Origin of the sequence: Lacihabitans lacunae, assembly GCF_042649125.1 — a bacterium.
In the GTDB taxonomy this organism is placed as follows: domain Bacteria; phylum Bacteroidota; class Bacteroidia; order Cytophagales; family Spirosomataceae; genus Leadbetterella; species Leadbetterella lacunae.
The window spans coordinates 230,685-288,355 of the sequence record NZ_JBHRYQ010000001.1; the positions used below are offsets into that span (position 1 = coordinate 230,685).

At 36.2% G+C, this 57,671-nt stretch carries 58 protein-coding genes (1 of these 58 only partly in view); 36 read left to right on the forward strand and 22 right to left on the reverse strand.

The annotated features are described in order from the left end of the window. Window positions 1-176: 176 nt before the first annotated feature. Entirely contained in the window at window positions 177-647 is a 471-nt protein-coding gene (locus tag ACFOOI_RS00780) for a hypothetical protein (protein WP_379833866.1), read from the forward strand. 545 nt (window positions 648-1,192) lie between these two features. Here the strand turns inward: ACFOOI_RS00780 and ACFOOI_RS00785 are convergent. The 7 genes from ACFOOI_RS00785 to ACFOOI_RS00815 form a co-directional block, all read right to left on the reverse strand. Continuing rightward, window positions 1,193-1,606: a putative toxin-antitoxin system toxin component, PIN family gene (locus tag ACFOOI_RS00785; RefSeq protein WP_379833868.1), complete on the reverse strand. Its 414-nt coding sequence runs from the start codon at window positions 1,604-1,606 to the stop codon at window positions 1,193-1,195. Next, window positions 1,603-1,821, reverse strand: a complete 219-nt coding sequence (locus tag ACFOOI_RS00790; protein WP_379833871.1) for a hypothetical protein — start codon at window positions 1,819-1,821, stop codon at window positions 1,603-1,605. Before ACFOOI_RS00790 ends, ACFOOI_RS00785 begins: the two co-directional genes overlap by 4 nt. A gap of 96 nt (window positions 1,822-1,917) precedes the next feature. After that, complete coding sequence (locus tag ACFOOI_RS00795; protein WP_379833874.1) at window positions 1,918-2,958, reverse strand: hypothetical protein; 1,041 nt, start codon at window positions 2,956-2,958, stop codon at window positions 1,918-1,920. 6 nt (window positions 2,959-2,964) lie between these two features. Then, entirely contained in the window at window positions 2,965-3,261 is a 297-nt protein-coding gene (locus tag ACFOOI_RS00800) for a hypothetical protein (RefSeq protein ID WP_379833876.1), read from the reverse strand. A gap of 214 nt (window positions 3,262-3,475) precedes the next feature. Next, complete coding sequence (locus ACFOOI_RS00805) at window positions 3,476-4,687, reverse strand: saccharopine dehydrogenase family protein (protein WP_379833879.1); 1,212 nt, start codon at window positions 4,685-4,687, stop codon at window positions 3,476-3,478. 768 nt (window positions 4,688-5,455) lie between these two features. Next, a complete protein-coding gene (locus ACFOOI_RS00810; RefSeq protein WP_379833882.1) occupies window positions 5,456-7,603 on the reverse strand; it encodes a xanthine dehydrogenase family protein molybdopterin-binding subunit in 2,148 nt (715 codons plus the stop codon). A 2-nt stretch (window positions 7,604-7,605) separates the two neighbouring features. Further along, window positions 7,606-8,067 carry a (2Fe-2S)-binding protein gene (locus ACFOOI_RS00815; RefSeq protein WP_379840163.1) on the reverse strand — a complete coding sequence of 154 codons (462 nt, stop codon included), beginning with the start codon at window positions 8,065-8,067 and terminating at the stop codon, window positions 7,606-7,608. Between the two features lie 71 nt (window positions 8,068-8,138). Between ACFOOI_RS00815 and ACFOOI_RS00820 the strand changes: the two genes are divergently transcribed. Genes ACFOOI_RS00820 through ACFOOI_RS00830 form a run of 3 tightly spaced genes read left to right on the forward strand, consistent with a single transcriptional unit; the run spans window position 8,139 to window position 10,312 of the window. After that, window positions 8,139-9,164, forward strand: coding sequence for a threonine aldolase family protein (locus ACFOOI_RS00820; protein WP_379840164.1), 1,026 nt, complete (start codon window positions 8,139-8,141; stop codon window positions 9,162-9,164). Continuing rightward, entirely contained in the window at window positions 9,164-9,940 is a 777-nt protein-coding gene (locus ACFOOI_RS00825; protein WP_379833885.1) for a hypothetical protein, read from the forward strand. The genes ACFOOI_RS00820 and ACFOOI_RS00825 overlap by 1 nt, the downstream gene beginning before the upstream one ends. A 6-nt stretch (window positions 9,941-9,946) precedes the next feature. Beyond that, the gene (locus ACFOOI_RS00830) at window positions 9,947-10,312 is read left to right on the forward strand and encodes a cupin domain-containing protein (RefSeq protein WP_379833888.1); all 366 of its coding nucleotides are present in this window, start codon (window positions 9,947-9,949) and stop codon (window positions 10,310-10,312) included. Window positions 10,313-10,320: 8 nt separating this feature from the next. On the opposite strand, the gene ACFOOI_RS00835 is transcribed toward ACFOOI_RS00830, so the two are convergent. Next, the gene (locus ACFOOI_RS00835; protein WP_379833891.1) at window positions 10,321-11,592 is read right to left on the reverse strand and encodes an aspartyl protease family protein; all 1,272 of its coding nucleotides are present in this window, start codon (window positions 11,590-11,592) and stop codon (window positions 10,321-10,323) included. A gap of 191 nt (window positions 11,593-11,783) precedes the next feature. On the opposite strand from ACFOOI_RS00835, the gene rlmN reads away from it, so the two are divergent. The 5 genes from rlmN (at window position 11,784) to ACFOOI_RS00860 (ending at window position 16,505) form a co-directional block, all read left to right on the forward strand. After that, a complete protein-coding gene (gene rlmN / locus ACFOOI_RS00840) occupies window positions 11,784-12,821 on the forward strand; it encodes a 23S rRNA (adenine(2503)-C(2))-methyltransferase RlmN (protein ID WP_379833894.1) in 1,038 nt (345 codons plus the stop codon). A gap of 104 nt (window positions 12,822-12,925) precedes the next feature. Further along, window positions 12,926-14,344 carry an inorganic phosphate transporter gene (locus ACFOOI_RS00845; RefSeq protein WP_379833897.1) on the forward strand — a complete coding sequence of 473 codons (1,419 nt, stop codon included), beginning with the start codon at window positions 12,926-12,928 and terminating at the stop codon, window positions 14,342-14,344. A 176-nt stretch (window positions 14,345-14,520) separates the two neighbouring features. Beyond that, complete coding sequence (locus ACFOOI_RS00850; protein ID WP_379833900.1) at window positions 14,521-15,582, forward strand: hypothetical protein; 1,062 nt, start codon at window positions 14,521-14,523, stop codon at window positions 15,580-15,582. 2 nt (window positions 15,583-15,584) lie between these two features. Then, window positions 15,585-15,866, forward strand: coding sequence for a pyrimidine/purine nucleoside phosphorylase (gene ppnP / locus ACFOOI_RS00855; protein WP_379833903.1), 282 nt, complete (start codon window positions 15,585-15,587; stop codon window positions 15,864-15,866). Between the two features lie 96 nt (window positions 15,867-15,962). Next, window positions 15,963-16,505 (forward strand): DUF1003 domain-containing protein, encoded by a 543-nt coding sequence (locus ACFOOI_RS00860; RefSeq protein ID WP_379833906.1) that lies wholly within the window; start codon window positions 15,963-15,965, stop codon window positions 16,503-16,505. Window positions 16,506-16,596: 91 nt separating this feature from the next. On the opposite strand, the gene ACFOOI_RS00865 is transcribed toward ACFOOI_RS00860, so the two are convergent. From ACFOOI_RS00865 to ACFOOI_RS00890, 6 genes are all read right to left on the reverse strand, one after another. Beyond that, window positions 16,597-17,343 (reverse strand): COG4705 family protein, encoded by a 747-nt coding sequence (locus ACFOOI_RS00865; protein WP_379833909.1) that lies wholly within the window; start codon window positions 17,341-17,343, stop codon window positions 16,597-16,599. Between the two features lie 8 nt (window positions 17,344-17,351). Beyond that, complete coding sequence (locus tag ACFOOI_RS00870) at window positions 17,352-18,665, reverse strand: hypothetical protein (RefSeq protein ID WP_379833911.1); 1,314 nt, start codon at window positions 18,663-18,665, stop codon at window positions 17,352-17,354. 1 nt (window position 18,666) lies between these two features. Then, window positions 18,667-19,275, reverse strand: coding sequence for an RNA polymerase sigma factor (locus ACFOOI_RS00875; RefSeq protein WP_379833914.1), 609 nt, complete (start codon window positions 19,273-19,275; stop codon window positions 18,667-18,669). 102 nt (window positions 19,276-19,377) lie between these two features. Continuing rightward, window positions 19,378-19,782 (reverse strand): PepSY-like domain-containing protein, encoded by a 405-nt coding sequence (locus ACFOOI_RS00880; RefSeq protein ID WP_379833917.1) that lies wholly within the window; start codon window positions 19,780-19,782, stop codon window positions 19,378-19,380. Between the two features lie 184 nt (window positions 19,783-19,966). Beyond that, on the reverse strand, window positions 19,967-21,223 hold the full coding sequence (locus tag ACFOOI_RS00885; protein ID WP_379833920.1) for a sensor histidine kinase: 1,257 nt from the start codon (window positions 21,221-21,223) through the stop codon (window positions 19,967-19,969). Next, entirely contained in the window at window positions 21,220-21,897 is a 678-nt protein-coding gene (locus tag ACFOOI_RS00890) for a response regulator transcription factor (RefSeq protein WP_379833922.1), read from the reverse strand. Before ACFOOI_RS00890 ends, ACFOOI_RS00885 begins: the two co-directional genes overlap by 4 nt. Window positions 21,898-22,010: 113 nt before the next feature. Here ACFOOI_RS00890 and ACFOOI_RS00895 point away from each other — a divergent pair, with 113 nt between their 5' ends. The 6 genes from ACFOOI_RS00895 to ACFOOI_RS00920 all read left to right on the forward strand — a co-directional run bounded on the left by ACFOOI_RS00895 (window position 22,011) and on the right by ACFOOI_RS00920 (window position 27,086). Continuing rightward, window positions 22,011-23,198, forward strand: coding sequence for a hypothetical protein (locus tag ACFOOI_RS00895; RefSeq protein WP_379833925.1), 1,188 nt, complete (start codon window positions 22,011-22,013; stop codon window positions 23,196-23,198). 125 nt (window positions 23,199-23,323) lie between these two features. Beyond that, window positions 23,324-23,596 carry a hypothetical protein gene (locus ACFOOI_RS00900; RefSeq protein ID WP_379833927.1) on the forward strand — a complete coding sequence of 91 codons (273 nt, stop codon included), beginning with the start codon at window positions 23,324-23,326 and terminating at the stop codon, window positions 23,594-23,596. A 7-nt stretch (window positions 23,597-23,603) separates the two neighbouring features. Beyond that, a complete protein-coding gene (locus tag ACFOOI_RS00905) occupies window positions 23,604-24,257 on the forward strand; it encodes an START domain-containing protein (protein WP_379833930.1) in 654 nt (217 codons plus the stop codon). A 50-nt stretch (window positions 24,258-24,307) separates the two neighbouring features. Further along, complete coding sequence (locus ACFOOI_RS00910) at window positions 24,308-25,123, forward strand: sterol desaturase family protein (protein WP_379833932.1); 816 nt, start codon at window positions 24,308-24,310, stop codon at window positions 25,121-25,123. Next, the gene (locus tag ACFOOI_RS00915; protein WP_379833935.1) at window positions 25,120-26,133 is read left to right on the forward strand and encodes a glycosyltransferase family 4 protein; all 1,014 of its coding nucleotides are present in this window, start codon (window positions 25,120-25,122) and stop codon (window positions 26,131-26,133) included. Before ACFOOI_RS00910 ends, ACFOOI_RS00915 begins: the two co-directional genes overlap by 4 nt. Continuing rightward, window positions 26,127-27,086, forward strand: a complete 960-nt coding sequence (locus ACFOOI_RS00920; RefSeq protein WP_379833937.1) for a lysylphosphatidylglycerol synthase transmembrane domain-containing protein — start codon at window positions 26,127-26,129, stop codon at window positions 27,084-27,086. Before ACFOOI_RS00915 ends, ACFOOI_RS00920 begins: the two co-directional genes overlap by 7 nt. A 4-nt stretch (window positions 27,087-27,090) precedes the next feature. Here the strand turns inward: ACFOOI_RS00920 and ACFOOI_RS00925 are convergent, their stop codons facing one another. Together ACFOOI_RS00925 and ACFOOI_RS00930 are read right to left on the reverse strand one after the other, a co-directional pair. After that, window positions 27,091-28,407 (reverse strand): rhamnogalacturonidase, encoded by a 1,317-nt coding sequence (locus ACFOOI_RS00925; protein WP_379833939.1) that lies wholly within the window; start codon window positions 28,405-28,407, stop codon window positions 27,091-27,093. A gap of 165 nt (window positions 28,408-28,572) precedes the next feature. Then, window positions 28,573-28,812: a hypothetical protein gene (locus tag ACFOOI_RS00930; protein ID WP_379833942.1), complete on the reverse strand. Its 240-nt coding sequence runs from the start codon at window positions 28,810-28,812 to the stop codon at window positions 28,573-28,575. 94 nt (window positions 28,813-28,906) lie between these two features. On the opposite strand from ACFOOI_RS00930, the gene ACFOOI_RS00935 reads away from it, so the two are divergent. The 5 genes from ACFOOI_RS00935 to ACFOOI_RS00955 all read left to right on the forward strand — a co-directional run bounded on the left by ACFOOI_RS00935 (window position 28,907) and on the right by ACFOOI_RS00955 (window position 35,878). Next, window positions 28,907-32,047 (forward strand): SusC/RagA family TonB-linked outer membrane protein, encoded by a 3,141-nt coding sequence (locus tag ACFOOI_RS00935; protein WP_379833945.1) that lies wholly within the window; start codon window positions 28,907-28,909, stop codon window positions 32,045-32,047. 29 nt (window positions 32,048-32,076) lie between these two features. Next, on the forward strand, window positions 32,077-33,345 hold the full coding sequence (locus tag ACFOOI_RS00940; RefSeq protein WP_379833948.1) for a RagB/SusD family nutrient uptake outer membrane protein: 1,269 nt from the start codon (window positions 32,077-32,079) through the stop codon (window positions 33,343-33,345). 75 nt (window positions 33,346-33,420) lie between these two features. Beyond that, a complete protein-coding gene (locus ACFOOI_RS00945) occupies window positions 33,421-34,179 on the forward strand; it encodes a DeoR/GlpR family DNA-binding transcription regulator (RefSeq protein WP_379833951.1) in 759 nt (252 codons plus the stop codon). Between the two features lie 142 nt (window positions 34,180-34,321). Continuing rightward, window positions 34,322-34,690 (forward strand): lasso peptide biosynthesis B2 protein, encoded by a 369-nt coding sequence (locus ACFOOI_RS00950; protein ID WP_379833954.1) that lies wholly within the window; start codon window positions 34,322-34,324, stop codon window positions 34,688-34,690. Between the two features lie 3 nt (window positions 34,691-34,693). Further along, window positions 34,694-35,878 (forward strand): nucleotidyltransferase family protein, encoded by a 1,185-nt coding sequence (locus ACFOOI_RS00955; protein ID WP_379833956.1) that lies wholly within the window; start codon window positions 34,694-34,696, stop codon window positions 35,876-35,878. Here ACFOOI_RS00955 and cysC read toward each other — a convergent pair. The 3 genes from cysC to ACFOOI_RS00970 all read right to left on the reverse strand — a co-directional run bounded on the left by cysC (window position 35,865) and on the right by ACFOOI_RS00970 (window position 36,912). Continuing rightward, window positions 35,865-36,374, reverse strand: a complete 510-nt coding sequence (gene cysC, locus ACFOOI_RS00960; protein WP_379833959.1) for an adenylyl-sulfate kinase — start codon at window positions 36,372-36,374, stop codon at window positions 35,865-35,867. The genes ACFOOI_RS00955 and cysC overlap by 14 nt on opposite strands. Beyond that, complete coding sequence (locus ACFOOI_RS00965; RefSeq protein ID WP_379833961.1) at window positions 36,374-36,637, reverse strand: PqqD family protein; 264 nt, start codon at window positions 36,635-36,637, stop codon at window positions 36,374-36,376. The genes cysC and ACFOOI_RS00965 overlap by 1 nt, the downstream gene beginning before the upstream one ends. 152 nt (window positions 36,638-36,789) lie before the next feature. Then, window positions 36,790-36,912, reverse strand: a complete 123-nt coding sequence (locus ACFOOI_RS00970) for a hypothetical protein (RefSeq protein WP_379833964.1) — start codon at window positions 36,910-36,912, stop codon at window positions 36,790-36,792. Between the two features lie 406 nt (window positions 36,913-37,318). Between ACFOOI_RS00970 and ACFOOI_RS00975 the strand changes: the two genes are divergently transcribed. The 4 genes from ACFOOI_RS00975 (at window position 37,319) to ACFOOI_RS00990 (ending at window position 43,425) form a co-directional block, all read left to right on the forward strand. Then, window positions 37,319-38,488 (forward strand): DUF4856 domain-containing protein, encoded by a 1,170-nt coding sequence (locus ACFOOI_RS00975; RefSeq protein WP_379833967.1) that lies wholly within the window; start codon window positions 37,319-37,321, stop codon window positions 38,486-38,488. Window positions 38,489-38,563: 75 nt separating this feature from the next. Then, on the forward strand, window positions 38,564-39,691 hold the full coding sequence (locus tag ACFOOI_RS00980) for an imelysin family protein (protein ID WP_379833970.1): 1,128 nt from the start codon (window positions 38,564-38,566) through the stop codon (window positions 39,689-39,691). Then, window positions 39,687-41,024, forward strand: coding sequence for an HTTM domain-containing protein (locus ACFOOI_RS00985; protein WP_379840165.1), 1,338 nt, complete (start codon window positions 39,687-39,689; stop codon window positions 41,022-41,024). The genes ACFOOI_RS00980 and ACFOOI_RS00985 overlap by 5 nt, the downstream gene beginning before the upstream one ends. Then, entirely contained in the window at window positions 41,002-43,425 is a 2,424-nt protein-coding gene (locus tag ACFOOI_RS00990) for a TonB-dependent receptor domain-containing protein (RefSeq protein ID WP_379833972.1), read from the forward strand. Before ACFOOI_RS00985 ends, ACFOOI_RS00990 begins: the two co-directional genes overlap by 23 nt. 27 nt (window positions 43,426-43,452) lie before the next feature. Here ACFOOI_RS00990 and ACFOOI_RS00995 read toward each other — a convergent pair whose 3' ends face one another. Both ACFOOI_RS00995 and ACFOOI_RS01000 read right to left on the reverse strand, forming a co-directional pair. Further along, window positions 43,453-44,430: a YitT family protein gene (locus ACFOOI_RS00995; protein ID WP_379833974.1), complete on the reverse strand. Its 978-nt coding sequence runs from the start codon at window positions 44,428-44,430 to the stop codon at window positions 43,453-43,455. Between the two features lie 307 nt (window positions 44,431-44,737). Next, entirely contained in the window at window positions 44,738-45,193 is a 456-nt protein-coding gene (locus ACFOOI_RS01000; RefSeq protein WP_379833976.1) for a DinB family protein, read from the reverse strand. A gap of 248 nt (window positions 45,194-45,441) precedes the next feature. On the opposite strand from ACFOOI_RS01000, the gene ACFOOI_RS01005 reads away from it, so the two are divergent. The 12 genes from ACFOOI_RS01005 to ACFOOI_RS01060 all read left to right on the forward strand — a co-directional run bounded on the left by ACFOOI_RS01005 (window position 45,442) and on the right by ACFOOI_RS01060 (window position 54,709). Beyond that, window positions 45,442-45,711, forward strand: a complete 270-nt coding sequence (locus ACFOOI_RS01005; protein WP_379833979.1) for a hypothetical protein — start codon at window positions 45,442-45,444, stop codon at window positions 45,709-45,711. A gap of 293 nt (window positions 45,712-46,004) precedes the next feature. Next, window positions 46,005-46,748, forward strand: a complete 744-nt coding sequence (locus ACFOOI_RS01010) for a hypothetical protein (protein WP_379833981.1) — start codon at window positions 46,005-46,007, stop codon at window positions 46,746-46,748. A 95-nt stretch (window positions 46,749-46,843) separates the two neighbouring features. Further along, entirely contained in the window at window positions 46,844-47,488 is a 645-nt protein-coding gene (locus tag ACFOOI_RS01015; RefSeq protein ID WP_379833984.1) for a hypothetical protein, read from the forward strand. Window positions 47,489-47,734: 246 nt separating this feature from the next. Further along, a complete protein-coding gene (locus tag ACFOOI_RS01020; RefSeq protein ID WP_379833987.1) occupies window positions 47,735-48,418 on the forward strand; it encodes a transposase in 684 nt (227 codons plus the stop codon). 152 nt (window positions 48,419-48,570) lie between these two features. Then, window positions 48,571-49,089 (forward strand): GNAT family N-acetyltransferase, encoded by a 519-nt coding sequence (locus ACFOOI_RS01025; RefSeq protein ID WP_379833989.1) that lies wholly within the window; start codon window positions 48,571-48,573, stop codon window positions 49,087-49,089. 64 nt (window positions 49,090-49,153) lie between these two features. Then, a complete protein-coding gene (locus tag ACFOOI_RS01030) occupies window positions 49,154-49,516 on the forward strand; it encodes a nuclear transport factor 2 family protein (RefSeq protein ID WP_379833992.1) in 363 nt (120 codons plus the stop codon). Between the two features lie 37 nt (window positions 49,517-49,553). Beyond that, window positions 49,554-50,186, forward strand: a complete 633-nt coding sequence (locus ACFOOI_RS01035) for a LysE family translocator (RefSeq protein ID WP_379833995.1) — start codon at window positions 49,554-49,556, stop codon at window positions 50,184-50,186. A gap of 429 nt (window positions 50,187-50,615) precedes the next feature. Further along, a complete protein-coding gene (locus tag ACFOOI_RS01040; RefSeq protein ID WP_379833998.1) occupies window positions 50,616-51,308 on the forward strand; it encodes an NUDIX hydrolase in 693 nt (230 codons plus the stop codon). A 72-nt stretch (window positions 51,309-51,380) separates the two neighbouring features. After that, window positions 51,381-52,220 carry a ribose-phosphate diphosphokinase gene (gene prs, locus ACFOOI_RS01045; RefSeq protein ID WP_379834000.1) on the forward strand — a complete coding sequence of 280 codons (840 nt, stop codon included), beginning with the start codon at window positions 51,381-51,383 and terminating at the stop codon, window positions 52,218-52,220. Further along, window positions 52,201-52,731, forward strand: a complete 531-nt coding sequence (locus tag ACFOOI_RS01050) for an NADAR family protein (RefSeq protein ID WP_379834003.1) — start codon at window positions 52,201-52,203, stop codon at window positions 52,729-52,731. Before prs ends, ACFOOI_RS01050 begins: the two co-directional genes overlap by 20 nt. Before the next feature lie 4 nt (window positions 52,732-52,735). Then, window positions 52,736-53,257: an O-acetyl-ADP-ribose deacetylase gene (locus ACFOOI_RS01055; protein ID WP_379834005.1), complete on the forward strand. Its 522-nt coding sequence runs from the start codon at window positions 52,736-52,738 to the stop codon at window positions 53,255-53,257. Between the two features lie 3 nt (window positions 53,258-53,260). After that, complete coding sequence (locus tag ACFOOI_RS01060; RefSeq protein ID WP_379834008.1) at window positions 53,261-54,709, forward strand: nicotinate phosphoribosyltransferase; 1,449 nt, start codon at window positions 53,261-53,263, stop codon at window positions 54,707-54,709. 151 nt (window positions 54,710-54,860) lie between these two features. Here ACFOOI_RS01060 and ACFOOI_RS01065 read toward each other — a convergent pair whose 3' ends face one another. Further along, window positions 54,861-57,671 carry the 3' portion of an efflux RND transporter permease subunit gene (locus ACFOOI_RS01065; RefSeq protein WP_379834011.1) on the reverse strand. It continues 291 nt past the right edge of the window, so 2,811 of the gene's 3,102 nt are visible here — the last part of the coding sequence; its start codon lies off the right edge, out of view; the stop codon is at window positions 54,861-54,863.

A 57,671-nucleotide genomic window follows, 5' to 3' on the forward strand; every position in this document is an offset into this window, starting at 1 on the left:
ACGGCTACTCCCAAATGAGAAGCAGCCGTTTTGATATTTTTAAGAATTACATCTCAATAGGCATGACGAAGTTCAATGTCCCTGCAGTGCGAGGGGTATTTCCTTCGTATGTGCGTATCGCGGCTTGGAGCCGTCGAAATAAAATTCAAATAAAAAATTATACTTGAAATAAATAAATGGTAAAATACAATATGTTTTACTTCGGTCAAAGACCGATTTACACACGTACGAAGGTCGGAGCCTTCGCACAGCGGGATAATGTAGCAAAAAGAGTTAAGAATATTTTAGAAGGGTTTGATGCTTCTTGGATTGTTGATGTAATTAATATTGAAACACCACAAAGGAGTGATTTTCAGTTCAATAATTCAAATGGAAAAATATTGAACTTTTGGAGTAATTCTGATTTTGTTCAATGGCTAGGAACAATGGCAGACAATGATTACAATTTCCCTTCTCAAGGCCCCATGGGCCCGAGAAAAGACCCCAAAGCCGATAAAAATTTACAATTACTTTCGAAACCAAAATTAAATTTAGAAAGTTTTGGCGGTGAAATGTTAAATTGGATAACCAATTCTGGAGGGCATAGTTTGCAGAATGATGAGTGGTATCAGTGGCAAATCCTTTTTCACTTTAATAAAAATTTCTAATATGAAAAACGTAACTTATTTAAAAACCATATTCACAATATTTGGTTATTGCTCTATTTCTTCCCTTTTTCTATTAAATGAAAAAGGAGGAGCAGATATTTTATTCTTTTTTTTGATAAACGTATCTTTCCTAATTCATATACTTTACTTTTTAATTCTATTTATAATTAATCTATGGAAGGGACAAAAAAAGTCTTTTCATTTATCCATTAATTTGCTAATCATTATTCTTGTTTATATAATATTTTTTTTTCTTATGAAATATAAAGTTTGAAGCCAGACTATTACTAGCTTTTATTGAGAGGCTGAAATTTAACGAACTTGAAAAATAGATATTAAAAATTTGATTAAATATTTATCAGAAATAAAGCCCAGCTGTGCGAATGATATTTCCTTCGCATGTGCGTATTGCGGCTTGGAGCCGCCGAAATAAAATTCAAAGAAAAAATTATTATTGAAATAAATGAATGGTCAAAAAATATATGTTTTAAGTCGGTCAAAGACCGAAATACACACGTACGAAAGTCGGTGCACAGCGGGCTAAATCAATCAAAAGCTTCTATTAAAGCCAGAAAACCCTCCAAGTTAATAACCTTGACTTTTGGAAATGATATAGTTTTTAAAATATCAAAATGCCTGTCTAATGTTAGAATGTATTCGGCATTGGCTGAAATAGCCAAATCAGAGTATTTATTGTCGTCCATATCCTCAATTATTAAATTCCAGTAATAATAAATGTCGGATTCAATAGTATTGGGTTGTTTTAAAATCAACTCAATAATATTTTCTGAAATTTCGAAAGACATTTTTTTAGAAAAAATTTTAGCGTATTCATTTAAAATGTCTGTTGAAATGACGAGTTCAAATTTGCCTTGTCGATAAGCATCAAATATTGGCCTATAAATTGATTTTTTTGGGAGAATAGCCAAAAAACAGTTTGTGTCAATTACAACTCTCATTTTTTAGGGCTGTAAGGCGTTCGGTCATGCGACTTAGTCCACTCCGAAACTTTTTCATTTACATCCCATTCATTATTATTAAATAGTTCGTCTATTCCATCATCTACTTTTTGAGCAAAATAGTCTGCCAACAACTTTTTTATTTCGAGAAGTTGACTTTCTGGCAAGGGCCTTGAAAAAGTTTTCAATAATTCTAACTGAATATTACTTAACATATTGAAAGTGTTTTATAAACAAATTTAATATTTTTTGGTGCAATTTAGAGTGATACCTTTCATTTTTCTGTTGGCAAATTTAATTAATATAATGAATCACCCATTCTCCCGCTCCAAAATATGCAGGGTTTTCTTAGTGTCTAACATATAAATTTTATTGCCTGATACTTGTGGGCGAGAATTGCCGCCCATGCAAAACTTGCCGTTTGGTTTTAGGTCTATGTAATCAATGAGTTGCTCTTTTTTTAAATCAAATATGCCTACAATTGCCGAGCTCATGGATTTGCCAAATTCAGACGCGGCAAAGTAAATGGAGTCTCCTTGTAGCGTTGCTAAATATACTTGAATGTGAACATCCTCGGTTTTGAAAACCTCAGGAAGATATTTCTCTCTTATAACCTGAAAAGTACTTAAACTAAACTCCCACAGATACTCACCAATAATGCTTACAATACTGTTATTGGCTTCATAAAAAAGCAAATTGTTATTCATTTGATACTGAGTAAGCGGTACTGTAAACAATTTGCTGCCATCTGTAATGTCTAGACCTACCAATAAAGATTTAGGACTTTTAGGCATCTCACACACCACCACCAGCACCTGCCCAAACACCCCCAGTATTCTGCTCACCTTATCAGCCCCAAGCTCCGCTACCGAATATTGCCAGAGGGTGGTTTCGGTTTTTATTTCCAGATTGGTGAGTAAAGATTGATTATTCGTTGTATTGTAAATAATACTTCCTTTATTTTCATAGTTTTGAAAAAAATTATTTTTAATTTTTACTTCAAAGGTTTTTTTTAGAGTTTCTTTTGAGAAAAATTCAAAACTCCATATATATTCGTCAGTTTTTTCATCTTTGGAAATAACTGATGACTTTCCGAATTCATCTCCAATTGTATCAGAAAGAGGAAATATTTTACCATTTTGACTTAAAGATTTTCGATTAATTTCATATTTTTCGATTTCTCCATTCAGTTTATTGAAATAAATGTTTCCATCTGAAAAATATAAGTATTTTGTATCTTTTGAGATAATTTCATTATTAATCAAAATAGTATAATCTAGTAATTGTAAAACCTCCAAATTTTTATAGAGATAATATTTTTTTAGGTTTTTAATTTCATGTAAAATTTTCATTTTGAATTATTTAATATCTATAAATGAATAAATTTTAGGATTAAAAGTTTTAACCCAACTGATAAAATCAATTTTACTTCTTTTTTCAAAGTCTTCTTCAGATTCATTCAAAAGTATTGTTCCAAACAAAGTCTCACTCAGCCCCGCATTATTCCAAAAAGTATCGAAAATGGCATAGTCGCGGGCTTGGTAGAGTTTTTGGAAGGCATTTTTTATTAAAGTTGTATTTACGTTTCCTCGGTTTTTAAAAACATAGGCTAGGTCGTTTAACCGGGTAGTTGAGGTTGTGGTATAGTGGTACACTTAAATTTTATATTTAGTGGTTGTAAAAAATGTTTTCAAAAAAAAGAGCCTCTTAATTAAGTTTAGCTTCAGTTTTTGCTGAAAGACGCTTGTCAAACTTGAACCATTTACAAGTATACCAACTCTTCGTATTTAAAACAATTTCTTTTTTTTGTAAATCAAAAAAAAAGCCCTGAATGAATATTCAGAGCTCTTTCTATAGTTTTTTTACATCTCAATACGTATGAGGAAGTTCAATGTCCACTTTCTCGTTCCACGGTAAGCCGTGGGTGTTTAGTAGGTGCATAAATGGATCTGGATTGAGTTCTTCCACGTTATATACGCCTGGTTTCATCCACTCTTCGTTGGTTAGCATAAGCATGGCACCAATCATAGCCGGCACACCTGTTGTATACGAAACCGCCTGAGATTTTACTTCTTTGTAAGCCTCGGCGTGGTGACAGTTGTTCCATATATAGTACGTACGGTCTTTTCCATCTTTTATTCCTTTTATCTGACAACCGATGGAGGTTTGACCCGTATAGTTTTCTCCAAGAGATTCGGGTGCTGGCAATACCGCCTTCAAAAACTCAAGCGGCACTATGTCCATTCCTTGAAACTTGATAGGGGCGATGCTCGTCATTCCCACATTTTCTAACACTTGTAAGTGCGTGATGTAGGCTTGACCAAATGTCATCCAAAAACGTGCTCTTTTGAGTGTAGGGAAGTTTTTAACCAAAGATTCTAACTCTTCGTGATACAGTACGTATGATTCTTTCTCACCGATGTTTGGATAATCTATCGCTTTGTGAATCGACATAGCAGGTATTTCTATCCACTCGCCGTTTTCCCAATATCTACCCGGCTGGGTAATTTCTCTGATGTTAATTTCAGGGTTAAAGTTGGTCGCAAATGCCTTTCCGTGATCACCGGCATTACAGTCGATGATGTCTAGGTAGTGCATTTCATCAAAATAATGCTTGTTGGCATAAGAAGTAAAAGCCTGCGTAACACCTGGGTCAAAACCACAACCTAACAAGGCCATTAGGCCCGCTTCTTTGAAACGCTCCTGATACGCCCACTGCCAGCTATACTCAAACTTGGCCACGTCTTTAGGTTCATAGTTAGCCGTGTCTAAATAATGCACGCCAGTTTCTAGACAAGCATCCATGATGGTCAGGTCTTGATAAGGCAATGCCACATTTATAATCATTTTTGGTCCAAAGGCTTTAATTAAAGCCACTAATTCAGGAACCTTGTCGGCATCAACTGCAGCAGTTTGTATATCTACGCCATGCATTTCTTTGATATCGCCTGCTATTTTATCGCATTTAGATTTTGTGCGGCTTGCGAGCATTATTTCAGTAAAAACATCGGAATTAAGTGCACATTTGTGTGCTACCACTGTACCTACTCCTCCTGCTCCAATAATGAGAACTTTAGACATTTGTTTGAGGTTTGTTTTGATTTAATTGCAAAAATAAGAAATCAATGAGAAATGCACTATTAATTTTTTGGTTTCCTTGAAATCTACTTTTTATAAATAGTAAAAATGTATTAAAACTCTAATCCAAATTTCTTTTTTGGCATGAATTTTTATTCTTAAAAACTCCTTTTTTTATTTATAAAACGTATTTTTTTGTAATAGATAGCCTAAATTGCCTTGTTTTTGGTGAAAAAAAGTATAAAATTGACGCACATGATTTGGACTTTTTAAATAATCTACTAAATAATTTAAAGAGATTGATTATTAAGTGGTTACAAAAAAGTCGATATTTTTTGATTGTAATTGGATGGCATTAATTTTGCAACCGAATTACTAATACCTATTGATAATATACATGTCTAGAAAATCGAAAACAATACTTCAAAATATTGAGTTTGTGATCATTTTTTTATTTTTTTCTATCGTATTTTTAACCATGATTTTTGCTAAATAAGGTTTTACTTCATGAAATTCTAAGATGTAATATCTTAACACTTGTACTTTAAAAAATAAGAAAACAAACATTCATCAATGAAAATTAAAGAAAACAATGCCTTGTAAAGGTTTTTTGTGATTATTTAATCTGAAAAGTTCTACGTCCCAAAACTACTTTATGAAATTAGAACCAAATTTTTTGTGTTCAGAAAATTTCTACAAAAAAAGAGTTTAAAACAAAAAAGACAGGGCTTCTAATTGAGGCCCTGTCTTAACTATTCTATTAATTGTATCTTAAACCAAACTAAGTGGTAGTTTTCGTTCTCTTTTGCCGGTTAGGTTAAATATTGCATTGCCAATGGCCGGAGCTATAGGAGGGAGTCCTGGCTCGCCCACGCCACCTGGTTTTTCATAGTTTTCTACAATATGAATTTCCATTTCTGGTATTTCATTGTTTCGCAATACGTTATAGTCGTGGTAGTTTGACTGCACACATTGGTTGTTTTCAAACGTGATACCACCTTTGGTTGCCGCCGAAATTCCCATCACGATATTTCCCTCGGTTTGAGCTTTTACGTTGTCGGGGTTTACATACATACCGCAGTCAATCACCGATATTACTTTGTCTATTTTTATGCCGTCATCTGTTTTCGAAACAAACACACAAGCCGCTGAAATGGAGTCAAACGAACGAAAAACAGCGATTCCTCTGGCTTTTCCCTCTGGAAGTGGAGTTTTGTAATCTGCTTTTTCGGCCAGTAGGTTTAACACATTTGTAAATCGCGGGGAGTTTTTAAGTAGGCTTAACCTAAACTCCAAAGGGTCTTTTTTAGCTTCGAGGGCCATTTCGTCTATAAAACACTCTTGTCCCCAACCAAAGTTAGAGGCATAAACCGAACGCCACCAAACTACCGGAATACTCGTTTTTACACGAGAATACGAAACCTTATTTACTCCAAAGGCATATTCGTAGTTTTCTTGGCTTAGCTCTCCGCTCAGCCATCCGTCTGCCTGTGTAGGTTTTAAACCATTAAATACTTGGCCTAATATAGACTCGCCCACAGCCTGATGGTGGAATGCAGCACCTTTTCCGTTTTCTATTACGCCTTGCAGTTTACTTAGCATGGCAGGTCTATAAGGTCCTTGCGAAATATCGTCTTCTTTGGTCCAAAGTACCTTTACGGGCTTTTTGATTTTTCTAGAAATATCACATGCTTCGTTAAGGAAATCCATGTAGGCTTTACGGCCAAAAGAGCCTCCGAGCAAGGTTACGTTTATTTTCACTTTGTCTTCCGAAATTCCCAAATAGTTGGCCACTTGGCTAAGTGCTCCGTCGGGTCCTTGTATGGGTGCCCACACTTCTACGCTGCCGTCGTCTTTGACGTGTACAGTTGTATTTACAGATTCTATGGCACCGTGAGCCAAAAATGGCGTTTCGTAAACGGCCTCAAGTTTTTGGGTGGCGGCATTAAAAGTAGCATCAAAATCTCCTTTTTCTTCTGCTCTAACTCCCGGTTTTTTGGCGGTTTCGTAAGCCGCAGCAAAATATTCGTCTGTATTTTGATTTACATATTTGATTGTTTCTTCTTTCCACGTTATTTCCAAGGCTTTTGCCCCTTTTAAGGCAGCAAACTGCGTTTTACCTATCACCGCCACAGCGTCTACTTTGGTATGTGGCATGGCTCTTTCTATTTTTAATACGTCTAGCACACCCATTACCTTTCGAGCGGCAGCGTCATTGATAGAAACAATAGAATCGTGGATTCTTGGTGAGTGCACCACTTTGGCAAACACCATGCCTGGCAACTCGATGTCTATTCCATAAACGGCCTCACCAGTTACTCTGCTGGGCACATCCAAGCGTTTGTTGTATTTACCTAATATTTTAAAATCCTTCGGATCTTTTAGTTTTGGGTTTTTAGGCACTTCGTAGGTAGAAGCCAAGTCGGCCACATCGCCATAGGAGGTGCTTTTGTCGCTGCCAGTGAGGTAAATCATACCTTCTTTGGCGTAGCAGTTGGCGGCACTTACGTTCCATTTTTCAGCGGCGGCACGAATAAGCATTTCTTTTGCAGCGGCACCTGCTTTACGGAGTGGCATCCAAAGGCCACGTACTGAGCTACTTCCGCCAGACTGCTGACTTCCGTATTTGCTTCTGCCGTCTGACTGAATAATGTTTACTTTGTCTAGGCTAACCTCCAGTTCTTCGGCTATCAAGGAAGGTACCGCTTGGGTAGAGCCTTGGCCCATATCTGGTCGGCTGTTTACCAAGGTGATTTTGCCGGTGTTGTCTATTATTATAAATGGGTTAATTTCAAGAGCAAGTGCATTGCTATCTAGCTTTTTGAGTGGTGAAGCCGCCGAAACTCCCTGCAAACCAATACTTAGCCCTAAACCAGTTAGTCCAAGTTTTTTTATAAAATCTCTTCTAGAATCTGTCATTTTTAAAGCATTGTTGCGGCTTTTTTAATTGCCTTGTTAATTCTTTGGTACGTTCCACATCTACACAAGTTGCCATTCATGGCATTGGCTATGTCTTCGTCGTTGGGGTTTTTGTTGGTTGCCAAAAGTGCCACTGCTGACATAATTTGACCAGACTGACAATATCCACACTGCGGCACTTGCTCGTCTATCCAAGCTTGTTGAACTACCGAAAGTGTATTTTCTCCGATACCTTCCACCGTAGTTATTTTAGCTTTTTTAGCAATACTGCTTATCGGTATTTGACAAGATCTAACGGGTTGGCCGTCTAAGTGCACGGTACAAGCACCACATTGGGCAAGACCACATCCAAACTTGGTGCCTTTTAGGTTAGCCAAGTCTCTAATTGCCCAAACCAAAGGCATGTCGGGGTCAGCTTCTAGCTGATAGGTTTTTGCGTTAATTTTGAGTGTATATTTCGCCATTAGGTTGATTAGTTTTATCAAATTTAATAAATTAAGTTTATATGTCTATTTTTGGCAAAAAAATAATAGAGATGTCTTTAGATTTAAGAAGCGATACACTCACAAAACCAACTAAGGCCATGCTGGAGGCCATGTTTTCGGCGGAAGTGGGGGATGATGTTTTTGGAAACGACCCAACGGTAAATGCCCTAGAAACCAAAGTTGCCAATATGTTTGGCATGGAAGCATCGCTTTTTTGTGCGTCCGGAACTATGACCAACCAAATAGCCGTGAAAGTACACACAGGCAGCGGCACAGAAGTTATTTGTGATCAGCTTTCGCATATATATCTGTATGAAGGAGGCGGAGTGGCACAAAATGCCCATGCATCTTTAAAGCTATTGCAAGGAAATAAAGGTAGGCTAACCGCGGAAATGGTAAAAGGCGGCATTAACAATCCGGACGATATTCATCAGCCTTTGACTCGCTTGGTTTCTTTAGAAAACACCATGAATAAAGGTGGAGGAGCTATTTACGATTTCGCCGAAATAGAAAAAATAAAAGCAGTATGTGTTGAAAATAATTTGGCTCTACATCTCGATGGAGCGAGGCTATTTAACGCACTGGTAGAAACCAAAGAAACTTCGCTACAATACGGACAAGTCTTTGATTCTATCTCTATTTGTCTTTCAAAAGGCCTCGGTTGCCCAGTTGGCTCGTTGATTTTAGGCTCGGCTGATTTTATCAAAAAATGCAAAAGAGTGCGTAAATCTTTTGGTGGCGGATGGCGTCAAGCGGGGTATTTGGCTGCATCGGGTATTTATGCTTTAGACCACCATGTAGACCGACTCAAAGAAGATCACCAAAAGGCCAAGCTGATTTTGGAAATGTTAGGAAATTGTAATTTTGTGGAAGAATTATACCCGGCAGATACCAATATCGTTATATTTGAGTTAAATGAAAGCTATCAAGTGGCTGAGTTTATACAGGCTTTGGCACAAAAAGACGTTCATGTAGTTCATTTTGGAGGAAAGTTAATTCGAATGGTTACCCACTTAGATATTCCTTTTGAAAGTTTAGAGACATTAAGAACTGTCTTAAAATCAATTGAAAAATAATGCAAAAAATCGTTTTCTGTTTAATATTAATTGCGTGTTCTATCACCGTTTTTGGGCAAGAACAACCCAAAAACTCCATTAAGTTTAATGTGGTGGGGCCGCTTTCGCAGCTTTATTCGTTTCAGTATGAGCGTGCATTAAACGACAAGTGGGCGTTTAATAATACCTTCTTTTATCGGCAAAAATCTTTGATTCCTTTTGGTGTACCCATAGATACTTTGGCCAAAAGGCACGGAGTAGGTTTAACAGGCATTAAGTTTGAATATATTTTTATGAACGAAGCCCGAGTAGGCGTTATGGGCTATTCGCCAGAGATTAGAAAGTATTTTGGAGAAAACAAAAATCGCTGGTTTGTTTCTGTTTTTGGTCAGTTCGAGAAATTTGACATGACGGTTCCGGCATCTTTAGCCATTAAATATCAGGGGCTTTTCTTAGATGCCAAGTCTCCGGTTGATTTTACTTTCAGGGCTAATTCCATTGGTTTGTTGGTTGGCAAGCAGTTTCGTTGGAGCAACTTCGGCGTTGATTTTGTAATTATTGGGCCACACCTTGGCTTTGCCAATACGTTCAATGCAACTGCCACAAACGAGGTTTTGGGTAAACTTTCGGAAGACGAAAAAACGTATCTGAAAGATAAGATTATTGAGCGTTTTGGCCTTTCGAATAATTACTTTTCCTTAAATATTACAGACGAAAAAGCCGAAATAAAGTCAATTCGTAGCATTCCTTACTTTAGTATTAGAGGAGCAGGGCTAAATCTTTTTTACAGGTTTTAATTAAAAATGGATATAAAGAAAGTTAATTTACACGAAAAGTTTGATTCTTTTACGGAGCATTGGAGCCCTAAAATAGTAGGTGAATTAAACGGTCAACATGTAAAAGTGGCGAAGTTTAAAGGGGAGTTTGTGATGCATAAACACGAGCACGAAGACGAAATGTTTATGGTTATAGAAGGTGCTCTTCAGATAGAATTAGAAAATAAAACCTTACACATAAATGCGGGTGAATTTGTGGTTATTCCGAAAGGAACGCTTCATAAGCCAATAGCCTTAGAAGAGGTGAAAGTCTTGCTTTTTGAGCCAAATACGACTTTGAATACGGGGAATGTTGAAAATGAGTTTACAGTAAAAGACCTCGATATTCTTTAAAAGGTAGCCTAGATTACCCTTTTTAGTTTGAAGTAAATAAATTTAAGTTCGTTGTTTCGTCTTACAAAAAGTTCCACTTCTGAGCCTTCTTTGCTACTGAGTTTTCGATAAATGTCGTTGATATTTATTTCTTTGAAATGCTTATTATTAAAGAAAACTATTTGGTCGCCTACGATTACTCCGGCTTTGTCTGCTTGTGAGCCCGGACTTACAAATGTTACTTGAAATTCATCAAAATATTGACCTGCGGCTCTTATTTCCATGCCGCTCATGTCGTGTTCAAAAGTCTCCCTATATTTGCTTTTTATTGGCTTTAATACGATGTAACTGTCTCTATAGTTGAATGTTATCACGAATCGCCTCAGAAACTCACCGCCAATGCTCCCTTGTCTTACTAAGCTTTCGGTAGTGTCAAATTTTATACTAAATGAAAGGCTGTCAGGAAATGAGGCCAAAACCTCATTAAATTCATATTTACCAATCTTAATTTTTGAAATCCGCCCAATATTTCCATTGATATTACCGTTTAGACCTCGGCCAAGATTGGCTCTAATGACTTTGTCTGGCAGTTGGATATTGGTATTTTCTTGGGAATTTAATAATAACGCATGTCCAGCACCTGTATCTATTACTAACCTCAACGGTTTAAATGGGTTTGAGTCCTGAGCGAATGCTACGTCGTCCATATATGGTTTTGATTGTGTAACTACTATCGGGTAGCGTTCGCCTTGAGACTTGCGATATTTATATTTTGTGGGTTCTTTAAGTGTGAGTATGCGTTTGGCAAAATCTACTTTAATAACAAACCTAGAGAATAAATCATGCCCAAAAATGCCATGAATGGGTATTCCCATGTATTCAGATAACTTTAGGATATCTTCGTCTAAAACTACTAAGTTTTGGTGGTATGCCCGCACAAATCCGAGGTCCACTTCATGGTTTATAGAAACGTTAGCGTTAATGCCGTTTTTTTCTCCTGCCCCGGTTATTTTTACTGTCCTTACAAAATCTAAATTTAAGGTTTTGGCTAAGGTAGGGTCGGTAATGATAATAGAGCTGACTCCTGTGTCTAATATGAAATTCAGCGAATCTGAGCCGTTTATTTTGAGTTTGATTACAATTAGGTTTGAATATACTTCGAAAGGGATTTTAGAGGTTTTCTGAAAGCGGCCTTTAAAATGAAAGCCGAATTTTTCTGGAAGTTTTTGGGCAAAAGCAGTGGTGGTGTTCCAAAGTAAAAGCTGGAACGACATGAAAACCAGAAGTTGCTTTATTCTCATGTTAGAAATCTACTATTTATTCATGGAAATAACAAATAAATTGCCTGCTTTGTTTCACCTAATTTTAAGATGCGTTATTAGTGATTTTAATTAAAAAAAGGCGAAATTTGCATTTAGTTTTTTTCGAAGAAAAATATCAACGCCAAAACGTTTTGTAAAGCGGTGTTTTCGGAAAGAAAAAGAATAAGATTATGAAAAAGTTAGATTTAAGAAAACAGAAGTTAGAAGATATAAAGGTCTGGTTAAAAGAGCAAGGCGAACCTGCTTTTAGAGCTAAACAAATTTGGGAGTGGCTTTGGCAAAAAGCATGCACAGACATAGATTTGATGAGTAACTTGTCGCTAACGCTACGTGAAAAACTCAAAGAATCATTTGAAATATTGCCCGTAAAAGTAGATAAATTGCAAATTTCATCGGATCGTACGATTAAATCTGGTTTCAGACTGCATGACGGTCACTTGGTAGAAGGCGTATTGATTCCTACTGATACGCGGATGACGGCATGTATATCTTCTCAAGTAGGCTGTTCGCTGACATGTAAGTTTTGTGCAACGGGGTATATGAATCGCGAACGAAATTTAGATGCTGCTGAAATATACGATCAAGTTATTTTAATCAAAAAACAAGCCGAAGAAAATTACCAAGCACCACTTACCAATATCGTGTACATGGGCATGGGCGAACCATTGCTAAACTATGCGGCTATGATAGAATCGGCAAATAAGATTACTTCTGAAGAAGGCCTAAACTGGTCGCCGAAGCGTATTACGGTTTCCACAGCAGGAATAGCCAAGATGATTAAAAAACTGGGTGACGACGAAGTGAAGTTTAATTTGGCACTTTCGCTTCATGCGGCCAATGACGTGAAACGAAATCAGATAATGCCAATTAATGAGTCTAATAGTATTCAGAACTTAACGGATGCTTTAACTTATTTTTATCAAAAAACAGGCAATAAAATTACGTTTGAATATATTATTTTTCATACCTTCAACGATACTTTAGACGACGCTCGTGACCTACTTAAGTTTTGTAAAAGAGTGCCTTCTAAGGTCAATATTATTGAATATAACCCAATTAACGAGGCTAACTATAAAAATGCAGACCCAGAAGCAATAGATAAATTCGCTCAATATTTAGAGAAAAATGGGGTGATAGTAAACGTTAGACGAAGCCGCGGGAAAGACATTGACGCAGCTTGTGGACAATTGGCAATAAAGGAAAATTAACAATTTGATAATATTCAAAAGTATAATTTCAGTGAATTTTCGGAAATAAGTTGTCAATTTTGCGACTTCGAAGTGAAAAAGATTAAAAATTAATAATAAACCCTATGTTCGGATTAGAAACGGATATTTTTATTTTGCTAGCAATCTCCCTAATTGCAGCTTGTTTTTTTGAATTTATCAATGGTTTTCACGACACTGCAAACGCAGTTGCTACCGTGATTTATACCAACTCACTTAAACCTACTCAGGCCGTAGTATGGTCTGGAATCTGGAATTTCCTTGGCGTAATAACCGGAGGCGTTGGTGTGGGTATGAGTATTGTAAATTTACTGCCAGTCGAGCTCCTTCTTGACCAAAACGTGTATCATGCTGTGGCAATGGTCATGGCCATGCTTTTGAGTGCTATCGTTTGGAACTTCGGTACGTGGTATTTTGGTTTGCCATCTTCTAGTTCGCATACTTTAATAGGTGCTATCATGGGAGTTGGTTTAGGATACGCTCTTTTGCCTGAAAATACATCGGGAATTGTAGCTCTAAATTGGGATAAAGTAAAAGAGATTTTTTTCGGATTAATGATTGCTCCCCTAATCGGTTTTACATTGGCGGTAGTTCTTATGTTTGTTTTAAAAGTTTCAACCTCTAAAAAAACGAGAGAGCAGATTTTTTCTGAGCCTAAAAAGAACCAAACTCCTCCAACTTGGATTCGTGCTACCTTGATAACCACATGTACGCTAGTTAGTTTTTTCCATGGTAAAAACGACGGTCAAAAAGGAATTGGTCTTATGATGTTAATTTTGATTGGAGTTTTGCCTTCTTACTTTGCAATAAACTCAGCCCAAAATTTGAATAAAATTATTCCTGAAGTCCAACAAATAGAGCAAGTGATTTCTAAAATTGATACTACACATTTGGGTGTAAGTGAAAAAACGCACATTTCGGAAATCAAAGAAAATATTGCGGATTTACTTCCAATATTGGGCGGAAAGGAAAGTTTAAATACAACTAAATTACATTTGAGAAACGACATTTTGAAGATTTCGAGCAACGCTAAGAAAATCTTAAATGACGAAAGTGTAAGTATGAGCAAAGAAGATAGAGATATCCTAGCAAACCTAGCTACTAAAGAAGAAAAAGGAATTAGAAAAGCAACTGACTTTGCACCTTTCTGGGTTATTTTATTAATCTCACTTTCGCTGGGATTGGGTACTATGATCGGGTGGAAACGTATTGTAGTTACAGTTGGTGAGAAGATCGGTAAATCTCACCTGACCTATGCTCAAGGAGCTTCAGCTGAACTTGTGGCTGCGGTTACCATTGCTTTAGCCTCTGGATTTAAGCTTCCGGTTTCTACTACGCACACGCTATCTTCGGGTATTGCGGGTTCTATGGTGGCTTCTAAAGGTATTAAAAACTTACAAGCAGGCACTATCAAAAACATAGCAATAGCTTGGGTACTTACCTTGCCAGTTTCTATGATGCTATCTGCCGGTATGTTTTTGTTATTTAGGATGTTTTTAAGATAGAATTAAATCTTATTTTATATAAAGAATAGGTTACTTACTCGGTAGCCTATTTTTTTTTGCCTTAAAAAAAGAAAAAAGGATTTCTAGTCAGAAAAACTTATATTTTTGTGATTGTATAAAGCTTTAGTAGCCTTTTAAAACAAAACTGTCTTTTTTGAGAATTTAGAATTTTATTCATGCTTTCCAATATTTCTACGCCAACCGTACTTTTGCCCGAAGACTTAGATCAATATCTGAGTAAAGGATGGTTTAGAATGGGGCAGAGTATTTTTACCACAAATTTCCTGCATTTTAATAAAACCATCTATTCGGCTTTGTGGCTTAGGTATAGGCTTTTTGACTTTAACCTTAGTCCAAAGCAGCAAAAGCTGAGTAAGCAAAACAGTAGGTTTAGAATAGAAATAAGTAAACTAAATGTAACCGAAGAAAAAGAAGCTTTATATGCTAATTACAAATCAGGCATCACGTTTGAAACTTCAGGCTCGCTCGAAATGCTATTGGCATTAAACAAACCCAATATTTTTAACAGCCAAGAGATTTGCCTGTTTGACGACGACAAATTAATCGGAATGGGAGTATTTGATTTGGGGCAAAACGCCGCCCAAGGTATCGTTAGTTTTTATGATCCTTCATATAAAAAATATAGCCTAGGCAAATATTTAATTTTACAAAAAGTAATACATGCGAAAGCAGCGGGTTTAACCTATTTTTATCCGGGATATTATGCACCTGGCTATCCTAGTTTTGATTATAAATTAGATTTGGCAAAAGAACTGACCGAATACTACGACACTATTTATGACGTTTGGCTTAATGTGAGTGAGGCATCGCAAGTAGTTGAGCTACATAAGGTTATGTACCAAAATTTACTTTCGCTCAGTGAGCTAATGTTAGACTTTGGAATACCGCATGTGTTTTGGACGTACGATTTTTTTGATATAAACATGGTGTCTAATTTTAATGGACAAGGCTTGTTTGACTCTCCATTTTTCATTGAGTTATTCCAAAATTCAATGGGCCAAGTTGGGGTAATCTATTATGATTTAATAAAAGGAGCATTTGGGCTGATGGTTTGTAACAAATACTATCAAATTAATGAGCTCACAGAAGTAGAAGGACACTACAACCGATATATTTTGCGACCGCATAAAGTGATTTTTATGGAGCCTTCTGTAGATGGTTTTATGGATATACTTTTTGGGATTTTAGAAAAAAACAGAACAAATAATAAAATATAACAATGATTAATTCGAATTCTTATTTTGAAGGAAATGTGCTTTCGCTTGGGTATACCACTGCAGCGGGAAAGTCTACTGTAGGTGTAATGGAGCCCGGTTCTTACGAGTTTGGTACTGGAAGTGCGGAGGTTATGACCGTTATAGAAGGTGAAATGGAAGTGGTTTTGCCTGGCGAAACCGAATCTAAAATGATTGGCAAAGGTGAATTTTATGAAGTGCCTGCCAATTCGAAATTTCAAGTAACGGTAAATGTTCAGACTTCGTACTTGTGCCAGTATAGTTAATTTGTATTAACACCAATAAAGCCTCGTATTAATTTGAAAAACAATCGATGTTTTAAAAGTTTAGATGAGGCTTTTTTGGTATTTTTAAATAAAAAAATGACCGACCCAATTAAGAAAATAAAATCCTCTGAAAATCAGCAGCTGCTTAAGCTTCAGAAGATTGTGCAAAACGCCATAGAAGAGGAGAAGAGTATCATAGAAAATCTTCTAAACGAACCTGCGGAGGTTTTAACCAAAGGGCAGAGTATCTCAGACAAGGTGGCCAGTTTTGGCGGCAGTTGGAAGTTTATCATCATTTTTGCCGTCATATTATTCGTTTGGATCGTATTTAACTCGGTGGCCATTTTACATTGGCGTTTTGATCCATATCCGTTTATTTTAATGAATTTGGTACTTTCGTGTATTGCAGCACTTCAGGCTCCGATAATCATGATGAGCCAAAATAGGCAAGAAGAAAAAGACAGAAAAAGAAGCGAAAACGACTATTTGATAAACCTAAAGGCGGAGTTAGAATTAAGAAGTTTACATCAAAAAATGGACTTGCTTTTAGAGGAACACTTATCGTCGCTCATGGAGGTGCAAATAAAACAGTTAGAGATTTTGAAAGGAATTCAAAAGAGCCTTGAAAAAGGTAAATGAGACCTATTTGTAAAAAAAATAATATGGCAAAACTGCCATATTATTCTGCTTAAAATTACATATTAAACTAAAATATTAATTTCGGCTTTGATTAAAAATTAGTGAGTTTCAGCAATTTCTTTTTTTTATAAATCTCATAAAATAAGAAACCCAAAAGTATACTTAGCAAAACTACCGAAGAGCCTGTAGTGCCTAGGTTTAAGCCGCCTTTTGCGATAGGTTTTGTAAGTAAATCACCAAATGTGGCTCCAAATGGCCGAGTTAGCACAAAGGCTATCCAAAACAGGGTAGTGTGCGAAATTGGGCTAAAATAGTAAGCCAATGCGATGATCGCAATCAAACTCCCAATCAATGTCGCTCCTCCTATATATCCCATGCCTGAGCTGTCTACGAGGTAGTCGCCTAAGGCGGTTCCTAGCGTATTTGATATTAAAATAGTTAACCAGTAAAATAGCTCAGGTCTGAACGTTTTGATATCAGAAACGGAGAGCGATTTTTCGGATAAATACCAAACTGAAAGCATAGAAACTAAACCTACTACCAAAATCAATGAACCGGTGGCATAACCAAGGCCCAGAGTGCGGTCCATAAAGTCCGAAATGGTAGTGCCGGCAGTGCTGGTAGATACTATCACGGCCCAATACAAAATTGGGTTGTATTTTTTGCTTCTTAACTGTACTATTAAAGTTACCACAAAAAAACCGAGCAGAATAAGCGAGCTTTGGCCATATCCGATGCTTAAAGTCATCGACAATAAATCGCCGGCGGTTTCGCCAAGGGTGGTGGCACAAATTTTCATGAGCCAGAAAATAAAGGTTATTTCAGCTACTTTTTTCATATTTATTTTTATCTAAGTACCCTAAGTTTAATGCCGGCCATAAATTCTTCTCTCCGGTATGGTATCTGTGATTTGTAAAAAGTGGCATATGGCATCAGTTGATAAACAAGTTTGCCATATTTTTTCTCCAAGCCAGTGTTAAGCTGTATGCTGTTTATCAGTTTATTATAAACCGAAAAGCTGCTGTGACCTTCTTCAAAATGCGAGTTGTATTTTCCGTAGTCATATTTTACTTGTTGCCAAAGTTTCAGGTCTAGTATCGTACCTATTCCTAACAAGATTTTGTATTGGTTTTTAAGTGGATATTTGTAGTTTAAACCTATCGGAAGTTGTAAAATATAGTTTCTGAAATTGATGTTCAATATCTGTTGGTTTTCGCTAAGGCTAGGAGCGTAAATACTTCTAAAATCCTTTTTGGTTTCTTCTTGATATTGGTCAGCTGTGAAATAGTCTCTGCCAGGCGAAAAAGCCATTCTTACTCCCGTGGAGACAGAAAGTTTTGGGTTTAGTATCACTTCTCCTATTAGACCTGCTGCAGCTTCTTCGGTTCCAAGGTCGCCTTCTATTCCAAATCTGTATTTAAGGTTTTTCAGATCAATGTGCGGCATTTGTAAACTAAACTGGTACGGGGAAAGAGGATTTGAATGCACACTTTTTTTAGAAGGTATTTTGGGGTATAATCCATTTTTTGAAAAATTTGTAGCAAACTGTTTTCCTTCAAGGAAATCAAAATTCAGTTCTTCTGTTTGGCTTGAATCTGCATTTATTTCAACAGTTTGATTTTTTTGGTTAAAAATATTAGTAGTGTAAGCCAATTCAGCCCCAACTAAATTTTGTTTTTGCGAATATGGTATTCCTTGTGTTTTTGGTTTTGTTGTATTGGTATTTGATCTTTTAATTCCAATATTTACTCCGTTTATTTCATTTATATAGCTAGAAGCTCCATTTTCGATGTTGCTGTTAATTGCTAAAGCATCATGTTTATCTAATTGCATTTGGTTAGGATATACATATTTTATTTTTTCAATAAAAACAGTATCCGTCTTGTACACTACCTGGGTTTGTGTTTTTTGTTCCGGTTTTGTTGTAAACTGGGTTTGTTGGTTGGCGTTTTGTAGTTTATAATTCCAGAATAATGAAAGTGTAAGTAAGGTGCCTAAAGTGGCTATGAGTAAATTTTTGTATAGGCTATTTGGGGTTAAAGTTAAAGTAGAGCTATGTCCGAGCATGCCCTTTAGTTCAGTCCAATCTTTTTGCTCATACTCAGGTTCAATACTGAGTAGTTTTTTACGTATAGCGTCGTTGTATTTGTTCATTTCCATATCAAATACTTTTGGTTTTTGAGGTTGAATATTGATAGAAAAGGTCAGGGTTAATTTTCTGTATAAAACCCTGCAGTTTAAGTCTTGCTTTCATATAATTTGACTTCGAGGTGCCTTCGTTTATGTTGAGTATCTCGCTTATTTCGTGGTGGGTGTATCCGTCTACTGCATACATCACAAATACCGATCTATAAGCGGGTGTAAGTTTTTGAATTAATGCCAAAAGTTCTTCGGCCGACAGTGCGTTTATGATGCTCTCTGAATTCTCTATTTCTGGCTGGTTTTCTAAAGAAATTTCGTTCTCAAATTTTTTCTGATCGCGGTAATACGTGTGTGCTGTATTCACCAAAATAGTCCTTAACCAAGCCTTAAATGGCCTTTCGAAGGCGTACTTTTCTAAATTTTGAAAAACCTTCATAAACCCTTTCATGAGTATATCTTTGGCGTCTTCTTGACTAGACGAATATCTGAGGCATATACTTTTAGCGTATCCATAAAAAAGCTGAAAAAGCATATTTTGGGCTGTTTCGTCTTTTTTTAGACACTTGGTTAGTATTGCTTTTAAAAAAAGGTCTTCTTCCTTTTCGTTATTACTCAAATTTACTTTCATCTTAGTGTTATTGGCCTTTACTCGGAATGGGCGAAAAGGGTTGCTTTTTTAAAAAAAATAGCAGAAAAAAACATAGATTTAATTCTGCTAAAAAGTGTTTGCTTATTTGACCGGGTTTCCATTTGAGTCAAACAAGAGGTCTTTGCCACCTACTTCGGCTTCATAAAAAGTTTTGCCACCTTTTATTATAATCGCCGTTTCGCTGATTTTTTTGCCTTTTAAGGCTTTTTGAACGTTAGCGGGTAGTTTTTCTAAAGGAATATCTTTTTCGGTTTCAAGTATATTGCCTTTGGCATCAAACACTACGGAGAGGTCCTCCTTTTGATTTTTAAATGAAGCTTCAAAGTCATTTTTTTCTTTGTCCCATTTTGTTTGCTTGGCGTCGGGATACGCTTTTTCAAATGCAGTTTTTACTGCCACAGGAAGTTTATCGGCTGAAATTTTTTGAGCTTTAGTGGTACATATAGCACCCAATACGATTAATGAAACCAGACTTAAATTTTTCATAATTGTTAAATTGTTTAGGATACAATTTTACATTATGATTCTGTAGGCTTTTTGGAGGAAATAGGTAAACCTAAACAATCTAAAGTTTAGTCTGAGAAAGTTTTAAATGAAAAGCGGGTATTTTAAAACGGTAAGGTAAAGCTTAAAGGGAATTGAATAAAAATTACTAATACAAGAATAGGTTTTATTGAAAACTAATTGTGAGCAAGTGCGTGTTTTCTAGGTTTTCGTATGTGAGTGTAAATCCGTATGTTTCACATATTTGTTTCACTATCGCCAAGCCAAGTCCAATAGACTCTTTGTTTTTGTTGTCTTTTTGGAATCTTTGGAAAAGTTGCTCTGTGGGTTTGCTAAGCTTGTTTCCTAAGTTCTCTATTTTAAGGTATTTATGGGTAAGGGTTACCTTTAAACTTCCGTTTTCTAAGTTGTATTTTATTGCGTTTCCTAATACGTTGTTTAGCAAAACTTCCAATAAATAAGCATTCATTTCTATGCCAACAGAATCGTCAATTCTATATTCGGTTTGAATATTTTTACCTTCAATCCATGGCTGCAATAGTGTCAGTTTGTTCGCTAAGGTTTGGGTTAAATCTATTTTTTCGTTTTTCTCAAACTGCCGATTCTCAATTTTTGAAATAAGTAAAAGTGTTTGATTGAGCTTAGAAAGTTTACCAATAGACTCCAAAAGGTGTCCAATTTGCTGCACCTGATTTTGATTAAGGTTTTCGTCTTGAATCAGAATCTCCAAGTTAGAGCTAATAACCGCTAAGGGTGTTTGCATTTCATGAGAGGCATTCTCAGTGAATGTTTTTAGATTCTGAAAATCGCTCTGAACTTTCTTGGTTAACGTATTTATATGTGTATTCAATGATTCAAATTCATGAATATTGGTTTGTGGCAAATCCAAAGATGTATTGCTGGAGGTTTTAAAATCGGCCAATGACTCGAGTGTGCCATAAAATGGCGACCACAGTTTTTTACTGTACCAATAGTTTATCCAAAATAAAAGCACAAGTAACATAAACATAATAATGCCAAAAGTTATCAACAGCACTTCTTGGAAATCCTCAAGTTCATAAAGAGGCTTAAAAATACTTATTTGATACAGTTTGCCATTCAGGTTCTTAGTAAATGTCAGTTTTTTATAAGCAAGAACTTCTTTTTCAAGGCTATTGTAGAGTTCAATATCCGTGATGGTTTCGGTAGTCAGCTTATCTGTCGCGATTATTTGGATACTGTCTGAAAGTGAAATCCAGTTTGTATTTTCAAAAGGTTTGTCGGTTAACTCCTTGAGTAGTTTTTGTTTTGAAAGTTTTAAGTTGTCTATAGCTTCAGCTTCTGTCAAATAGTTGAGTACCAAATACCCTCCTGTGGCTCCTGCAAGGTATACGCCAAAGCTAATAAGGAGAAACATCCTTCCGGTTTTGGTGAGTAATTTCATGCTACGTTAAATTTATATCCAACGCCATACACGGTTTGTAGATAGTCGTTTCCGCCTAAGTCCAGTATCTTTTTTCTAAGATTTTTGACATGAGAATACAAGAAATTAAAACTATCGGCTTGGTCTATATCGTCTCCATACAGATGCTCGGCTATGGTGCTTTTGGTCATTATTCGGTTTTTGTTCATCACAAAATACATCAATAAATCAAACTCTTTTTTGGTCAGTATCAATTCTGAGTTATGTACTAATACCTGCATGGCTTCGGGTTTAATTATCATATCGCCGACGTTTATTTCTAAGTCTCCGTCAAATTTCCTTCGCCTCATAAGTGCCTTTAGCCGAGCATTTAGTTCGGGCAAGTGAAAGGGCTTGGTCAGGTAATCATCAGCACCAAGTTCAAGCCCCATGAGTTTATCGTCGAGGCTATTTTTGGCCGAAATGATAATTAGGCCGCTTTCTAGTTTTAAAGATTTTATATGAGAAATAATATCCAACCCCGATCCATCAGGAAGCATCAGGTCAATAAGCACACAATCGTAGGCATAAACTTCAAGTTTGTCTATTGCGTTTTTTTTATCTTTTGCCCATTCTGTAATATAGTTTTCTGATTCAAGATATTTAATAATCGCTTGTCCCAGGCCTTCTTCATCTTCAATCACCAATATTTTCATGCTGTAAATGTAATCTTCAATTCTGTAGAAATTTTGAATGCAAAAATAAATATTCTTTGGAGGCAACCCGAAGTCGTAAAATCGAGTAAAGATGGTTAATTAAGTTTATTTATTTGAAAGTATCCCTTTTTATCGTCTTTTTTTTACTTGTTTTCGTAGTTCAATACGCCAACGCCCAAACTTCTGACACCACGCAAGTGCCACTTATAGACGCATTTGATGTAATTGGGAAAGTGTTGAAACGTAAACATGAAGACACGCTTATCGAAATTAAAGAAAAACGCGTTTTTATATCCGCTATTCCGGGTTTTGGTTACAGTCAGCTCAAAGGTTTGGCTTTGGTTTTGGAAAGTAATATTTCATTTAAAACCAATAAAAACGCTAACATGTCAGTAATAGATTTTGTGCCTGAGTTTACGTTTAGAAAATACATAATACCGAGATTAACTGCCTCTATTTGGTTTAAAGACAATAAATTTAACCTCAAGACTGATTGGCGAGCCTACAAATATGTATTAAATGACTATGGAGTGGGTGGCAGCACATCCATAAATAAAGTAAACCAATATCAATGTAATTATTTTAAGGTTCACCAAGTTTTGTCTCGAACCATCAAGCCCGATTTGCTTTTGGGTTTAGGGTATTATTTTGACTACCATGGCAACTTTAAGTTATTAAATGAATACCAAGAATTGAACTCAAACAAGCAAGAGTTTACCAAACCTATGGTGTCGTCTGGGATATTAGTTAACCTTTTATTTGATAACCGTAGAAACGAGAATTTTCCGGTTATGGGAGAAACATTTTTTAACATAAATTTCATTCAAAATCTAAAACTCCTGAATTCTACTTCAAATTATAAAACACTTACTACTGACATAAGGAAGTACTATTCATTTTCACCCATAAAAAGTAACGTACTCGCTTTGCGAAGTTTTAACTGGCTAAATTTTGACGGTAAAGCTCCACTTTTTGACATGGCGGCATCGCAACTTGACTACACGGGTTCATCGAGTAGACCATTAATAGAAGGAAGATACAGGGGGCAAAATATGCTTTATTTTGAGTCAGAATATCGATTTAGGTTAACTAAAAATGAACTTTTTGGTGCTGCAATATTTACGAATCTTTCTTCTTTTTCAGAACCTACTTCATTAGCATTTAAAAAGATAATATACGGGGCAGGTGGCAGTTTTAGAATAAAAGTAAATAAAAAATCAAATGTCTATTTTGTGGCATCTTATGGTATCGGAACAGATAAGGCCAAAGGTATATTTTTTAGTTTAGGCGATATTTTTTAATCCTAAGGCAACCATTTTTATAAGATCAGAGTATTGGCAAAAAAAGAGAATGTTTAACCAATGAATAGGCTAAAAATCAAATGAATTTATTATTTGATTTTTCTTAGATAAAATTGAAAAATATAATGAAATTTGAATTGCATATTTTGAAAAAATACATTGCTGAAAAATTCGGAGTTTCGGTTCAAAACATCGGTTTGTTTTCTAGCCTAAAAGAAGATATTGGTTTAGACAAAGAGCAAGTTTTGTTGCTTATTAGATACACGGAGAGGTTTTTTGGTATACGCCTTAATCCTAAAGTTAATCTAGAAAAGTTCGAATTTATGATGGATCTTATTTATTCGGTGCAATTAAAAAAATACCAAGAAGGGTCTTTGTCGGCCTTACCCATAAATTAATATAAAAATGAACATCAAAAGCTTAAAAACTCTTTTTGTATTTGCACTTATTTTAGTCGGTTTTAATGTCTCTGCACAGTCTTCTGAGTGGAAGTTTGTGAAAGAAAGTAATGGTGTAAAAGTGTATTATAAAACCGTGGAAGGGTCGGATATTAAAGAAGTGAAAATTACCACAAGTTTTAATGCTTCCATGAATGCGATAATCTCGGTTTTGACTGATGTCGAAAATTATCCAAAATGGGTATATGGAGCGGTAAAATCTAAAGAAGTGAGCAGGCAGTCAGCTCATGATTTAAACTATTACAACAAAATTGATTTTCCGTGGCCACTTTCTGACAGAGATATCGTGATACACACACACATAACGCAAGATCCCAAAACCAAAGTTGTTCATTCGGTTTCTAATGCCAATTCGAGTTTGGTGCCACTTGAAAAAGGATATGTAAGAATGACTAAGTTTAACTCAAAGTGGACGTTTACTCCCAATGGGAACAATATAAAAGGCGAATATGAGTTCAGCTCAAATCCGGGTGGGAATATACCCTCGTGGATGGTAAATATGGCCCTTGACGAAGGCCCTGTGAAAACCATTCAAAACCTCAAAAAACTTATTTATAGTTCGGAAAGCTCAAATAAAAGTGAGTTGGTTTCATTGGAGTAAGTTTCAGTTAGTCAGATACTTGACCTATTATTTTTTTAATATTTTTAGAAATGAATACAATCTTTAATTTTTTCAATCAAAATCACCAAAATATTCAATCGGGAATATTCGTGGCTGTGTTTTTAGTGTGTTGGTTTTTGGAATATTACGTCTCAGATAGTAGCTTTTTTCCAAAGAAAATACATGTACTCAATAATTTCCTATTTTCACTTTCAGGAGCCGTGATTCAGGTTTTGGTAAGTATAGTTTTTTTGAAGATAATATTGTTTGAAAATGCCAATAATATCGGTTTGATACCTTATTTAAACTTCAAATCAGGCTATTTGAATATTCTTTTTGCTTTTATTTTCCTTGATTTTACCTATTGGTTATATCATTTTTTAATGCACAAAATTCCGGTACTTTGGCGTTTTCATTCGGTGCATCATTCAGACAGCCACCTTAATGTCAGCACGTCACTTCGCGAGCATCCATTTGAAACCATGATTAGACTTGGACATTATGTTTTGGCAGTGTCGTTTTTAGGGCCAGCCCTTTGGATCATCAGTTTGCATCAGTTTATTCAGATTATCAGCAAAATTATCATTCATGCCGACTTGAGATTGCCCGAAAAAACTGACAGGATTCTCTCATTTTTGGTATTGACACCCAACATGCATCAGGTACATCACCACTATGTTAGGCCATACACAGACAGCAACTACGGCGATCTTTTCAGTATTTGGGACAGGATGTTTAAGACCTTTTATACCCTCAAAAAAGAGGAACTAAAGTTTGGTTTAGATCAATATCCTGAAAGTGTACAACAACCCGAAGTTTGGTATAAAATGCTAGTAAGACCCTTTATTAATGCCAATTATAAATGACAGTTCATCTGGTTTCTGAAACCGAATTTGGCTCGCAAGGCATGGGTATCCATACTGCACACCGAGATTTGATTGGCTTACTCTCTATTGGCAAAAGTGTGGACTTAAAAGTTAATAATGAAGGCGTTGGAGATGTTTTTCATGCTCATACGTACGGTCCTTATTATTTTTTGAAGGGCTTAAAATACAAAGGCAGGCGTATACATACTGTACATACTATTCCTGCTACTTTAAAAGGTTCTGTGCCATTTTTTAGGTTTGTGAAGCCTTTTGCTGACCTATATTTTAAGTGGGTTTTTAACTATGCCGATGTCTGTATCGCTATTTCGCCAGAAGTAGAAAGAACCCTGAAAGAGTTAAAAGTAAAATCACGAATTGTTCGAATTAACAATCCTATAAATTTAGAAAACTGGCGATTTTCTGAAAATAAAAAAAAGACTGGAAGGTCATTTTTAGGAATAAATGAAAATGAGTTTGTGGTTTTGGGTGTAGGGCAAATGCAACAACGAAAAGGCATAGAAGATTTTATCGATTTGGCAGAGTCAATGCCACAATTTAAGTTTGTTTGGGTTGGAGGCAGGCCGTTTGGGAAACTTACCGAAGGTATTAAAAGAATAGACAAACGCATAAAAAATGCACCGAGTAATATTCTTTTTACGGGCATTGTAGGTTTAGATGAAATGCCAAATTTATATGCCGCTGCTGATGTTTTTGTGTTTCCTTCTTATCAAGAAAATAGCCCTTTGGCTCCTATTGAAGCCGCTTCGGCTGAGTTGCCGGTTATTTATCGTGACTTAGATGAATACAAAAGCCTATATACGACTGCCCATCTGAAAGCAAGTTCAAATCAGGAATTTAAAGAACAGATTTGTAGGCTTTTTGTAGATGAAAACTTCTTTAGCGAAGCCAAAGAAAATTCTAGGCAAATAGTAAAGCAGTTTGACGAAAAGTATATTCTTAAACAAATACTTGATTTATATAACCAATTGTTTGATTCCCAAAAATGGTAAAAAAACTTTCCATCATTTTGTCTTTTTTGCTCAGTATCGGACTAGTTTGGTTATTCGCTAAAAATATTGATTTTATAGAATTGAAAAACACCTTTTTAGGAGCCAATATCTATTATGTGACTTTGAGCGGAGTATTGATGCTTTTGTCTCATATTTTAAGAGCCAAAAGGTGGGTGATGCTTATTGAGCCTTTTCAAAAAGGTGTACATTTGACTGCTGCATTGGTGGCTTTTTTGTCTGGGACACTTTCTAATTTTGTGATTCCGCATTCTGGCGATGTGCTTCGGTGTAAAATTTTACAAAAAACAGAAAACTGTCAGCCCGTTTCGCTTTTCGGAACTGTACTTACCGAACGAATTTTAGATTCGTTGATATTAGGAGTTATGGGCCTTTCCGTATTTTTAATAAACCTGGTTTCTGGAGTTTCTATGCTTGACTTTTTCGCTCCATATTTTACCTCAATCAATTGGCCCATTTTGGTAGCTGGGCTATTGATTCTATTGGGAATTGTTTTTTACAAAAAAATAAAAAATATACTTCCTGGCTATTTTAAGAACACTTTAAATAATCTAAAAAAAGGAATTTTGAGTGTGAAGAAGTTAGAAAGTAAATCGGATTTTCTGATTTATTGTGTCTGTATTTGGGTATTGTATTATCTTTCTACTTTGTTGATATTAAGAGCTTTGCCTGTAGATGCATCAGTTGGACTATTACCAGTATTGGCAGTTTTGGTCATGGGTTCCATAGGTTGGGCGGGGCCAACACAAGGAGGGGTAGGTTTTTTTCATCTACTGGTGGCCAACACCCTCATGTTTTTTGGGTACACGCAAAAAATGGGTATAGAATCGGTAATATTCCTTCATGCCATTTTTACTTTTTTCGATGTCGTTTTCGGCCTTGTTGCATTGGCTTTTGTGTTCAAACAAAGTTTTGATCTTTCTACGGCTCAGTAAATCTTTACCTTATCCTTTTGCCGTTTACGCGTACCTTTTTGAGTTTAAAATTTGAAACTATCGATTTATCAAATGTTTCGTTCTGTGTATTTATTTTTAAGTTTTGAAAGGTAAAGTTTGATAACCTGTCGTTTTCAGTAATGGCTACATCAAAAAAGATTTCGCAATCCATTTTGAAGTTTTTCAATACAATATTTTCAGAATATGAAAGTGGCACATCAGGTCTGCCTTTTAGGTCAAAAAACTGTGTCCAAGGTTTTACATAAATCAGGCTGCGGGCTTTTCCCGTAATGTTTTCGAGGGTAATGTATTCGTATTTTTGAGGAGTATCGGGTCGCATTTTTAACCACAAAACTCTTACGGCATCATTTACATGGCAGTTTTTCATCAAAATATTTCGGTTATGAATGGCTTCGCTGCCGCTGGTGAGTGCCCCGTGGCAAAAGCCAAATTCGCAGTTTTCAATGATGATATTTTTATTTTCGCCATTGTTTGGGTCTTGGTCGGCATATGGGCCTTTTCCGCCTTTTAGGGCTATGGCGTCGTCATTTACGGCCATGTAGCAGTCTTTTATAAGCATGTTTGAGCAGGCGTCTATATCTATGGCGTCTGTGCTTGGTGCCTTTACTGGGCTATGAGGCGACGTGATCCTAAGGTTTAATATTTTCACATTTTCACATTTATAATAATGGCTGCTCCAAAAACCCGAATTTTGTAATCTTACATCTTGCAGTTGCACATTTTTGCAATTCCATATAAAAACCAAACGTGGTCTTGACACTTCGAGGTTGGTGCACTGCGGGTTTTCTTTTCTTCTTTCCCAAAACGCCTCCCAATATTTTAGGCCATTTCCATCGAGGGTTCCTGAGCCCGTAATCGTAAATCCGTCTACACCGTATGCATTAATCACCGCCGGGAAATAGTCTAAGTTTTGCCCTTCCATTCGTGAGGCTTGTATAGGGTAGTGGGTTATGTCGTCAGAGCCTTTTAGTTTTCCTCCCTTTTCGATGTGTAGATGTGTATTTGGTTTGAAAAATAACGCTCCAGTCAAGAAAGTACCTTCGGGCACTATTATGACGCCACCTTTTTTGCTGGCTTGGTCTATTATTTTTTGAATGGCTGTAGTTTGTATTATGGTACTGTCTGCTTTTACGCCATAGTTTGTTATGGTATATTTTTCTCCCAAAGCGTTTAAGTCAATTTTAGAATCGTCTAAAAACCAACTGGAAATAGGAGTGCCGTCAGGAAAGGTGTTTTTCTGAGCGTTGACCTGATTTTGAAATAAAAAAAAGGATATAAAAAAGAAGATATAAGCTCGCATTATATTTTTTGTAAATGGACAAATTTGATGTCACCTTAAAAATAAGCTTTCAGCCGCAATAAGCTCTCCTGCTGTATCTGTTTTCTTATAAAAAGCTGGTAGATAAAATAGCTTTTATTTAATCTAATAATTAAGAATCTACATTTTCGGAATTGGGCCATAAAGTCAAAGAGTTTCCATAATGTTTTGAGCGGTGTTTTCTTTCATATGTTTTTTAGTATTATGTTTTTTTTTCTTTAAAAAAGTTAACCAAACTATATTTTGTAAAACTAAATAATTTCGAATCAGAACTATTGTATAAGCATTTTTGGAATAGTTAAAGTTGCAGAAAATTGTAAAAAAACCTTGCATTATTTCAAGTGCTAATTGCAATTTATTTGCAAAATTTGCAGGATTTTGTTTCAAATTCTGTCAGATTTAATTGCTTTTTAATTTTATTTCTCTAAATTTTGCAGAAATAGCATTTGTTTATTTCAAAAACCATTAAACTAAAAACTAAATGATTAAAAATTTGACAATTTCTCTCAAATTTATTGGGGTATTGTTGCTAACTACAATTTTATCGACAGCAGCTTTTGCACAGCAATCGTATACGCTCTCAGGTAAAGTTAAAGATGCAACAGGGGGCGTTCCGGGCGTTTCGGTTATGTTAGAAGGTACTACTTTTGGTACTGCAACTGACATAAATGGGGACTACAAATTAAACTTAAATGTAAAGCCAGGAAACTACAAATTGGTAGTTTCATTTATTGGTTATACTACAGTTTATAAAACTTTAGACCTTGGCAATCAATCGGCATTTCAACTAGATTTTGATCTGAAAGACGATGCTATGAATTTAGACGAAGTGGTAGTGATTGGTTCAACGATCAAAGAGTCTAGAAGAACACTTGGTAATGCGATTACGACTATCAAAGCAGACCAACTGAGTCAAACAGGTTCTAACAACATCACTTCGGCACTTCAAGGAAAAGTAGCGGGTGCACAAATCACCCAAAACTCGGGAGACCCAGCAGGTGGTATCACGATCAGACTTCGTGGTGTGAAGTCACTTCAAGGTAGTTCAGATCCACTTTATGTGATTGACGGAGTTATAGCAAGTAATAATACAGTAAACGTTTCGCAGACTGCATCTGCCAATCAGATTGGTAGTTCGGTAGCTGGAACCAACCGCTTGGCTGACCTTAATCCAAATGACATTGAAAGTATAAACGTAATAAACGGTGCTGCTGCTGCTGCACAATACGGTTCGCGTGCGGCCAATGGTGTGGTTATAGTTACTACTAAGAAAGGAAAGTCGGGTGCTCCAAGAATCAATTTTACTACAAGTGTAAATATGAATCAGCTTAGAAAGAAAATGCCTTTCAGCACGTATGGAAAGCAGTTTGGTTTCACAGGTTTACGTTTACATACTATCGGAGGTATTTCGGCAGCTCAAATTGCGGCCAATCCAGGAACCACCACAGTAGGTATAGTGAGAGACGGTGTTACTGCCAATTTGGCAAGTAATATAGTAGATGTAACGCGTTACGACTACCAAGATCAGATATTCCAAACTGGAATGGGAACAGATAACGGTCTTTCTATAAATGGCGGAACTGATAAAACACAATACTACGTATCTATGAACTATACCAAAAACGAAGGTATAGTAGTAGGAACAGATTTTCAAAGATACGGCCTTCGTGCTCGTGTTGGACAGCAGTTGGCCTCTTGGGCAAAGCTGACAGTTGGTTTAAGTTATACCAACAGTTTTGCAAATGAAAAGGCAAACGGAAACGTTTTTTATAGCCCAATAAACTCAATAAATATCACAAACAATATTTATGATATTACGAAACGTGATGCCGCTGGTCAGCTACTTGCAGTAGAGCCTACTCGTGTGAATCCACTGAGTACTATTGAAGGAATGTCATTTACTCAACAGGTAAACCGCACTATTAATGATGTGCAACTTAACCTTACGCCTGTTAAAGGTTTAAGTATCGACTGGCTAATGGGGGTAGATGCTTATTCACAGCTAGGCAAAAACTTAATTAAACCATATCCATATCAGGCTGTGGCTGGTACTCCGGCAGAACGCTATCCATTGGGTTTTGCTTCGAGTACAAACAATGTTGCTATTTTTTATAACACTGATTTTAACATTGGGTATGAAAAACAACTTACAGATAAATTGAAAATGAACCTGATGACAGGTTATAGCTATCAATACGGACAGTCAGACTTTACAAGAGCAAGTGGCGAGAGGTTGGCTCCATTTATCGAGACACTTAATGGTGGTTCTATTATAACAGCTGGATATGGTATAGATAAATATGACTTATCGGGTATTTTCGGTCAAGCCACTTTTGGTTATAACAATATGGCATTCATAACGGGTGCTATCCGTCAAGACAAATCGTCTAAGTTTTCACCAAGCGAGACTAACCAAGTCTATCCTAAAGTATCGGGTAGTTTTATCGCCTCTGATTTGGCTGGATGGAAAAATGGTGGACTTTCGAATGTGATAAATTCACTTAAAATCAGATCATCATGGGGACAAGCGGGTAACTTGACGGGTATTGGTTCTTATGATCGTTTTTGGCAGTTTAATCCGATTAATTATTTAGGTCAAAACACCATAATCCCAAGCGGTCAGTTAGCCAACCCAAGAGTTAGACCAGAGCGAATGACCGAGATGGAATTTGGTATAGATGCGGGTTTATTGAATGATAAAATTGGGGTTAACTTTAGTGTCTACAACCAAAAAATCAAAGATTTGGTAGTAAATGCTGTTTCTGCTTCAACTACTGGTGGTACATCTATTGTGAACAATACTGGTGAAATGAGCAACAAGGGTATTGAACTGGGTGTAAGTTTTATGCCTATAAAAACCAAAAACTTTACGTGGGATGGTAATGTGATTTTTAACAGAAATAGAAGTGTAGTCGAAAAATTAGGAACAGCTTTGATTGGTATTTCTAATTCAGCTGGAGCACCGATATTTTTGATTGAGGGACAAGCACCTTCCGTGTTTTTTGCGGTTCCATATGCAAGAGATGCCAATGGAGAACTACTGCTTAATGCTCAAGGATTTCCTCAAAGAGAAAAAGGGATTCAAACTGGAGCTACTTTCACTCCACAACGTAGTGCTGATGGTCAACCGTCAGGAACAAACGTAAACGGAATTATCGGTAACCCAAATCCGAAATGGACGGGCTCGTTTTCTTCTAACTTCCAATACAAAAACCTTGGATTCAGATTCTTACTTGACGCAGTTCAAGGCCTAGAGGTATTTAACGCCGACTTTAGAACACGTCAGGGTGTAGGTGTAGGTGAAGTAGCTGAGCAAGAGCTTAAAGGAGAAGTGCCAAGAGGGTATATCTTTGCTAACTATTTGATAGAAGAATGGAGAATAGACAACGGCTCGTATGTGAAATTACGTGAAGCGGCTTTGACTTATAAATTGCCAAAAATGAAATATATCAATAACTGGACACTTTCGCTTATTGGTAGAAACCTTATTTCGTGGGATAAATATAGAGGATATGATCCTGAAACTAACGCAGGTGGAAACAGTGACTTATTTAGAGGAGTAGATTTTGGAAATGTGCCGATTCCAAAGACTTACCAAGCTCAATTAAACGTGTCATTTTAATTATTATCCATCTTAAAAAAACAGAAAAAATGAAGAAAAATATAATAATCTTAAGTGCTGCCTTATTGGGTCTAGGTGCATGTACTGGCGAATATCTCAATCCAGGTACGGCAAATGAGCAGCAGGTAATTACCAGTCAAACTGGGCTTATTGCGATGGTAAACGGCTTACAGCAAAAGTTTACGACTTCGAGAGCAGGAACTATTTATGCAGCAATAACAGCAGATGGTTTAACAACCAAACAACTGAAAGTGCTAAATGCAGGTAATACTGACGAGGTGTTGTTAGAATCGGGTGGTACTTCGCTCATTAATTCAAATGGGATTTTGAATAACCTTTGGAACCAAGCACATTTAACTAAGTCAAATGCGGATATCATCATAAAAAATATCAATAACGCACCAGACCCAGCTATAAAATCTGGTATTCTTGCCTATGCTCATACTTATAGGGCTTTGGCTTTGGGTACTTTGGCTACTTATTGGGAACAGGCTCCTATTCAGGTTGCTGCTAATGCACCTTTCAGCTCAAGAATCGATTTGTTAAAAGAGGCAATTAAATCGCTAGAAACTGCCGCAAGTACATTGACAGCGAATCCGCCAAGTGCTGGATTTACGAGTGGTGTAGTGGGTAGCATAAATATCACAAACACGGTTTATGCTCTACAAGCCAGATACAATTTAATGTTGGGAAATTACGATGCCGCTATTGCAGCTGCAAACAAAGTAAGTGACACTGCAAAAAGCGGGTTCAACTTTGATGATGTAAATCCAAATCCTATTTTCTTTAACACTTTTGGCAACAGAAACGTAACAGAGCCTAGTGCAGACTTTGGCTTAACGGGCACATTGGTGCCTACTGCTACGGATGGAAGAAAGGCATTTTATTATTCTGCAGGTGGTTCTACCAACCTTGGAAAAGCAAGTTTCTTTACTTCTAACACGGCAACTATTCCGGTTTATTTATTCGGTGAAATGATTTTGATCAAAGCTGAAGCGTACGCCCGAAAAAACAGTTTGACAGAAGCCGTATCAGAACTAAACAAAGTAATGACCAAAACCGTGGATGCTTGGGGAGTAGCAGCGGCTGGTACAGCATATGCAGGAGCAAATACGCAAGACGCTATATTGAATGAAATTTATCGCCAAAGATGTATCGAATTATTCTTGTCAGGAATGAGAATAGAAGATAGCCGTAGATTTGGAAGACCAGCATCAGAAAGAAGCAGGAATTTCTATCCTTATCCGCTTTCGGAGAGAAATAATAACACCAGCACACCAGCTGATCCTTCAAACTAAACAACCAAAGTGGGTCATTTTTAATTAAATGGCCCATTTTTTTTATTAATTTGCGACTTATATTTTAGCATTAATATGGTGGTATTACATAAAAAAGAGCGTAAAAGTTTAGAATTAAAACATATCAATATTCACTCCAGAGTAACCTTAAATGAGTTGGCCCAGCTTATGAATGTGTCAGAAGACACCATTAGGCGTGACATCCTTGAGCTTGCAGCTGAAAACAAAATTACCCGAATAAAAGGTGGGGCAATGGCTCTCGGAAATCAGTATATTCCAAAAAAAGACTCGGTAGGTTTTGAAGTAGAAAAGAAACAAATAATTGCTAAAAAGGCTCTTGGGCTACTCAAAGAAGGCATGCTGGTGCTTATCGGCGGAGGTACCACCATTCATGAACTCATAAATATTATCCCTGACAATTTCAAGGCCACTTTTGTAACTGCCAATCCTTTTACGAGTATTCAGTTGTTAGAAAAGCCAAACCTAGAAACAATCATTTTAGGTGGCAGAATTTCTAATTACAGTCAAACCGTAATTGGTGGCGATGCATTTTTGAAACTTGCGGAAATAAAAGCCGATTTAAGTATAATGGGAACCAACGCCATCGATGTAGAAGCTGGCGTAACGGATCTTGAGTGGGACAGTGTAGAGATAAAAAAAGCTATTTTTAGGTCATCAAAAAAAGTGGCGATTTTGGCAATCTCAGAAAAGCTAAATACCAAAATGAACCTCAGAGTATGTGGTATCAATGAAATTGACTACCTAATCACAGAGCTTGACCCCAAAGAAGCGGAACTAAAAGCCTACCAAGAAAGTGGAATTCAGATTTTATAAAGCTATTACTTAAAGTCGCGTGCAATTTTTTTATAAAAAATAAATGCATTGATAAAACTGATTTTCTTAAATTTGGTTTTATTCCAAAGCCCTGAAAAAAGCAAAACTCTTCTTATCATTAAGTTTTCGACGAAAAACACTTTTGTTGGCTTGTGTTCCATTGTCTTTATATACCTATTTGTTGATGCATTTCTTTAAGAAAAAAGCGAGGTTTGATTCTTGGAAATTGAATAGATTTGAATCAAAAAATGACTTGCAATTGGTGAAAGATATTTCGTTTGCCATAAATTTGATTGCTAAACATAGCCCTTGGGAAAACGTATGTAGGCATCAGGCTTACCAAGCCATTGTTTTGTGTAGATGGTATAAGGTTAATTCAAAAGTGTTTATTGGTTTTAAAAAAGAAGAGGATAATAAAATATCAGGACATGCTTGGACGGTGGTCAATGACACTATTATTACAGGTTTTTGTAATCCAGACGAGTATTTTATCCAAACAATTTATAGTTAAACTATGGTCTCAAAAGAACTTCAGATATTAATAGAATCTATCAAAGTGGTACTGCTCGATGGCTCAAAAGAGCACATTGAAAATCTCAGTAATGATTCCTCTATAGATTGGGATAAAGTAGATAAAATGCTGCAGTATCACCGAATAAGGCCTGTGTTTTACGAGGCTATGCGGAGAATAAAAATTCAAAACAAAGTCGTAGAATCAGCAGGGCGTTTTTCTAAAATTCAAGCCATAAAAAACCTGAATGAGATTCAAGAATCGAAACGAGTATTGCTTTTATTAAAAGCCGCTAGTATACCTGTAGTTCCTTACAAAGGGATACTTTTCTTAGAAAAGCTCTATCAAAACAATGCCCTAAGAGAGATAGGAGATTTAGATATTTTGGTAAAACCAGAAGACGCAGTTGAAGCTATGAAGGTTTTGGTGGCAGATGGGTATGAATTGGCGATAGAAAATGAAATTACAGATGCTTTATTAAATGAAATAATTGCTACTTTTCCTAGCCCTGAAATTGGATTAGATAAAACTTCAGCATTGGGAATGAATGTTCATATAGATTTCCATTGGGGAATAAATGAATATGAAGAGTATAATATAGATGCAGACAATATTTTTAACAACACAGAACTAGGGATATATCAAAAAGAGAATTTATTAATACCTGATAAATTTTCGATCTTTAAAATGCTTTTAAATCATCATGGAGGAAGAGAATGTTGGGTTAGGTTAAAGGATTTTGCTGATTTAATTGCATTTAAAAAGTCTTATCCTGAGATTACTGAAGATACTTTAATTAGTTTAGCAGCGGAATTGAAGATGAAGAAAATCTACAATGCTTCAAATTCTTTATTGAAAGTATTTTTTAGTGCCAATAATTTTAGAATTAAAGATTTGCCTGATTTCGATTCTTTGGAAAAGGTTGTATATCTATGGGAGTATAGTGTTCATTGGGATAAAGTGTGGCCCAAAATTATGGTTTTTAGAATCTATCGTAGGTTACAAGATGAATATTTAAGTTGGTATGCGTTTATTAAAAGTCAGATTTATTTTTTTTCAAAAGTTAATTTTTCTGAAAACAAAAGACCATTTGTTCTTCCCAAAAGATTCATATTTTTAAATGCAATTTCGAAATTATTAGGTTACCTAAATAGTCACTACATCCAACCCATTTTTAAGAAAAAATAATCTGGTAAATCTCCTCAACACATTCTTCGGGGTTTTTATCTTTTGTGAATATTGCCAAGTCAGCTTCTTTCGGAATGTCAAAGGGAGCACTGACGCCCGTGAAGTTTTGAATTTGGTTTGAGGCTACTTTTGAATATAAACCTTTCGGGTCTCTTTGTTGACAAACCGAAAGAGGCGTATCCACGAATATTTCAAAATACGAACCTCCTAAAATTTTACGATTGTTTTCTCTCATTTGGTCTAGGGGCGTTATCAGAGCTACTAAAACCCAATACCCTTCTGCTAAAAATAACTTTGCAGCTTCGGCAGTGCGGCGGCCATTTTCTATACGGTCTTCATCTGTGAAACCCAGATTGTTGTTTAGACCTGTTCGTAGCACGTCTCCGTCAAGCACAATGACTTTTTCGTTTTTAGAGATTTTATCTTTTAGGAGTGTAGAGAGCGTACTTTTGCCCGCTCCCGACAAACCCAAAAACCAGATGCATTTATTTTTCATCAATTAACCAATAAAAATTCTTTGTCTACAAGACTTTTTATTGAAGATTCTATAGCCAAAACACATGTTTCTTCGTCTACTTCAAATTCATTTAATAAAGATTCTTTGATGGTTTCCAGTGAATTACCATTGCTAATAGATTCGAAAATTTTAAACATGGTTTCGTTTAAAGTAACGTATTCGTTGTTTTTTTTGTCGAAGATAACGGCTTCGTCGCCTAGTTGAGAGAATAGTATTCTTTCCTCATTAATTATGTAATTCATGAGCTAAATGATTAATTAGTTAAAATGGTTTTTTTAAGAGCCTAAAGGTGCTAGTAAATCATGAATAACTTTAATTTCCATGACAGTCATTGCTGGGCTAATCCACGTTTTTTTAGAATTTGCCGACATATTTTTTATCGTTTTCATGTAAATTAACTGTTTAAACCGTCAGGTGCTAGTAAGGTTTTCCAGTCACTTTGGATTTCCATTTTCTCCATTTTAGGAGCAATCCATACCTTTTTCTTTGAAGAAATTTTGTTTTGCATAGTTTTCATTTAATTATGGTTTGAGTTATTCAAAACTATTACAAATTCCTTTATTTTGCTAATACGATACGGCATTTTGTTTCATATATTATCGAAAGGTACAATTACGTTTTTTTTTCAAAAATATAGCTTGTTTTCACGCGTTTGTGAAAATGGCTTCAGAAAATAAAGACTTTTCTGAATTTTTAAAACCTTACGTTTGGACAATAAGTTAATTAAACGATGTTACCTGAAGGGTTTTTAACTATTCTAATGATTTGTTTCACAATTCTGATGGGTCAAATTATAGCGTTCATAAATTCCTTATCTTTATTTAAATTAATTCTAAATAATGTTTGTTTTAAAATGATCCGTTCTTACATTTGTGACGTTATTTATAACAAGTCTAAATAAAATTTAAATCAAAACAGAACGAATGAAAACTTTAGTACGCCAATTAAAACTTAACTTTCTGGCACCTGCCATAGCTATATTTGCCCTAACTTCATGCGAAAAAGAAGAGGCTACGCCAAACTTAAGAGCAAACATTTCCTATACACAAGTAACTGACAGTACGCCTTACAAAAGTTTGTTTATTAGTGCCAATGGAGACTCTACAGTAGACCTAAAGTCGGGTAATGACAGATTGAAGATGTTCCAAGCAATTAACTATTACTTAGGAGAAGCCATAAGAAACAATAAAACGCTAGATGGAACTGTGATGATAAATATGTTTTCAAACACTGGAAATCCATTCTCAGATATAGCTTCTCTTAACCTTACTGGAGCAGCTCTAAATACTTCTGGTGTGCAATTAAGAAACATAACCGCAGCTTCCACAGCAGACGCAGAAACCGCCAGACTAAGACTAGAAACACTTTTTGGACAAATGGCGAATGTCAGCAAATCAGTAGGTGTAACTGCCAAAAAAGGGACTGCAGGCCAGCTAGGTAACTATTTAGTAGATGCCCAAGGAGTAGAAACCGCCCAAGTAATTCAGAAATCACTTATCGGTGCCTTTCAATTAGATTATATTTCTAATGTATTATTAGATAAAGGCTTAGACGCAGATAACTATTCACTTGTTTCTGGTAAGCCTTATACGCAGTTGGAGCATAACTGGGACGAAGCTTACGGTCTATTAACACTTAATCCTATCTATTTGGCTGGCTCTACTGATGCTGCCAGGGGAACTTCTGAGTCGTTTCTGGGTTCATATATTTGGGAATATAATAAGGCGAGCTATTCAAAAATTTATACTGCATTTTTGAAAGGACGTGTTGCTATTGTTAATAATGACAAAACAGAGTTAAAAACGCAAGCAACATTTATAAGAACAGAAATGGAAAAAGCCTTGGCAGCAGCGGCTGTTGGGTATTTGGGTAAATGGAAAACAGGAACTACGGATGCTTCAAGGGCACACGCTATAGGCGAGGGGCTTGGCTTTATATATTCATTAAGATATTGTGCACAGAACGGAGCTAATACAAAGTTTTCTGATGATATTTTAAATGCCTTGATTACGCCCACAACAGGGTTTTGGGATTTAACAAATGATAAAGTAAACGCAGCAGCAGATGCTATTACTTCAAAATTTAAATTGTAATTAATTATCAATTATATAAAATGGGGGTGGTTAACCTGCCCCCATTCTTTAAGTTTTAAGCAACTATCAACAACAATGAAAAAGTACTTTTTGCCAATAATTACTTGTATGCTTTTAAGCTGTGGCGATGGCTCAGAAACCACCACGCCTGAAACCGTAGATCAGGGAAAAGATCGAGCCTTGGTTTTGGCTCATTATGCTGACAATATTATTATTCCTGCATACACTAATTTTAAAGTAAAGTTTGATGTAATGAAAACTAAGTCAGCAGCGTTTACCGCAAAGCCTGATTTAGCCACACTCACTGAATTTCGAGCTGCTTGGATTGATGCTTACACAGAATGGCAAAAAGTAGAATTGTTTGATTTTGGCCCAGCCGAAAAAGAAACTATACGTAGTTTTTATAATATTTATCCCACCAATGTCAACAACATCCTAGAAAACATTGACAACACAAGTGCTAATCTCGAAGTGCCGGCTTCGTATGCCAATCAGGGTTTCCCTGCTCTAGATTATTTGTTAAATGGGGTAGGGGTCACAGATGCTCAAATTCTAGCTTTTTATACCGCTAATTCGGCACAAGGTCAAAAACGACTAGCATACATTACCCGTCTAACTGATAGAATGAGTTTGCTTTTGACCAAAGTCACTACAGACTGGAACGGCACATATAGAGACACTTTTGTTTCAAAAACCGGTTTGGATATCGGATCATCTACTTCATTGATGATAAATGGGTTAGTGCTACATTACGAGCGTTTTATTCGTTCAGGCAAATTTGGGATTCCTTCAGGAGCAATGCTCAATGGCGTGGTTTCACCCGAAAAGGTGGAGGCTTTCTACAAAAAAGACCTTTCAAAAACCTTGGCTTTAACTGCCCACCAAGCCTATGTAGATTATTTTAATGGGAAAAACTTTAAAACTGGAGTCGAAGGACCTTCTATTAAAACATACATGGATGAGCTAAAAGCTAAAGATGCGGTTTCTGGAAAAATGCTTTCGGAGCTAATTAATGCTCAGTTTGAAGTAAGTAAAACTAAAATAAATGCCTTGAAACCTAACTTCTACGAAGAAGTGAAAACCAATAATACGGCCATGCAGGCGGTATATACCGAAATGCAAAACGTAATAAAAATGCTAAAAGTTGACATGACTTCGGCTATGAGCATAACCATAACTTATACAGACAACGACGGTGATTAAAGCCTACTTTAGTAAAATAAGCTCTGCTGCTCCTTTAGCCGTGTTTCGAATTTGTTTTGGACTAATGCTCTTTGGAAGTATAATCCGTTTTTGGAGCAAAGGCTGGATAGCCGACTTATATATTAAACCTCAATTTTTCTTTACCTACTTCGGTTTTGAATTTGTTAAACCCTTGGGCCAATACACCTACATACTATTTTTTGTGTGTGGGTTTTCGGCTTTGTGTGTAGCGTTTGGCTTCATGTATCGCATTTTCTCGGTGCTTTTGTTTTTAAGTTTTACTTATATCGAGTTAATTGACAAAAGCACGTATCTAAACCATTATTACTTCATAAGTTTAATGTGTTTTATCTTAATGTTTTTACCCGCCAATGTATATTTTTCCGTAGATACATTTCGAAACAAAAAACTTGAAAATTCCTATATTCCCCAATGGAATATTGATGTGCTTAAACTCATGATGGCCATTTTGTATTTTTATGCGGGATTAGCCAAAATTAATTCAGATTGGCTGTTACATGCACTCCCATTAAAAATTTGGTTGCCAGCCCGAAACGATATGTCTGTCATTGGTTTCCTTTTTAACTATGCATGGGTTCCGTATTTGTTCAGTTGGTTTGGCTGTATATATGACCTCAGTATTCCTTTTTTACTTTGGAAAAATCGCACACGACCATTTGCTTATTTGGCGGTTATTGTGTTTCATTTACTAACGGCCATTTTGTTTCCAATTGGTATGTTCCCTCACATCATGATAGTGGCAGCTTTAATATTTTTCTCTCCAAATTTTCATCAAAACATTATTGATAAACTCTCTAAGTGGTTTAGATTATCGAAAACTAATAATCTGAATTTAAATACATATATAGCCCCTAGTTTCACCAAATGGGTACTTCTTGTTTTTTTTCTGTTTCAAATTGTGTTTCCTTTTCGTTATTTGGTCTACCCGGGTGAATTGTTTTGGACCGAAGAAGGCTACCGCTTTTCGTGGCGAGTGATGCTAATGGAGAAAGCCGGCTATGCTCAATTTACAGTAAAAGATGATTCAGGAAAGAAAACTGTCGTAAACAATAATAATTTTCTAACCACACTTCAAGAAAAGCAAATGAGCACCCAGCCAGACATGATGCTGCAATACGCTCATTTTTTAAGAGATTTTTATAAAAAACAAGGCTTTAAGTCGCCCAAAGTGTACGTGGATTCGTATGTAGCATTAAATGGCCGCTTGGGCAAAACGCTCATAGACCCATCAGTAGATTTAGCCAAAGAAAATGATTCGTTTAAACATAAATCGTGGATTTTACCCCTCAATGACACTATCAAAGGTTTTTAAGAGTATCGTATTTGTATGTATATGTTTTGGGGCAAATGCCCAATTCAGTATTTCGGGAGTAGTAAAAATCCGGAAAAGCAACAACCCAACACAAGGATGCCGTGTTAGTCTCAATGCAGGTTCGCCATCTACAGTTACTGACGCAAATGGCCGTTTTGTTTTTAATGACCTACAATCGGGTGCATATCAGCTTCAAACGCTATTTCCTGAGTTTCAATCTGTAAAACAAGATGTAGTTATTTCTGACCAAAATATTGAATTAGAGATCTTGTTAGATACGCTGTATAAAACCCTCGACGAGGTGGTTGTAAGCCAAAAGAAATCAGACTTTGGTTTTACCCGTATGCGTGCTGTAGAAAATATGGGGATTTACGAAGGTAAAAAAACAGAAGTAATCTTGCCCGAACAGTTGGTTGCTAACTTAGCTACTAATAATGCCCGCCAAGTATTTTCAAGGGTAGCGGGTCTTAATATTTGGGAAAATGACGGGGCAGGTCTTCAACTCAGCATAGGTGGCAGAGGTCTTGACCCAAATCGAACTTCTAATTTCAATGTCCGCCAAAACGGCTACGATATCAGTGCAGATGCCCTAGGTTATCCCGAAAGTTACTACACGCCGCCGATTGAGGCCGTGGGCAAAATTCAGATTGTGCGTGGAGCGGCTTCGCTACAGTACGGCACACAGTTTGGAGGGCTCATAAACTTCGAAATGAAAAAGCCCATTCAAGACAAAAAAATAGAATTGGTGGCTCGCCAAAGTGTAGGTTCTTTTGGCTTTTATAATACGTTTACGAGTGCCAGCGGTACGCTCAAAAAACTAAGTTATTATACTTTTTTCCAATACAAAAAATCAGAAGGGTGGCGACCAAACTCCAGTCTAAACAGTGTAAATTATTATGCTGATATTGACTATAAATTCACGGAAAACACCAGTATAGGTCTTGACTTTACCCACAGCGATTACCTCGCTCAGCAGCCCGGTGGACTAACAGACGCCATGTTTGCGGCAGATCCAAGGCAGTCAAATCGCGAACGAAACTGGTTTAAAGTAAATTGGAATCTGTGGGCGGTCCATTTTGATCATAAGTTTAATCCTTCTAACGAATTTAACCTGCGTGTCTTTGGGCTTTCAGCGTATAGATATTCATTGGGTTTTCGACCAAATCGAGTAGCAAGTGTGGACGATAATTCGGCGAGAGATCTAATAAAAGGCGATTTCCTGAACTGGGGGGCGGAGGCTCGCTATCTCAAACGATATTTTGTGGGCGACAAGCTGTTTGTTTTCTTGCTGGGCGGTAGATATTATGACGGCTTTAACCACAGTGTGCAGGGGCTTGGTAGCACAGGCAAAGATGCTGACTTTAAGTTTTCAAATTTCAATGAAGGGATAGCCAACGATTACCGTTTCCCTAATAATAATGCCTCGCTTTTTATAGAAAATATTTTTTATCTGACAGACAAGTTTTCGGTTACTCCCGGTATAAGGTATGAGTATATCCATACCAAAGCCGAAGGTTTTTACGGCAGCATTCAGTTTGATTTGGCCGGAAATATTATCTCAGCTTCGCGTACTGACGAGGTTCGGAATAACGGCAGACAGTTTGTGCTAGGCGGTGTGGGTTTAAGTTATAAGCCTACTCCACATTTAGAGATTTACAATAATATTTCTCAAAACTACAGGTCCATCACCTTTAGCGACATGCGAACCGCCAACCCTTCGGCGGTGATTGACCCCAACCTAAAAGACGAAAAAGGCTACTCACTAGACCTTGGGCTGAGAACTTACGAAACTACCTTTTACAATTTTGATGTTTCGGCGTTTTACCTCAACTACAACAACCGCATAGGCGAAGTGCAGTTTGCTGATGCCAGTAATCGTGTTTTGAGAAGAAGAGGTAACATTGGCCAAGCAGTAATAATGGGCCTCGAATCATACGGGGAAGTTGATTTTCTTAGAATCACAAACCCCAAAAATCAAAATTTGAGTGCAGTAGTTTTTGGTAATGCTGCATTTATCCATTCAAAATACAAAAAGAGCGAAATAGCAGGTATAGTAGGTAAAAAAGTTGAGTTTGTACCAAATGTAAACCTAAAAACAGGGCTAAGAGTAGGCTACAAAAAACTAAAAGGCTCGTTTCAATATACGTACCTGACCGAGCAATTCACAGAGGCTACCAATGCCCGCGAAGGCGGAGTTTCAGCAGTAGTCGGAATTATACCTTCCTATTATATAATGGACTTGAGTTTGTCGTACGAGTTCAAGAAAATCAAGTTAGAAGGAAACGTTAACAACTTAACAAATAACTTTTATTTTACACGTAGAGCCACCGGATACCCAGGTCCGGGTATTTTACCATCTGATGGCCGAAGTTTCTTCTTGAGTTTTCAGGTTAAAATATAAATAAAGAAGTTTTTTTTGTAGTAGCCATCAATGATCCAGCGGACGTTTTTTTATCATTCCGCCTTTGGTGTCTTTCACGCTATTCATCACTATAAACGCTATCGGATCTATTTTCTCAAGTTCAGTGGTTAATTTGTTTTGTTCCAAGCGAGTTATAACGGTATATATTATCTCCGCATCAATGGTTTCGCCTCGTTTGCCAAAACCTTTCTTGCCGTTGTAAATTGTTACGCCTCGTCCCATTTTATTGATTATCATCTCTCGTATTTCGTCGCTATTGCCTGAAACTATCGTCACGCCGATGTATTCCTCTATTCCTTCTACTATAAAATCCAAGGTTTTGGATGCCGCCAAATACGTAATCATGGAATATAAAGCTACCTCTATTCCCAAAAAATAGGCCGCCACACTAAATATCACCACGTTTATGGTGATAATTACGTCGCCAATTGTAGCTCCGACTTTTCTGCTCAAATATATCGCAAGCACCTCTGTTCCGTCTATTACCGCTCCGCCTCTTATAGAAAAACCGATACCAGCACCTAGAAAAAAACCTCCGAAAACTGCTACCAAAAGGTTGTCATTGGTCACGTTAGGGAAAGTCACCGTGGCCAACACCAGCGACAAACCCGCTATGGCCATAGACGTCCGAAACGCAAATCTGCTACCCACCACATGATAGCCCATCACTACAAACGGAAGATTTACACAGATAATCAGATAGTGAAGTGGAATTTTGGTCAAAGCCGAAATTAATAATGACACACCGGTGGCTCCGCCGTCTATAAAGTGGTTGGTTAGCAAGAAACCTTTAAAGCCAAATGCCGCCAAAAATACACCTATAGTAATCAGGAAAAGGTTTTTAACCTCTCGCCTAAACATAATTTGGAAGGTTCGATACCCCCGCATAAGTTCAAATTTTGTGTATTTTCGCTTCGCAATGCCATTTTCTTTTCGGTCACGCAGTACGGTTTTAGTGACGACTTTTATCCAAAATGAATTCATATTTTTCTAGTGGCTATTTGTAATTTTTATAACTTTTGTTTTTCTCAAAATGTACAACAAAAGCCTTTTTTCTCCGATTTTATAACTGAACAGATTTCCTAAACCAAATTTACAAAATCAGTAGGCTAATCTTACATTCTCTTTTAACTTAAAACGTACATTTTAATCTAATTTTTATAACGACAACCTCCAATGTTTTCAGAATTCCTTAATATCAATTTTTATTCTTCCAAAAGTTCAATTCACGCTTTAAGACAAATCAAAAGATAGGTCAAATGTGCAATTTTTTCTCCTTTAAAAAGCTTCCTCACAAAAACTTTCTGATATTCAGCATCATGCCCAAGTGCATGCCTTCGTGGTAGTTATTAAACTCAAAAGCATCAGCCACCGTAGCCAAATTAAAGCCCGTGCCGGTAGTCCGCTCATTGTATCGCTCAAACTTACCCGCCGCAAAGTCCGCCTCCGTTTGTGGAATCACCGAAAGTAGTAAATCTTTCAATACCGATACCTGCTGTTCAGTTGTTTGTCCGCTCGGTTTAGTGCCAGGTTTATACAATTCCATTAACTCAACGGGTATGTTTGCTTCCAAACCACAACCCCTGTAAATAAGCGATTGCTGAGCCACCACTATGTGCCCTAAGTTCCAAACCAAGTTATTGCTAAAACCGGCTGGTGTAAGGTTAAGCTGCTCAATGTTGTAATTTTCAATAAGGTCCGAAATGATTTTTCGATTTGTTTTCCAGATTTTTAAAGTGGCTTCCATGTGTTTTATTTTTTATTTGGGCAGCCGGGCAGGCTCTCGGCACTCGCTCTTTTATTCGGCGGCTATCGCCAGCCAAATAAAAGGAGCTCAAACAAAGCCTCCATCCTTGCTGCAATGTACAAGTGTTAAAATAACCCAATTTTCAAAAGTAAGATTCCTTTTAATAGCGGGTGTTTTTTTTTGGTATTTAAATTGGAGATTTCAGAATATCAAATCTTAAGCAAATACCATATCTATAATTATGAGAGATGGGCCAAATCGCTGAAAAATATTGGTATGAAATACCTGAACATTTCCCATTTGTAAAATTGGAGGCATTTGTGATAATGCCCAATCATGTGCATGGAATTATCGTGATTGATAATACAAATGAAGGCATGGCTGCTAATAATTCAGATAATGCTGAAAAATTAATATTGAAATCAATAATTCAAATACCACCCCACACGCAGTACAGACGCCCGACTCGGGCGTCTCTGCGTGTGGAATCATTTAATTCCCATTGCAGAATCATTTGAAAAATTCCGGAATTATATAAATACTAATCGCAAAAAATAGATTGATGATAAATTTTGCACGTGACGAAATACGAAATTTATTATTTGATATGAATATTTCCATAATTGCCAATTCACTAAAATATTCTTAAAATCAATGGCATTTTTTTTTAATATGTAGAAGAATAGAATAAGTAAAATAAAAAAAATCAAAGAAAAATAATTGGTATAATCATTGAAGCAAATTCTTTTGATACGAGTCAAAATAGATCGTTTTTTATCTTACTTGGTATTAGGTGTTTTTTTAAAAATTAATGATAAAACTATTGTTTCCTGTGAGAAAATCTAAAGCATACATCTTTCTAATATTTGTTTTCATCCTTTCTTTAGGATGTATAAATGAAAAATATGTTTCTAAAAACTATGTTCCAATAAATAAAAATACGATTGGTTTTTTAAAACCTTTAAGCCATATAGAACTCATAACCGAAAAGAATTTATTAGTTTATGACCGCGATATATCTTCAAAAGCATCAGATATTTTAATGCCCAAAATTTATGATATTATGGGAGAAAACAAGAAAAAGAAACAAGTTTTCCTGGGAAAAGATGTTTTAGAAGATCTAGCTAAAAGAATATCGAGTTTAGAGTTAAGTTTAAGTAAAGCACAAGACAAAAAAGGGAGAGAAGACATAATTGGGTCATTTATTTTGCCTGAGTCATATTCATTACTTTTTTCGGAAAATAATATTGATCAGTTGGTGATTTCTCAAATCGAAGGTTTTACAAGAACCAAGGCAAATTTTAGAAGTGAATTAGTTAAAAATATCAGTGCACAAGTTGTAACTTTAGGGGTGTATCGACCCGTATCGTACAAAGCGAATACTACCTTACATGTTTGGGTAATTAACGCTCATTCGAGGAAAATTGATTTCCGAAATATGAATAGTAATTACACAGAACCCTTGGATGAATATCATCTAACAAATAATGTTTGTGAAGTCATGCAAGGCATGTTTTCTTATAAATCAGAGCTTGGTCAATGCTTTCATTATTGAATAATTCTTAGTATGCTAACCTTTAAAAATACGAATTTCTATATTTATAATTATATTATTTTAAATCGGCGAAAACTTTTAAAGTTTAAGCATAAATGAAATCGAAGTACGTACACTTAGTTTTTGTAATTTTTGGACTTTGGTTTATTTCCTGTTCTAGTGATATTCCCGATTCTAAAAAGGTAATTGTCATTCAGCCATTCGGTGATTTTAAAACATCTATATCAAAGGAAGTTTATCGTCAAATAAAAAAAATATACCCAGCTACAGTATTAAAGAAGTCTGTTTTACTTCCCCAGCAAGCGTATTATGCTCCACGCAATCGCTATCGAGCTGATAGTCTTATACGATTTTTAGGTCAGAATAATAAAGGAGATTCAATAGTGATTGGCTTGACAAATAAAGACATTAGTACCACAAAAGGGAAAACTGCAGATTGGGGAGTTATGGGTTTAGGGTATTGTCCGGGAAGGTCGTGCGTAGTGTCTACATTTAGGTTATCAAATAAAAATGCGGCTGAACAGTTTTATAAAGTGGCTATTCATGAGCTAGGACACACACAAGGACTAAAACATTGCCCTATTAAAAACTGCTTCATGCGAGATGCAGAAGGAGGAAATCATTGCCCTATTAAAAACTGCTTCATGCGAGATGCAGAAGGAGGAAATCATTTGAATGAAGAAATTGGCTTTTGCAATGCTTGTAAGCAAACACTTTTGGAGCGTGGTTGGCTATTATAATTTTGATTTAGTTTCTATTTTTATTGGTAATGCTTTGGTTTTTAATCATTTAGCCACCTGTTTGATCTATTTTCTTCTTTTCTTGCTTTTGATAATTATATAAAAAAGTGCATTTTTGTTAAAAGAATGTATACGATTTCATTTCGAAACTATCTTATTTCGACCGCACAATGAAGCTCGTTAAATCGGAGGAATCTCTTTCAGATAGCTTCTTGAAATTTTAAAATAATCCAAACAATAAAACAAATGGCAGATAAATTTAAAAACAAATACCGAATTCCATCTTCCAGACTACAAACATGGGACTACGCTGCAAATGGTTTATATTTTGTGACGATATGCACCGCAAATCGGGAACATTTTTTTGGTGATATAAAGACAGCTGATTTTGAGGAAATAAACTCAAATTCAACCCCTTACTTAAAATTATCCGAAATGGGCCAAATCGCTGAAAAATATTGGTATGAAATTCCCGAACATTTCCCATTTGTAAAATTGGAGGCATTTGTGATAATGCCCAATCATGTGCATGGAATTATCGTGATTGATAATACAGATGATGGCATTGCTAAAAAATCATCTGATTCGAAAAAAAATGAAATCAATAATTCGGATACCACCCCACACGCAGTACAGACGCCCGACTCGGGCGTCTCTGCGTGTGCAATGGGGACGGATTTGGCATCTTCCAATACGAAATCCACCCAAACCGCCGCGGCATCCGAAAAATGGAAACCCGGAACTTTAGGCGTGATTATAAACCAATATAAACGTATTGTGACCATAAAATCGCGGGAAATCCATGCTGATTTTGGATGGCAATCTCGATTTCACGATCATATAATTCGTGATGCAGGATCATTTGAAAGAATTAGAAATTACATAATCAATAATCCCCAAAAATGGATTGAAGACAAATTTTATACATAGCCAATTTTATATTTCGTTTTACTTACCGTGTTTACTTTAAGCTTTATTATTGCGGATATTAACAAGTATTTTTTAGATTTTTAAAAAGAAAAGTACTTTTCAAAAAATGAGCATTTAAATTATTTGTTAGTTTTAAGATATATTAAATAAAAATGGAAAAAATGGAAGTACAAAAAGCCGAAATCTCTGATTTAGAAATCATTAAAAACATAGGCAGGCTAACATTTTTTGAGACATTTGCAGAAGTTAATACTGAGGCAGATATGAACACCTATTTGGATAAAAGCTTCTCTGATGAAAAGTTAAAAGAAGAACTTTTAGATCCTAATTCTGAGTTTTATTTTGTTTTAGATGACGAAAAAGTAATTGGTTATTTGAAGATTAATTTTGGAAGTTCTCAAACCGAACAAAAGGATAAAAATAGCCTAGAGATTGAGAGAATATACGTTTTAAAGGAATATCATGGGAAAAAAGTGGGGCAAGTGTTGTATGACTGTGCCTTGAAAATTGCTAAAGAAAAGCAGGTTGAATTTGTATGGCTAGGTGTTTGGGAGAAAAACCCAAGGGCTATAAGTTTTTATACAAAAAACGGGTTTGAAGCTTTTGATAAGCATGTTTTTGTTTTAGGCACCGATGAACAAACAGATATAATGATGAAACTAACCTTATAGTCATTAAGTGTGTTTTTTAGTTTAATTCTGTTTTTTTCTATCGAATTCAAAACCCAAACCGAAAATGACAAATAAAGAAAAAGCGATCTCGTTTTTAACACTTGCTGGCACAGGTATGGTGCAAGAGGCCTATGAAGCTTATGTGAGCCCTGATTTTATACATCACAACCAATATTTTGCGGGCGACCGTGAATCACTAAAAGTGGCGATGGAAGAGGCTCACCAAAACAGTCCCAACACAGGAATTGAAATTAAAAAGGTATATGAAGATGGTTTGACTGTAATCACGCATTCGCACGTGGTTAAAACCGATATGGAAATTGCGGTTTTGCATATTTTTAGATTTGAAGAGGGCAAAATAGTAGAGCTTTGGGATTTAGGTCAGGTTATGGATGCCAATTCACCGAATGAAAATGGGGCTTTTTAAATTCAATCGTAGTTCATTTTTCAATCATTAAGGATTTATGTTTGGAATTATAAATTTCGGAGCATTTTTGTTTGCAGGTATATTGCTAAACTTGACACCAGGTGCTGACACTATGTATATATTAGGGCGGAGTATTTCTCAAGGTAAAAAAGCCGGAATTTTGTCTGCACTCGGCATTTCTACCGGCTCCATCTTTCACATAGTTTTTGCCACTTTAGGTCTGTCAATTTTATTGGCTCAGTCTGCTTTGGCTTTCGAAATTGTAAAATATTTAGGAGCAGCGTATTTGATTTTTTTAGGAGTCAAATTATTCATTCAAAAAAGCTCAAAAGGTTTTAAGTTAGACCTAGAACCCCAAACCATCAATTACAGAAAAGTATATCTTTCGGGAGTATTAACTAATGTTTTAAATCCTAAAGTAGCCTTGTTTTTCTTGGCTTTTTTACCACAATTCATCGATCCAAACTATGTAAAAAGTCCAGTACCTTTTCTGATACTCGGGCTTACTTTCTTGCTCACGGGTACTATCTGGTGCCTTATTTTAGCAATTTTCGCCTCAAAACTTTCAAACAAAATCAGGCAAAACTATAAAATCAAAACATGGATAGACCAAGTAACGGGCTGTGTCTTTATTTTGCTAGGTATTAAATTGGCGTTTTCGGAGAGGTAAATTTTAGAGATTTAAAATGAAAAAGAAATTTATTCTCTCCATACTATTTTCGTCGGTATTGTTTCTCATTGTAAGATTCAATTTTGGAGTATATGTTCATGATGAATTTTTAGAAAAGCATATATTTCTAAAACATAGACCAATCTGGAAATGGAGGTTTTATTCCCCGATTCGCCAAAGTGATCAAAAAATAGAGGACTTGTTACCAGAAAAGCAATATGAGCAAAAAATGTTCAATGAATTTGTATCGGATCAAAGCTTATCGAGGTAGTCAATCTTTAGCATAAATATTATTTTTACGAAACTAAAAAATTTAATATTCCTCACATTAAAATCTAAAATGTTTACCTACGAAAATAGTTTAAATAATCGCAGCTGACCTTTACAAATGTTATTTCTATATTAGCGTAATATATACGCATATTATTAATGGAGATTGTACAAAATATTAAAATTGCAGTAGATGCTATAGTTTTTGGTTATTCCGAAAATAAATTGAATGTTTTGCTTATCAAACAAAAGTTTGGAATTCTTAAAAACCAATGGGCATTAGTTGGAGGATTCGTAAAAAATGAAGAAACTTTATTTGAGGCGGTAAATAGAGAGTTACTAGAAGAAGCTGGAATTAAAGTAAACTATTTAGAACAACTTTTTACTTTTGGTGATGATATTAATCGCGACCCAAGGTTTAGGGTTATTTCTATTGCATATTTTGCATTGGTTAATTCAACTAAATTAATATTAACTGCAGATACTGATGCCGAAGATGCCAAATGGTTTCCTATTAATGAATTACCTACTTTGGCATTTGATCACCTTGAAATATTACAAACTGCCAAGGAAAGGCTTCAAAGTAAACTTACATATCAACCAATAGGCTTTGATTTACTTTCGAAAGAGTTCCTTTTTTCTGATCTAGAAAATTTATATTGTATTATTTTAGAAAAAGAAATAGATAGGAGGAATTTTAGAAAAAAGATATTGAGCTTTGGGATAGTAGAAGAAACAAATAAGTATGGACTTAAAACTAAAGGAAGACCTGCGAAGCTTTATAAGTTTAATAAGCTTAAATACAATAAGTTACTAAAAGAGGGTTTTTTGTTTGATATAAATTTTGCGTAATTATTACACAAAGTATTTGCTGGTAGAAATAATGATTGTATATTTGCGTAATAATTACACAAAATAAAAATAATGATATTAAATCTAGACGTAAATTTCAAACCTATAGTAGGTGATGAGATTAAATTTGAAAGCTTCACATTCTCTGGAGGGGAGCCACATATTAAAATCAATTCTGATTTTGATAAATCTAAAAATATCACAATTACTCACAGGCTAAATTCATTCAATGATTTAGGCTTACTTTGTTTAGCCGTAGATGCTCTTCGTAGAATGGAAGCTAAATTAGACACTTTAATTATTCCTTATTTCCCATCTGCAAGACAAGATAGGGTAATGGTTAGAGGTGAGGCACTTTCAGTAAAAGTTTATGCAGATATTATTAATGGATTCAAGTTTAGGAAAGTGTATGTTTTCGATGCTCATTCTGAAGTTACAGCAGCAGTTCTTAACAATTGCGAAGTAATAACAAACCACAAATTTATAGAAAAAGTAATTCAAGTAACAGGAACAGAAGTTTTACTTATTTCTCCAGATGGTGGTGCACTTAAAAAAATCTATAAAGTTTCGGAATTTTTAGGTGGGATAGATGTGGTAGAATGTAGCAAAAGTCGAAATGTTAAAACAGGAAAACTATCTGGTTTTAAAGTCTATTCAGAAGGTTTACAAAATAAAGACTGTTTAATTGTAGATGACATCTGCGATGGGGGAGGAACATTTATCGGTTTAGCTGAGGAGCTTAAAAATAAAAATGCAGGTAAACTTTTTTTAGCGATTAGCCACGGTATTTTCAGTAAAGGCTTTGATAGTTTAACGTGTTTTGAACGAGTTTTTACAACTGATTCATTCAAAACACTTGAAGGTGAATTTCTTACTCAAATAAAGCTATCTAATGAAATATTCAGTAAATAAACTTAAAGAAAATAATGAATTTCTTTTCTTTTGGGGACATACTCCTTCAAAAAGTGGAAAAGTTTCTAAATCTTGCTTCAGTCAGTGGTGGGAGGGTGCTTTTGTAGTAGAAGAAAAAGAGTATAAAACTGCTGAACATTGGATGATGGCCAAAAAAGCTGAACTTTTTAAAGACGACGAAACACTACAGAAAGTTTTAAATTCAGAGACAGCTTCGGATGCTAAAAAGGCAGGAAGGGAAGTTAAAGGTTATATTGATAAAATATGGATGAAAAATAGGTTTCAGATAGTTAAAGAAGGAAACCTTCATAAATTTAGCCAAAACCAAGAGCTTAAAATGTTTTTATTAAATACTGAAAACAAAGTACTTGTAGAAGCAAGTCCGTATGATCCATTATGGGGAATAGGTATGGCTGTAAGCCATACTGAAATAAACAAACCGGAAAAATGGTTGGGGCTTAACTTACTAGGTTTCGCACTTATGGAAGTAAGAGATGAATTATCATTATAATACTATGTTAGTAGAGGTTATAAAAGGTGATATTACGGATTTAAAAGTGGATGCTATAGTAAATGCGGCAAACTCTTCACTATTAGGTGGAGGTGGTGTTGATGGAGCAATTCATAGAAAAGGGGGAAGTCAAATTTTAGAAGAATGTATACAAATTAGGAATAAACAAGGAGGTTGTAGTATTGGAAAAGCGGTGATTACTCCTGCTGGAAATTTACCTTCTAAATTTGTTATTCATACCGTCGGTCCATATTGGAATGGCGAAAGTGTAGAAAATCGGAAATTATTGGCGGAATGCTATTTGAGTTGCTTGAACCTTGCGATTAAAAACAATATTAGAACAATTGCCTTTCCAAATATAAGCACAGGGGTCTATCATTTTCCTAAAGAAATTGCTGTGGAAATAGTGATTCAAACCATTAAAGGTTTTATAGACAAGGAAAAAATAGACAAACTAATATTTGTGTGTTTTGACGATGAGAATTTTTATTTGTACCGACAAAAAATTAAAATTATAAATAAGTAAGAAATGAACCCACTACTACTCACAGATGGCTACAAAGTAGACCATAGAAGACAATATCCAGATGGAACCACCTTAGTTTATTCAAATTGGACTCCAAGAAAGAGTCGTATAGAAGGTGTGGAAAAAGTTGTTTTTTTTGGATTACAATATTTTATTAAAAAGTACATTTTAGAAGATTTTGAAACTCATTTTTTTAATCAGCCCAAGGAAAAAGTTGTTGCAGAATATAGTCGATTAATCAATAATTACTTAGGGGAGAATCAAGTTGGTACAAAACATATTGAAGATCTTCATGACTTAGGGTATATACCAATGGTGATAAAAGCATTACCAGAAGGGGCGTGTGTACCAATTAGGATACCAATGTTTACGATGTACAATACCTTGCCGGAGTTTTTTTGGTTAACAAATTATTTCGAAACTTTGGTTTCTGCTGTAGTTTGGATGCCTTGCACTTCTGCAACTATTGCAAAACAATATAGAAAAGTGTTAGATAAATTTGCAAATGAAACCTCATCAGTTCCTGAGTTTGTAGATTGGCAAGGTCATGATTTTTCAATGAGAGGTATGGCTGGTATTGAGGCTAGTTTAATTTCAGCTTGTGGTCACTTATTGAGCTTTAGCGGTACAGATACTATTCCCGCTATTAGTTTTTTAGAGCATTATTATAATGCTAATTCAAACAATGAATTAATTGGAGGTTCAGTTTCCGCAACTGAGCATAGTGTAATGTGTATGGGAACAATTGAGGATGAAATTGGAACTTTCAGAAGGTTGATTTGTGAAGTATATCCGAAAGGAATAGTCTCTATCGTATCTGACACTTGGGACTTATGGAAGGTTCTAACTGTTTACATGCCAGAATTGAAAAATGAAATATTGAATAGAAATGGCAAAGTGGTGATTAGACCTGACAGTGGCGACCCGGTTGATATTATTTGTGGCAATCCAAATGGTATTAATGAAAATGAAAGGAAGGGGGTAATCGAATTACTCTGGGAAACTTTTGGTGGTTCAGTTAACTCTAAAGGATTCAAAGAGTTGGATTCTCATATAGGAGCAATTTATGGAGATAGTATTACAGTTGATAGAGCAACTCAAATTTGTGAACGACTTAAACTAAAAGGATTTTCATCCACAAATGTAGTTTTAGGTATAGGTTCATATACATATCAGTATAATACTAGAGATACTTTTGGATTCGCAATGAAAGCCACCTATGGTGAAGTAAATGGGGAAGGTAGGGAAATCTTCAAAGACCCTATAACAGATGATGGAACTAAAAAATCAGCAAAAGGTCTTATGAGGATAGATTTAGCAAATGAAACATATGTTCTAACCGATCAAGTTACTTGGAATGAAGAGGAACAAGGCGAACTCAAAGAGGTTTTTAGAGATGGAAAATTACTTTTAGATCAAACTTTATCTGAAATTAGATTGCGATTGAAGTAAATAGAAATTTGGTTTGAAATAAATTCTACGATACATTACTGTTTTGAAAGTAATGTATCGTTTTTTTTTTAAAAAAACCAACTCAAGCATCCTCAAGTTGGTTTTTAGACTTATTATAACCCCTTACTATCCTAGCTGAATAGATAAGTTTTTATTCTATCGCTCTGAATTTTGACCTGTAGAAAATCCAGAAGATGATAGGAAACACCAATAACGTAAGTATGGTGGCTGTTATTAGGCCGCCAATGATTACTATCGCAAGTGGTTTCTGTGACTCTGAGCCTATGCCCGTACTAATAGCTGCTGGCAATAGCCCGATTGAGGCCATTAATGCGGTCATTACTACTGGGCGTGTTCTTACTTTTACAGCTTCTAAAATTGCCGTGTCTAGTGTAAGTTTTTGCTTAATATTAGTATGAAATTCTGAAATCAGTAAAACGCCATTTTGAATACAAATACCAAATAGAGCGATAAACCCGACTCCGCCAGAAATACCAAAGTTAGTACCTGTGATGTGTAAAGCCGCGATACCTCCTATGATAGCGAAAGGCACGTTGGTAAGTACTAGTAGTGAGTCTTTTACATTGCCAAACATTATGAAAAGTAAAACGAATATTCCCGCTAAACTAATCGGTACCATCTGCCCTAAAGTACCTGTGGCACGCACCTGATTTTCAAATTCTCCGGTCCAACCTACGCTGTAGCCTTGTGGCAAATCTATGTTTTTAGCTACGTTTTTTTGAGCCTCGGCTATTGTACTTCCAAGGTCACGGTCACGCACCGAAAACTTAACGCCAATGAATCTTTTGGTGTTGTCGCGGTAAATGAATGCCGGACCCGTTAGTTTTTTGATGGTCGCAATCTCTTTAAGTGGAAACTTGTTGCCGTCTATGGTTGGCACCTTTAGGTTTCCTATGTCTTGCTCGTCTTCTCGGTATTGTTTTTGGTACCTTACTCGGATATCAAATTTTTTCTCACCTTCATATTTTTGGGTTGCAGTTTTTCCTCCGAATGCCATTTCTAACACCGCTTGGGCGTCGGCCACTTTTATTCCAAATGCCGCCATTTTTTCTCTGTCTAGCACTACGCTCACTTCGGGCTGGCCCACGTTTCTAAGTATACCTACGTCTTTGATGCCGTCTACGTGTTCTATTTGTTTGATAACCTTGTTGGCTATTTTATCAAGCTCTTCGAGGTCGTCGCCATAAATTTTCACCGCATTTGAGGCATTTATTCCGGCCACACTTTCGGCTACGTTGTCTATGATGGGCTGCGAATAGTTAAAGCCAATCCCTTGGTATTTCGACAGGGAATCGTCCATTTCTCTCACGAGGTCGTCCATGCTTATTTTACGCTTCCATTCTTCTTGGTGTTTGAGATTTACCTGCATTTGTACGTAATAAAAACCACTTGGGTCGGTACCGTCGTTGCTTCGGCCTACTTGGCTAAGTACGCCGTTTACTTCCTCAAATTTTTGAAGTTCTTTTCTCAAAATTGCCGTTTTCTTAACGGTCTCAGGCAAACTTTGGCTCATAGGAAACTTAGCTTCTACCCAAAGGGCACCTTCGTTTAGTTGAGGTAAAAATTCGGTACCCAAAAACTTTGCTGAAAATATTGCCAGTGAGATAATTACGAGGGTAACGGCCAAGGTTTTACGTTTGTGTTTGAAAGTCCAAGTGAATCCTTTTTCTACGAGTCTGTTCCAAAAGTTTACAAACGGATTGTTCTTTTCGCGTACATTTTTATTTAAGAAAATATGGCAAAGAACAGGAACCAAAGTCAAAGTGAAAATAAGAGCTCCCAACAATGCAAAACCCAAAGTGTAGGCTAGGGGAGAGAACATCTTTCCTTCTACTTTTTGAAAAGCAAAAATGGGCAAAAGGGCCGTTATAATAATCAATTTTGAAAAGAATATAGCTTTCCCGAGCTCCGTTCCAGTCTTTTTTATTACCCCGGCTATGGCCAGTTTGTTATATTTTTCCATACCTCTTTTGTGAGCTATGTGGTCTAGGGTCACAAATATCCCTTCCACCATAACTACGGCACCGTCTATGATGATGCCGAAGTCAACCGCCCCCAACGATAGCAAATTGGCACTCATGCCTTTTAGTTTTAAACACAAAAATGCAAAAAGCAAAGATAATGGAATAATGATGGACACCGTAACGGTGGTTCGCCAGTCTGCCATAAACAAAAAAACGATAACCGTCACAAACAAGATACCCTCTAGCATATTATGCATAACAGTGGTGGTCGTAAAGTTCATGAGGTTGTCACGATCATAAAACGTAACCATTTCTACGTCTTTTGGCAATACGTGTTCGTTTAGGTCCGCTATTTTTTCTTTTATTCTGCCTAATACTTCCTTCGGGTTTTCGCCTTTTCGCATCACCACTATGCCTTCCACCACGTCGTCGTTGTCGTTTAGGCCCACTTGACCCACACGAGGCATTGAGCTTTCAAAGACGTCGGCGAGGTTTTTGACCAATATTGGGTTTCCGCCTGCTTCGTCTACTATTATGTTTTCTATGTCGGCTTGGCTGCCCAAAAGACCCACACCACGGACTACATAAGCTTGTCCGTTTTTCTCAATTACGTCACCGCCTACGTTGATATTGCTCTGACTTACGGCCTCATAAACTTGCAGCGGCGTAATGTCATATTTGGCTAGTCGGTTAGGATCTACGCTTACTTCATAGGTTTTTTCTTGTCCACCAAAAGCCACCAAGTCAGCCACACCTGGCACTGCTCTCAGTTGGCGGTCAATCACCCAGTTTTGTATTGTGAGCAATTCCTTTGAATCTCTTTTTGGGCTTTTTAGGGTATATCTAAACACCTCACCCGTAGGTCCGTATGGGGGTTGCACATCCGGACTTACGCCATCAGGGAGCGATATGGTGGCGAGCTGATTGTTTACCTGTTGTCTCGCAAAAAAGTCTTCAACGCCATCGTCGAAAATGAT

Excerpts from the sequence above, each read along its gene's own strand:
- ACFOOI_RS01050 (WP_379834003.1), top strand. The coding sequence starts at position 52,201 with ATGAAATATTCAGTAAATAAACTTAAAGAAAATAATGAATTTCTTTTC.
- ACFOOI_RS00860 (WP_379833906.1), top strand. The coding sequence starts at position 15,963 with ATGACCGACCCAATTAAGAAAATAAAATCCTCTGAAAATCAGCAGCTG.
- ACFOOI_RS00980 (WP_379833970.1), top strand. The coding sequence starts at position 38,564 with ATGAAAAAGTACTTTTTGCCAATAATTACTTGTATGCTTTTAAGCTGT.
- ACFOOI_RS01025 (WP_379833989.1), top strand. The coding sequence starts at position 48,571 with ATGGAAAAAATGGAAGTACAAAAAGCCGAAATCTCTGATTTAGAAATC.
- ACFOOI_RS00995 (WP_379833974.1), bottom strand. The coding sequence starts at position 44,430 with ATGAATTCATTTTGGATAAAAGTCGTCACTAAAACCGTACTGCGTGAC.
- ACFOOI_RS00945 (WP_379833951.1), top strand. The coding sequence starts at position 33,421 with ATGGTGGTATTACATAAAAAAGAGCGTAAAAGTTTAGAATTAAAACAT.
- ACFOOI_RS00900 (WP_379833927.1), top strand. The coding sequence starts at position 23,324 with ATGAAATTTGAATTGCATATTTTGAAAAAATACATTGCTGAAAAATTC.
- ACFOOI_RS00965 (WP_379833961.1), bottom strand. The coding sequence starts at position 36,637 with ATGAATTACATAATTAATGAGGAAAGAATACTATTCTCTCAACTAGGC.
- ACFOOI_RS01040 (WP_379833998.1), top strand. The coding sequence starts at position 50,616 with ATGGAGATTGTACAAAATATTAAAATTGCAGTAGATGCTATAGTTTTT.
- ACFOOI_RS00785 (WP_379833868.1), bottom strand. The coding sequence starts at position 1,606 with ATGAGAGTTGTAATTGACACAAACTGTTTTTTGGCTATTCTCCCAAAA.
- ACFOOI_RS00850 (WP_379833900.1), top strand. The coding sequence starts at position 14,521 with ATGCTTTCCAATATTTCTACGCCAACCGTACTTTTGCCCGAAGACTTA.
- ACFOOI_RS01010 (WP_379833981.1), top strand. The coding sequence starts at position 46,005 with ATGATAAAACTATTGTTTCCTGTGAGAAAATCTAAAGCATACATCTTT.
- ACFOOI_RS00805 (WP_379833879.1), bottom strand. The coding sequence starts at position 4,687 with ATGTCTAAAGTTCTCATTATTGGAGCAGGAGGAGTAGGTACAGTGGTA.
- ACFOOI_RS00790 (WP_379833871.1), bottom strand. The coding sequence starts at position 1,821 with ATGTTAAGTAATATTCAGTTAGAATTATTGAAAACTTTTTCAAGGCCC.
- ACFOOI_RS00815 (WP_379840163.1), bottom strand. The coding sequence starts at position 8,067 with ATGGCGAAATATACACTCAAAATTAACGCAAAAACCTATCAGCTAGAA.
- ACFOOI_RS00920 (WP_379833937.1), top strand. The coding sequence starts at position 26,127 with ATGGTAAAAAAACTTTCCATCATTTTGTCTTTTTTGCTCAGTATCGGA.
- ACFOOI_RS00880 (WP_379833917.1), bottom strand. The coding sequence starts at position 19,782 with ATGAAAAATTTAAGTCTGGTTTCATTAATCGTATTGGGTGCTATATGT.
- ACFOOI_RS00910 (WP_379833932.1), top strand. The coding sequence starts at position 24,308 with ATGAATACAATCTTTAATTTTTTCAATCAAAATCACCAAAATATTCAA.
- ACFOOI_RS00915 (WP_379833935.1), top strand. The coding sequence starts at position 25,120 with ATGACAGTTCATCTGGTTTCTGAAACCGAATTTGGCTCGCAAGGCATG.
- cysC (WP_379833959.1), bottom strand. The coding sequence starts at position 36,374 with ATGAAAAATAAATGCATCTGGTTTTTGGGTTTGTCGGGAGCGGGCAAA.
- ACFOOI_RS00890 (WP_379833922.1), bottom strand. The coding sequence starts at position 21,897 with ATGAAAATATTGGTGATTGAAGATGAAGAAGGCCTGGGACAAGCGATT.
- ACFOOI_RS00990 (WP_379833972.1), top strand. The coding sequence starts at position 41,002 with ATGACACTATCAAAGGTTTTTAAGAGTATCGTATTTGTATGTATATGT.
- ACFOOI_RS00885 (WP_379833920.1), bottom strand. The coding sequence starts at position 21,223 with ATGAAATTACTCACCAAAACCGGAAGGATGTTTCTCCTTATTAGCTTT.
- ACFOOI_RS01060 (WP_379834008.1), top strand. The coding sequence starts at position 53,261 with ATGAACCCACTACTACTCACAGATGGCTACAAAGTAGACCATAGAAGA.
- ACFOOI_RS00825 (WP_379833885.1), top strand. The coding sequence starts at position 9,164 with ATGCAAAAAATCGTTTTCTGTTTAATATTAATTGCGTGTTCTATCACC.
- ACFOOI_RS00940 (WP_379833948.1), top strand. The coding sequence starts at position 32,077 with ATGAAGAAAAATATAATAATCTTAAGTGCTGCCTTATTGGGTCTAGGT.
- ACFOOI_RS00905 (WP_379833930.1), top strand. The coding sequence starts at position 23,604 with ATGAACATCAAAAGCTTAAAAACTCTTTTTGTATTTGCACTTATTTTA.
- ACFOOI_RS01035 (WP_379833995.1), top strand. The coding sequence starts at position 49,554 with ATGTTTGGAATTATAAATTTCGGAGCATTTTTGTTTGCAGGTATATTG.
- rlmN (WP_379833894.1), top strand. The coding sequence starts at position 11,784 with ATGAAAAAGTTAGATTTAAGAAAACAGAAGTTAGAAGATATAAAGGTC.
- prs (WP_379834000.1), top strand. The coding sequence starts at position 51,381 with ATGATATTAAATCTAGACGTAAATTTCAAACCTATAGTAGGTGATGAG.
- ACFOOI_RS00875 (WP_379833914.1), bottom strand. The coding sequence starts at position 19,275 with ATGAAAGTAAATTTGAGTAATAACGAAAAGGAAGAAGACCTTTTTTTA.
- ACFOOI_RS00870 (WP_379833911.1), bottom strand. The coding sequence starts at position 18,665 with ATGGAAATGAACAAATACAACGACGCTATACGTAAAAAACTACTCAGT.
- ACFOOI_RS00780 (WP_379833866.1), top strand. The coding sequence starts at position 177 with ATGGTAAAATACAATATGTTTTACTTCGGTCAAAGACCGATTTACACA.
- ACFOOI_RS00925 (WP_379833939.1), bottom strand. The coding sequence starts at position 28,407 with ATGCGAGCTTATATCTTCTTTTTTATATCCTTTTTTTTATTTCAAAAT.
- ACFOOI_RS00830 (WP_379833888.1), top strand. The coding sequence starts at position 9,947 with ATGGATATAAAGAAAGTTAATTTACACGAAAAGTTTGATTCTTTTACG.
- ACFOOI_RS00865 (WP_379833909.1), bottom strand. The coding sequence starts at position 17,343 with ATGAAAAAAGTAGCTGAAATAACCTTTATTTTCTGGCTCATGAAAATT.
- ACFOOI_RS01030 (WP_379833992.1), top strand. The coding sequence starts at position 49,154 with ATGACAAATAAAGAAAAAGCGATCTCGTTTTTAACACTTGCTGGCACA.
- ACFOOI_RS00970 (WP_379833964.1), bottom strand. The coding sequence starts at position 36,912 with ATGAAAACTATGCAAAACAAAATTTCTTCAAAGAAAAAGGTATGGATT.
- ACFOOI_RS01020 (WP_379833987.1), top strand. The coding sequence starts at position 47,735 with ATGGCAGATAAATTTAAAAACAAATACCGAATTCCATCTTCCAGACTA.
- ACFOOI_RS00820 (WP_379840164.1), top strand. The coding sequence starts at position 8,139 with ATGTCTTTAGATTTAAGAAGCGATACACTCACAAAACCAACTAAGGCC.
- ACFOOI_RS00795 (WP_379833874.1), bottom strand. The coding sequence starts at position 2,958 with ATGAAAATTTTACATGAAATTAAAAACCTAAAAAAATATTATCTCTAT.
- ACFOOI_RS00845 (WP_379833897.1), top strand. The coding sequence starts at position 12,926 with ATGTTCGGATTAGAAACGGATATTTTTATTTTGCTAGCAATCTCCCTA.
- ppnP (WP_379833903.1), top strand. The coding sequence starts at position 15,585 with ATGATTAATTCGAATTCTTATTTTGAAGGAAATGTGCTTTCGCTTGGG.
- ACFOOI_RS00975 (WP_379833967.1), top strand. The coding sequence starts at position 37,319 with ATGAAAACTTTAGTACGCCAATTAAAACTTAACTTTCTGGCACCTGCC.
- ACFOOI_RS01005 (WP_379833979.1), top strand. The coding sequence starts at position 45,442 with ATGGGCCAAATCGCTGAAAAATATTGGTATGAAATACCTGAACATTTC.
- ACFOOI_RS00810 (WP_379833882.1), bottom strand. The coding sequence starts at position 7,603 with ATGACAGATTCTAGAAGAGATTTTATAAAAAAACTTGGACTAACTGGT.
- ACFOOI_RS00835 (WP_379833891.1), bottom strand. The coding sequence starts at position 11,592 with ATGAGAATAAAGCAACTTCTGGTTTTCATGTCGTTCCAGCTTTTACTT.
- ACFOOI_RS01055 (WP_379834005.1), top strand. The coding sequence starts at position 52,736 with ATGTTAGTAGAGGTTATAAAAGGTGATATTACGGATTTAAAAGTGGAT.
- ACFOOI_RS00955 (WP_379833956.1), top strand. The coding sequence starts at position 34,694 with ATGGTCTCAAAAGAACTTCAGATATTAATAGAATCTATCAAAGTGGTA.
- ACFOOI_RS01000 (WP_379833976.1), bottom strand. The coding sequence starts at position 45,193 with ATGGAAGCCACTTTAAAAATCTGGAAAACAAATCGAAAAATCATTTCG.
- ACFOOI_RS01015 (WP_379833984.1), top strand. The coding sequence starts at position 46,844 with ATGAAATCGAAGTACGTACACTTAGTTTTTGTAATTTTTGGACTTTGG.
- ACFOOI_RS00935 (WP_379833945.1), top strand. The coding sequence starts at position 28,907 with ATGATTAAAAATTTGACAATTTCTCTCAAATTTATTGGGGTATTGTTG.